This is a genomic window from Serratia sp. Z4 (assembly GCF_009900725.1).
GTDB classification, from domain to species: domain Bacteria; phylum Pseudomonadota; class Gammaproteobacteria; order Enterobacterales; family Enterobacteriaceae; genus Serratia; species Serratia nematodiphila.
In genome coordinates, this window is sequence record NZ_JAAABD010000001.1 from 1,517,399 (window position 1) to 1,573,014 (window position 55,616).

Genomic DNA, 55,616 nt, shown 5'->3' on the forward strand with positions numbered 1-55,616 from the left:
ATCGGAAGGGGCGACCAACGCCGGCGGGCTGGCGATGGCGACGCCGTTCGGCACGCTCTACAGCACCAATATTACCCCGGACGTGGCAACCGGCATCGGCAACTGGTCGTTTACCGCGTTCGATCGGGCGATGCGCCAGGGTATCGCCCGCGACGGCCGCCACCTCTATCCGGCATTTCCTTACACCGCCTTCAGCAAAATGACCGACGGCGACATGCAGGCGCTGTACGCTTATCTGATGTCGCAACCGGCGGTGCGCCAGAGCAACCCGGCCAATCAGATGCGTTTCCCGTTTAACCTGCGGCCGCTGATGGCCGGCTGGAACGCGCTGTTCCTGCGCCAGGGGGAATATCAACCCGATCCGCAACAAAGCGCGCAATGGAACCGCGGCGCTTATCTGGTCAACGGGCTTGGCCATTGCGCCGCCTGCCATTCGCCGCGCAACCTGCTGGGGGCGGAAAAGGGCGGCGCGGCTTTCCTGGCGGGGGGGATGGTGGACGGGTGGGAAGCGCCGGCGCTGAATCAATTGGCCAACGCGGAAAAACCCTGGACCGAGGAACAGCTGTTTCAGTATTTCCGCAGCGGGCATTCCGCCGAGCACGGCGTGGCGGCCGGGCCGATGGGGCCGGTGGTGAGCGAGCTGGCGACGTTGCCGCAGAGCGATCTGCGGGCGATGGCCAATTATGTGATGTCGCTGAGCGCCAAGTCGACGCTGAACGTGGAACCGCAGGCGCAGTTGGCGGCTCGCGCATTGCCGGCGGTGGGGCAACTTGCCGGTGAGCGGTTGTTTCAGGGCGCTTGCCAGGCCTGCCACAGCGCCGCCGCCGGCGGGCCGCAGCTGTTCGGCGTCAGCCCGGATCTGGCCAATAACACCAACATCTTCAGCGATCGCCCTGATAACCTGATCAAGGTGATCCTGCAAGGGATCCCCAAACCGGCCACCGCCGAATTGGGCTTTATGCCGGGCTTTAAGGACAGTTTTTCCGATCGGCAGGTGACGGCGCTGGTGAATTATTTACGCCAACGCTATGCCGGCGACAAACCGGCCTGGCGCGACGTGGAGGCGCAGGTTGCGCGGCTGCGCGCAGAGCCGGGCACGCACTGAGCCGCCTCAGGCATGGCGCAGGAACGCCACCAGCCGCTGCGCCGGCAGCGGCAACTGCGCCGGGTCACGCACCGCGATCGACAGGCGCCGGGTCGCCCAATCGTCCGTCAGCGGCAGTGCGCTGTGCCGAATTTCCGGCTGGCGTTGTGCGCTCTCTTCCGGCACCACCGCCAGCCCGGCGCCGCGCAGCACCATGCGGCAGATGGCGTCGAAATGAGCGGCACGCGCCCGCAGCCGCATCGGGCCGCCGCTGCGTATCGCCAATTGCTCAAGATGTTGTTGCAGCGCGCTCTCTTCCGGCAGGCCGATGAAATCAAAAGGCAGGGCGTCCGCAAAGCTGACCTGCCGGCGGCCGCTGAGCGCATGCCCCGGCGGCAGCGCCAGCACCAGACGATCCTGGCGAAAAGGGTAACTTGTCAGCCCGCGCAGATCGGCGTGGTCCGCGACGATGCCGATATCCGCCGCCCGTTCGGCGATCGCCTGCGCGATGGCCGGGCTGGGCAGCTCTTCCAGCGCGATATCGGTGTGCGGGTGCAGCATCAGAAAATCCGCCAACAGCTCCGGCAAAAAGGCGTCGGCGGCGACGGTATTGGCGACGATGCGCAGCTGGCTGCGCTGGCCCGGCGCGAACTCGGCCATATCACCGCGCAGCCGGTCGCGCTGCTGCAATAGCACTCGCGCGTGATGCAACAGGCGCTCACCGGCGGGCGTCGCCTGAACGCCGCGCGGATTGCGCGTCAGCAGCGCTACGCCGGCCTGTTGCTCCAGCCCGCGCATGCGGGCGCTGGCGGCGGCCAGCGACAGCCCGACGCGCTCGGCGCCGGCGGTGATGCTGCCGGTCTCGAGCACCGCCGCCAACAGCCGCAGATCGATAAAGTCAAAATGCATGCGTTTTCCCTCTGTCTTTGCCGCAGGCAGGCTCTGTCATTGCCGCATTGTGCCGCGGCGCGGCGCTGGCCACAATCGAGCCGTTGATTCGCCATAAGGATAGACGCATGTCGCTGACGTTACTCGAAATTGTCGCCCTGACGGGCATTTTTACGCTGGCCGGCACGGTCAAAGGGGCGATCGGTCTGGGGTTGCCGACGGTGTCGATGGGGTTGCTCAGCCTGATGATGCCGCCGGGACAGGCCGCCGCGCTGCTGCTGTTGCCCTCGCTGATCACCAACCTGTGGCAACTGCTGTGCGGACCGCGGTTGGGGGCGCTGTGGCGGCGGCTCTGGCCGATGATGCTGTGCGTCACGCTGGGCACATTGTTGAGCGCGGGGGCGCTCACTGCCGGCGACGGCCGCCTGGCGCCGCTGGCGCTGGGCATGTGTCTGATCGGCTATGCCCTGTTGGGATTCACCCGTTTCGACTGGCGCATTTCCGCCGAGGCAGAGCCTTGGCTGGGACCGCTGTGCGGCCTGGTGACCGGTACGTTGACCGGCGCCACCGGGGTATTCGTCATTCCGGCGGTGCCTTACCTGAATGCGTTGGGCCTGGCGCGCGATGAGCTGGTGCAGGCGCTGGGGCTGTCGTTCACCGTCTCGACGCTGGCGCTGGCCGCAGGGTTGGCCTGGCATCAGGCGCTGCCCGGCACGCTGCTCGGCGTTTCCTTGCTGTCGCTGTTGCCGGCGTTGGCCGGCATGTGGCTGGGCGGGATCGTGCGCCGTCATTGTCGCCCGCAGCTGTTTCGCCGCCTTTTCTTTATTGGGTTATTAATCTTGGGCGTTGAGATTGTTTGGCGATTCAATTAATTGAATCGATAGTACCTACGTGTAATCAGGTTCGGTATATTATTATGGGTTTTATTTTAATATGATGGCTTGCAATGTTTAGAACACACTTTTCTTATTAGTTTTTTCATGAAATACAGGATGGTTATGGATTGTTATTAGTGTGTTTTACTTTTTCAACTATAACCCTTTTAAAATGGGATAACCCCAGTGAATGTATAGGGGAACCTTGATGAAGGAAATTTTAAGCAGCCAATTCGATGCGGTGTCAGGTGGATGGCAGGTTCGAGATGGGAGTGGAAAAAGAGCGTCTGATAACGGAGATGGGGTATATGATGAATAGATATGTTGTTTTTATAAAGAGTGATGAATCAAAAGTGCTAAGAAAGGAAGTGGTTACACGAGAAATAATTAAAGACATGAAGCAGAAGGGGTTCAGAAAGCATCATATCGAAGTAGAGGCTGATAACGAAAGCGATGCCATTAAAAAATTAAATAAGAACAGCAATGATTATTTGGATTCATTGAGAAATTTTTCAGGTGATTTATTGTTCTGTTCTATTTTTGTTATTGTTATGACGATAGTCTATTTTACCACGATGAAAATGAGTTAGAAGTAGATACTGTAGGATTTAAAAAATAAAAAGGCTTGTCGAACTGGATCTCTCTGATTTTTCTCTGGATATGATACTGTCATTGGGTGAAATATACGTTCATAAAAATTTATTGGCGCTAGGATCACTCAGAAGATTTAAAGGTGTTTATTCTAATGGTTTCATATCCTCTCACCAAAATTAACTGACCTTCTGCTTATTTTATTGTCAATACAGTAGCCTGTGAATTTGAATGTTAGCTATCACTAAGGGACGCTGCTCATGTTTCGCCAGGAAGCGATCGAGAATCAGAAAATGAAATGGCGTGGCAGGGCGCTCCTGCTACCCGGTATTCCCGTTTGGGGCACGACAGGGCTCTGCCTGTTTTTCTTCATCGCCTTTCTCACCTTCGCGATCGCCGGCACCTATACCCGGCGGGTCAACGTGACCGGTGAGATCAGCACCTATCCCCGCGCCGCGAACGTTTACTCCACGGTTCAAGGGGTAGTGGTCAAACAATTTGTCACCGAAGGGCAGGTGATTGCCGCCGGTGCCCCCATTTACCAGATTGACGTCAGTAAAAGCACCCGCAGCGGAGTGGTCAGCGATAACCAGCAGCGGGATATCGATGACCAGCTGGCACGCATTGCGCAAATCATTAACCGACTGGAAAGCAGCAAGCAGGCCACGCTTACCATGCTGGAGAAACAGAAGACACAATATACCGCTGCGTTCACCCGCTCCACCGACATCCTCAAACGCGCCCAGGAAGGGATACGCATCATGAAGGAGAACATGGAGAACTACCGGCACTATCAGACCAAGGGGCTGATCAACAAGGATCAGCTCACCAACCAGGTGGCGCTGTATTACCAGCAGCAGAACAACCTGCTGGGCCTGTCCGGCCAGAATGAACAGAATGCGCTGCAGATCACCGCGCTGGAAAGCCAGATCCATATCCAGGCCGCCGAATTTGATAACCAGATCTACCAGATGGAGCTGCAGCGCTACGAGCTGCAAAAGGAGCGGCAAAACATCGATGCCACTGGCGATATTATCGTTCGCGCGCTGGCCGGCGGCCGCATCGACTCGCTGAGCGTCACGGTTGGCCAAATGGTCAACGTCGGCGACAGTCTGCTGCAGATTCTCCCGCAAAACATCGATCGCTATGCCCTGGTGCTGTGGGTGCCTAACGACGCCATCCCTTACATCGCTGCCGGTGATCAGGTCAATGTGCGCTATGACGCCTTTCCGGCGGAAAAATTTGGCCAGTTTGCCGGTACGGTGTCCGTCATCTCCAAAGCCCCGGCCTCACCGCAGGAAATGCTGACCTATCAGGGAGCGCCCAAAGCGGCGCTGACCGCCGCCGTGCCGTACTACAAAGTGATCGTCATGCCGGAGAAACAGGCCATTGCCTATGACGGTAAACGTCTGAGCCTGGAAAACGGCATGAAAGCGCAAAGCACCCTGTTTCTGGAAAAAAGGAAGATTTATCAATGGATGCTGTCGCCGTTCTACGACATGAAACACAGCGCGACGGGGCCGGTCAATGAGTAGGACCACATTCAAACAACGGGTCAGCCAGCTGGCTCTGCGGCTGCGCCACCGGGTTCCGATGGTACACCAGACCGAGTCGTCAGAATGCGGGCTGGCCTGTCTGGCGATGATTTGCGGCTACTACGGCAAAAACATCGACCTGATTGCGCTGCGCCGGCAGTTCAATCTGTCGGCCCGCGGTGCAACGCTGGTTGGGCTGACCGGTATCGCCGAACAGCTGGGGTTGAGCACTCGCCCCTTGTCACTGGAGCTGGACGAACTTGGCGCGCTAAAACTGCCCTGCATTCTGCACTGGGAATTCAACCATTTTGTGGTGCTGGTCAGCGTCAAAGGCCGCCGCGCAGTGCTGCACGATCCGGCGCGCGGGCGCCGGGCCGTCAGCCTGACGGAACTGTCGCACAGTTTCACCGGCGTAGCGCTTGAGGCCTGGCCCGGCAGCACCTTTACCGCCGACAGCGTCCGCCATCGCATTCATCTTCGCACGCTGATCGGCAGCGTGCATGGCCTCAAGGGGGCGCTCGGCAAAATCTTTTGCCTGTCTCTGGTGTTCGAAACCATCAACCTGGTGATGCCCATCGGCACGCAGCTGGTGATGGATCACGCCATTCCCGCCGGAGATCGCGGGTTACTGTCGCTCATCTGCGCCGGATTGATGCTGTTTATCTTGTTGCGGGCTGCCATCGGCATGGTGCGGGCATGGTCAGGATTGGTCATGGCGACGCTTATCAACGTGCAGTGGCAGTCCGGGTTGTTCACCCATCTGCTGCGCCTGCCGCTCGGTTACTTTGAACGGCGTAAGCTGGGTGACATTCAATCACGCTTCGGTTCACTGGATACGCTGCGCAGCACTTTCACCACCAGTATCGTCGGCGCCATCATGGACGGCATCATGGTGATCGGTGTGTTGGTGATGATGGTGCTGTATGGCGGCTGGCTGACCTGGGTAGTGCTCAGTTTCACTGCGCTTTATGTGTTGATGCGGCTGCTGACCTATGGATATTACCGTCAGCTGTCCGAGGAGGCGCTGGTGAGAGAGGCGCGGGCCGGCTCGTATTTTATGGAAACGCTGTACGGTATCGCTACCGTCAAGATGCAGGGCATGGCAGAACGCCGCATCGCTCACTGGCTAAACCTTGAAATCGACACCATCAACACGGGTATCCGCGTCACCCGAATGGACATGCTGTTTGGCGGGATCAACACCTTCATAGCGGCGTGTGACCAGATCGTCATTCTGTGGTTGGGAACCAGCCTGGTGATCGATAACCAGATGACCCTCGGCATGTTCGTGGCGTTCGGCGCCTTTCGGGGGCAGTTCTCCGACCGTATCGGGTCGCTGACGGAGTTTTTGCTGCAACTGCGCATGATGAGCCTGCATAACGAGCGCATTGCCGATATCGCTCTGCATCCGCGGGAGGCGCGTAAACCCGATCACCCTTACACGGCGGGCCAGCAACCTTTGGGATTGACGACCCATGCCCTGAGCTATCGTTACGACAGCCAGTCACCGGCTATCTTTGATGGCCTGGACATCAGCGTTGCGCCGGGCGAAAGCGTGGCCATTGTGGGTCCGTCCGGGGCAGGCAAGACCACGCTGATGAAGGTGCTGTGCGGGCTGTTTCCCCCGGATTCAGGGCGGGTTGAGGTGAACGGCGTCGATATCCGCCAGCTCGGCATCAACAACTACCACAAAATGATTGCCTGTGTGATGCAGGACGACAAACTGTTCTCCGGCTCGATCCGGGAAAATATTTGCGGGTTTGCGGACGAGGTGGACGATGCCTGGATGCAAGCCTGTGCCCGTGCCAGCTATCTGCATGACGTGATTTTACGCATGCCTATGGGATATGAAACACTGATTGGCGAGTTGGGGGAAGGCTTGTCCGGCGGGCAAAAACAACGGCTATTCATAGCCCGGGCAATCTACAAAAAACCGGCTATTTTGTTTCTGGATGAGGCCACCAGCGCGCTGGATAAGGAGAGCGAAGCTGTGGTGAATCAGGCCATCAAGAGACTCAATATCACTAAGCTGATCATTGCCCACCGTGAAACGACCATTGCGTCGGCAGATCGGGTTATACATTTGGGATAAGGGGGGTATCACCCGCGGCACCGGCCATTTTCACTGTTCCCCCCTAAAAACCCAATAAATGGCGATGGGGCAAGGCTATTTTTGCTGCTCGCTTCGGCTTTCAATTTACGGCGCGGCGCATTGCGCGATATTCTGGTTTTCTGATGGGCTGACGGCGGATGAGGGAACCATGACAGACAGCCAGGCGTTTGAACAACAAAGCCTCGACAATCTGCTGAGCTATTGGCGGCGCCATCGCCGCCTGCCGGGCGCGCGCTATCCGGCCGGCCCGACCGACACCCTGTGTGACGTGCCGGGCGTCAGCGTCGGGCATCACACGCTGGCCGACGGCGAATGCCAGACCGGCGTTACCGCCATCGTGCCGCCGGGCGATCTGTTTAACCAGCCGCTGCCGTGTGGTAGCGCGGTGCTCAACGGCTTCGCCAAGCCGCTGGGGCTGGTGCAGCTGAACGAGCTGGGGGTGCTGCAAACGCCTATTCTGCTGAGCAACACCTTCGCCGTCGGCACGCTGTTCAACGCCATGGTGCGGCGCAGCTGTCTGCGTTACCCGCAGATCGGCCGCGGCAGCGCCACCATTAACCCGCTGGTGCTGGAGTGCAACGACGGCTACCTCAACGATATTCAGGCGATGGCGGTGCGTGAGGAGCACGTCTTCAGCGCGCTGGATAACCATTCCACCCGCTTTGCGCGCGGCAGCGTTGGCGCCGGGCGCGGCATGAGCAGCTTCGGCTTGAAAGGGGGCATCGGCACCGCCTCGCGCTATTGTCCTGGGCTCGGCACCACGCTCGGCGTGCTGGTGTTGGCCAACTTCGGCACCCTCGACTCGCTGACGCTGAGCGGCGTGCGCGTTGGCCAGGCGCTGGGCAAGCTGTTGGCGGATCCGCCGCCGCAGGTGGACGCCGGTTCGGTCATTATCATCATCGCCTGCGATCGGGCGCTGGACAGCCGCCAGCTGAACCGCATCGCCCGCCGCGCGGGCGCCGGTTTGGGGCGGGTGGGCAGCCATTGGGGGCACGGCTCCGGCGATATCGCGCTGGCGTTTTCCACCCGGTTGCTGGGGGCGACGTTGCCGGACGAGCGGCTGGAGCCGCTGTTTGCGGCCGCCGCGGACGCCACCGAATACGCGGTGTTGGATGCCTTGCTGAGCGCGGAAGGCGTCAGCGGTTTCCAGCAGCACGATCGTATGGCGTTGGGCCCGCTGCTCGATCGGCTGGCGGCAAATTAAATAACGGGAGTGTGATGTGAAAGTCTTTATCTCTGCGGATATTGAGGGTATTGCCGGCGTGATGCGGCCGGAGCAGTGCAACCCGGCTCATGCTGACTATGCAGCGGCGCGCGAGCTGATGGAGCAGGAGGTCAACGCCGCCATCGACGGCGCTTTTGCCGGCGGCGCCACCGAGGTGACGGTGGCCGACAGCCACGCGATGATGCAGAACCTGCGCGCCGATCGCATCGATGCGCGGGCGCGCCTGGTGCAGGGCAAACCGCGCGGGCTATCGATGGTGGAAGGGCTGCAGCATCAACGTTACGACGGCCTGATGTGTATCGGTTATCACAGCGCCGCCGGCGAACGCGGCGTGCTGGCGCATACCATCAATGGCCGGGCCTTTTACCGCGTCAGCCTGAACGGCGAGGTGGTAGGCGAAAGCGATCTGTATGCGGCGGCGGCGGCCGAGTTGAACGTCCCGCTGTGGCTGGTGAGCGGTGACGACGAGCTGCAACGCTGGATCGCTGAACGTTATCCGCAATCTGGCTATGTTTGCGTGAAACGCGCCATCTCGCAAACCGCCGCCGAATCGCTCAGCCCTCAGCGGGCGCGGGCGGAGATCCGCGAGCGGGCGATGCAGCAGGTGCGCCAGGGCGCCAGACTGCCGGTGGAGCGCCGCTTCATGCCACCTTACCGGTTGACGCTGATGGCGGCCAAACCGGTGCTGGCGGATCTGTTCAGCCTGGTGCCCGGCGTGCAGCGCCAGGACGCGCTCACCGTGGCCTTCGACAGCGACAACATGGCGGCGCAAATCCGCCTGCTCAGCGTCTTCTCCTCTCTGGCGACGACGCAGAGCTGACTCCCGGTGCGGGTTCCCGCCCGCACCGCACGATTCTCCAACAGAAAATCCCTTATCAAGATTAGGCCTGCTGAATAATAGGCTACGCTAATTATTGCTCTGTTGCGCTATGTCACCTGACCGGCGCGGCAAGCCATTCCCATAACAAGAGTTGTTTTGCCGAAGGCAGTGACGCCTTCGGTTTTTTTGGAGTCATGAGCAATGAGCATATCCCAAGTTCCGCTTTCGCGGCGGCGGTTTATCGTCGGCGCCGGGGCGTTGGTGATCGGCGCCTATCTGCCGTCCACCGGCGCGCTGGCGCGCTCGAACGCCCCGGCCGCCTCCGGCACGGCGGCGTTAGACGCCAACGCCTTCGTTCAGATTGGCGCCGACGGCGTCGTCACCGTCATCAGTAAACACACCGAAGTGGGCCAGGGGGTCTATACCGGCATGGCGACGCTGGTCGCCGAAGAGCTCGACGCCGACTGGGCGCAGGTGCGGGTCGTGGCCGCGCCGGTGGACACCAATATCTACAAGAACCTGGCGTTCGGATTCCAGGGCACCGGCGGTTCCAGTTCGGTGGCCAATGCCTATGAGCAAATGCGGCGCATGGGCGCCATGGCGCGCGCGCTGCTGGTGCAGGCCGCCGCGCAGAGCTGGAAAACCTCGGCGCAGGAAATCACCGTGCAGGCGGGCAAGATCCGCCATGCCGCCAGCGGGCGAGAAGCGGGCTTTGGCGAGTTCGCCGCGCTGGCCGCCACGTTGCCGCCGCCCGATCCCGCCAGCCTGACGCTGAAGGACCCGGCCAATTTCATCCTGATCGGCAAAACGCGCGGTTTGCACCGCGTCGATTCGCTGGCGAAAACCAACGGCAGCGCGCAGTTCTCGCAGGATATCCACGAGCCGGACATGCTGACCGTCACCATCAAGAAACCGCCGCGTTTCGGCGGCAAAGTGGCGACCTTCGACGCCGAGCGGGCGCTGGCGGTGCCGGGCGTGGTGGCGGTGAAACAGGTTGCCACCGGCGTAGCGGTTTACGCCAAAAACACCTGGGCGGCGATCCAGGGGCGGGAACGGCTGAGGGTCACCTGGGACGATGCGCAGGCCGAACGGCGCAACACCGAGGAGATCTACGCCGAGTTCCGCCAGGTGGCGCAGAAAACCGGCGTGGTGGCGAAGAGCCACGGCAAGCCGGACGAGGTGTTCGATAAGGCCGACAAGGTGATCGAGGCTGAATACACCTTCCCGTACGTCGCCCACGCGCCGATGGAGCCGCTGGACGGCTATCTGTTCTGGGACGGCGAGAGCGTTAAGGCGCGCTACGGCTGCCAAATCCAGACGCTTGACCATAAGCAGCTGTGCGATCTGTTCGAGCTGCCGCCGGAGAAGGTGCAGATTGAAACCATTCTGGCGGGCGGCAGCTTCGGCCGGCGCATCGATTTAGGCAACCCGACGCTGGGGCCGGATCTGGCGGCCGACATGGCGGCGGCCGCCAAGGGCATCGGCCCCGGTCACGGCGTGAAGGTGGTATGGACGCGCGAGGACGACATCCGCAACGGCTGGTATCGCCCGATGATCCTGCACCGCCTGCGCGGCGCCATTCGCGGCGGCAAGGTGGTGGGCTGGACCGATACCGTGGTCGGCCACTCCTGGACGCGCCACAGCGCGATGGATGCGCTGGTGGTCAACGGGCTCGATCAAATGATGGTCGAGGGCGCCAGCGAGGTGTCATACACCTTCGAAGCCTTCCGCTGCGATGCGCACATCGTGCCCGGCAAGGTGCCGACCACCTCGCTGCGGTCGGTCGCCAGCACCCACACCGGCCACGCGGTGGAGAGCTTTATCGATCAGCTGTTGCAGGAAACCGGGCAGGATCCGGTCGAAGGGCGGCTGGCGCTGATGGGCGATGCGCCGCGCGCGGCGGGCGTGCTGCGGGCGGTGGCTAAAGCCGCCGACTGGCAGGGCGCCAAGGTGGTGGACGGGCGCGCGCGCGGCGTGGGCGTCGCCAAGGCGTTCGATACCTATGTGGCGCAGGTGGCCGAGGTGTCGATCGGCGAAGGCGGCATCCCGAAAGTGCATAAAGTGTGGTGTGCGGTGGATTGCGGCGTGGCGGTGAACCCCGACGTGATCCGCGCGCAGATCGAGGGCGGCATTGGTTACGGCCTCAGCATGGCGCTATACGGCAATATCACGCTGAAAGACGGCGTGGTCGAACAGTCCAATTTCAATAACTTCCGCCCGCTGCGTATCGATGAGATGCCGGAGATCGAGGTGATCATCGTGCCCTCGACCGAGAAACCGACCGGCGTGGGCGAGCTGGGGGTGCCGACCATCGCCCCGGCGGTCGGCAATGCGCTGGCGCTGCTCGGGCGGCCGCGCACCTCGCTGAGCCTGCCGCTGCATAATCCCACTGCGAATCCGGCGTCTGACAAGGAGAGAACCTGATGATTCATTTAACCGTAAACGATCAGCCGCTGACCTTTGAGGGCGATCCGCGCATGCCGCTGCTGTGGTTTTTGCGTGACGAAGCCGGCCTGACCGGCACCAAGTTCGGCTGCGGCATCGCCATGTGCGGCGCCTGTACCGTGCATCTGGACGGCGTGCCGGTGCGTTCGTGCATGACGCCGGTCTCCGCCGCCGTCGGCAAGAAAATCACCACCATCGAAGCCGTGGGCGCGACGCCGGAGGGCAAGGCGGTGCAGGAAGCCTGGCTTGACCTGGACGTGGTGCAGTGCGGTTACTGCCAGTCCGGCCAGATCATGAGCGCCAGCGCGCTGTTGGCGCAAAGTAAAAATCCAAGCGATGCGGACATCGATGCGGCGATGGGCGGCAACGTCTGCCGCTGCGCCACCTATGTGCGCATTCGCGCCGCCATCCACCAGGCCGCCAAGGCATTGGGTTAGGGAGAGATGCGATGAGCAACGCCTTGAAAGGGCTGTTATGGCTGATTATCGCCGTGGCGGTACTGGCGGGAGGGTACGCGCTGTACACGCAGCTGCGGCCAACCGGCGCGGAACCCGCGGCGCCGATCGCCGGGGCGCCGGCCGGTATCACCGATAAGCTGGCGCGCGGCGAGTACCTGGCGCGCGCCGCCGACTGCGTGGCGTGCCATACCGCGCCGGGCGGCGCGCCTTATGCGGGTGGCTTCGCCTTTAAACTGCCGTTCGGCACCATTTACGGCACCAACATCACCGCCGACAAGGAGACCGGCATCGGCAACTGGAGCGACGATCAGTTCGTACGCGCGGTACGTGAGGGCATCGGTCCGCAGGGCAACCTGTATCCGGCGATGCCGTACACCTCGTACACCGGGCTGAGCCGCGACGACGTGCTGGCGATCAAGGATTATCTGTTCAGTCTGCCGCCGGTGAAACAGGCCAACCCGCAAAACGATCTGTCGTTCCCGTTCAACCAGCGTTGGGGCATGAAATTCTGGAACCTGGCGTTCTTTAACGAGCAGCGTTTTACGCCGGATCTCAACAAGGACGAACAGTGGAATCGTGGCGCCTATCTGGCGACGGCGCTGGGCCACTGCGGCGAGTGCCACACGCCGCGCAATCTGGGGTTTGGTCTTAACCAGAGCAAGCACCTGAGCGGTGAAGTGGTGCAGGGCTGGTTCGCTGCCAACATCACGCCGGACAAACAGACCGGCATCGGCGGTTGGAGCGACCAGCAGCTGTCGCAATATCTGGCTACCGGCCATGCGCCGGGGCGCAGCAGCGCCGCAGGCCCGATGGCGGAAGCGGTGGAAAACAGCCTGCAGTTCCTGACGCAAGAAGACAATCTGGCGTTGGTGAAATACCTGCGCGACATCGAGCCGATCGCCGGCGACGCTGCCGCCGCGGTGAACCTGCAGCCGAAGGGCGCGGCGGCATCCACCCCGATCCTGCCGGGCGGGCAAGACAGTTCGCTCGGGCGGCGGCTGTTCGCCAACGACTGCAGCGGCTGCCACCAGTGGAACGGGCCGGGCCGCCAGAGCGAGTACGCTTCGCTGGTGGGCAGCACGGCGGTGAACGATCCGCAGGGGCGCAGCGTGGTGCAGGCTATCCTGAAGGGGACGAGCATCAGCGTTGGCGAGCGGCATGAAATGATGCCGGCGTTCGGCAGCGCCTATTCCGACGAGGAAGTGGCGGCGGTCGCCAACTTCGTGGTCGGCCACTTCGGCGATAAGCAGGGCAAAGTCACCGCCAAGCAGGTAGCGGAGCAGCGCAAGCAGTAAAGAAAAGCGGCGAGGGAGCGGCTCCCTCGCCGCGGCGTCAGCGGCTGCGCCGCGACATCACCCGCTTGTCTTTCGGCCGATCCCGCCAGTCCTCAACCTGATTATTGAAGTTATCCGCCAGCAGGTAGGCCGGGGTTTTCGCCAGCCAGTCGGACAACGAAATATCCTGATAAATGCCGTTGTCCATCACGATCAATACCTTCAAATCCTCATCGCCGATGTTCTCGATGTAATGGCCGAAGCCCTGCGGCACGTAGCCGACGTCTGAAGGGGCGTACTCTTCCGTCTGCGCGTGGCCGTGCGAGCTGAACACCGTCATTCGGCCTTTGCCGGAGATATAGTATTGCCATTCGTTGGCATTGGGGTGCCAGTGCAATTCCCGGATCGCGCCGGGTTTCACGATCTCGATGATGCCGGTCATGGTGGTGGAGATGGGGAATTCTTTCGACGACACCAAATGGACGCTGCCCGCGTCATTTTCAAAGAACGGCTTTTGCTTCATTAATTCATAACGGTGGGTCAGCGGGGCGTTATTTAATCCGCCGTCGTTTTTCGGCAATGGCAAGGCGGGCGGAACGGCGCCGCCGACAATATAAGCTTCACCCTGTTTGGCCTTGGAAAATACCGCCGCCGGCATGTTGACGCTTTTTTCCAATACCTCTTTCGGCATATGCGCCACCCAATCGGTGATGCTGAAGGTGCCGAATTCGGAGAAATGGCCGTTATCGAACGCCAAAATAAAATGCGCGCCGTCCGCCAACGCCTGAATGGAATGGCCGTAACCTTTTGGGAAATACCAGACGTCGCCGGGCCCGAAATCCGCCACTTCGCATTTGCCCTCGGGATCGAGAATGGTGATGCGCGCATGGCCCTCCAGCATAAACGCCCATTCGGCGGCGATGGCATGCCAGTGCAGTTCGCGCACGCCGCCCGGTTCCAGCGTCATGTCGACGCCGGCCACGCCCTCGGAGATCGGGAATTGCTCGACGGTGGCTTCGCGCGCCCAGCCGCTGGGCAGGCTGCGCTTTTTGCTATCGGTGAATTTGTATTTATAGAGATGCTGCGCATCGGCAGGCGGCTGATAGCTGCTGGGGGGCACGATATTGCGATGGTCGTCGGCAGCGGCATTTTTGGCGATGCCGCCAATCATGCCGGCGGCGGCCGCGCTGACGGCGGAGACTTTCAATATATCACGACGCGATAGCATAGCATTTTCTCCAATATAAAGCCGTGCGCCTGCAGAAGCAGGCGACAGGGAAGGCGCGATCGCCATTGAAATGATTTTTGTCATCGGCGGAAATAGGCTGTGACCCTTAAATCCTAGCGGCTGGAAGGTATTGCGTAGGCGCTTATTTGTTTGCGTTTGTTACTAAGTGAGAGCGGGTTTAATTAATTAACCGGAAGTTGAATAGTCATTGGGTGGAATTAATTTTAGTCGCCGGATAATTTAAATAAATAATAAACGAACGTCATTTTTTATTGGCCGTTCGGGCTATTTTTATGACTGCCCCACGGTCTCCAGCACCAGTTGCCGAAAGCGCTCGACGATCGGCGAGGCCGGACTGCGCCGTAGCGCCAGGTAAAGCGGGGCGCTGAGCTGCGCCTCTGCGGCGAGAGTGCGGTAGACGATGCCGTCGCCGCCCAGCCGCCGCATGGAACCGGGCACGATGGACACCCCCAATCCGGCGCCGACCAGGCTGAGGGTGGCCGGCAGGCGCGGCGCTTCCTGCACGATGCGCGGGCTGAAGCCGGCGCGGTGGCAGGCGGCCAGAATGGCGTCGTACAGCCCCTGGCCGGCCGGGCGGCGATAGAGAATAAACGCCTCGTGGGCCAGTTCGGCCAACGGCAGCGGCTGCTGCGTCTCATGCGCCAGCCGATGGCCCAGCGGCAGGGCGACGATCATCGGCTCGCTGAGCACCGGCTCGACGCTCAGGCCGGGAATGCCGTTGGCCGGCGAGCGCACGAAGGCGGCGTCGAGGCGCTGTTCCAGCAACGCCTCCATCAGTTCGCCGCTGCCGGCCTCTTCCAACTGAGTCGTGATGCCCGGCAGGATGTCGCGGTAGCGGCGCAACAGGTTGGGCACGAACGGGTGCAGCGCGGCGGAACTGGTGAAACCGATAGCGATGTGGCCCTGCTCGCCGCGGGCGGCGCGCTGCACCGCTTCCCGCAGGCGTTCGGCGCGCGCCAGCAGGGCGCGGGCTTCTTCGAACAGCACACCGCCCGCTTCGGTGACGCGCACGCCGCGCGGCAATCGTTGTAACAACTTCACGCCCAATTCATCTTCCAACCCCTGCAACAGGCGGGTCAGCGGCGGCTGCTGGATAAACAGCCGCTCGGCGGCGCGGGTGATGTTGCCTTCTTCCACCACGGTGACGAACGCCCGCAGGCGACGCAGTTCAATCATAACCATACCTCAAAGGTATCTTTCATTGTTCCGGAATGCATTAGACATCATGGCACGGCGGCGCGCATGATACCAGACATCAAAACAAGCGATGTGGAACGGCAATGTCATGTCAGATATCAATACGATAAAACCGCACCCGGCGGCAGCGCCGGGCAACGCGGCGCTGTTTTTGGGCTTTCTGTGGCTGGGGTTGATCGGCTTCGGCGGCGTACTGCCGATGGCGCGCAGCATGTTGGTGGAGCGCCGGCGCTGGCTGAGCGGCGAACAATTCACCGAGCTGCTCGGGCTGTGCCAGTTTCTGCCCGGCGGCAACGTGATCAACCTGTCGGTGGCGGTGGGCATGGAGTTTCGCGGGCTGCGCGGCGCGCTGTGCGCCTTGTTGGGCCTCATCAGCGCGCCGACGGCGATTGTGGTGGGGCTGGGCGTGGTGTACGCCCGCTTCCAAAACGATCCTCATGTGCAGCATGTGTTCGCCGGTCTGGCCGCCGCCGCCGCCGGGTTGCTGCTCTCGACCGGGATTAAGATGCTGCTGCCGCTGCGCGGCAAGTGGGCGGCGCTGGCGATTGTGGCGCTGGCGCTGATCGCCATTGCCTGGCTGCGCCTGCCGCTGCTGCCGACCATGCTGGTGCTGGCGCCGCTGAGCATTCTGCTGATGTGGCGGTGGCCGTCATGAGCGGGGTGTTGATGGCGTTGGCGTTGATTTTCACCGAGCTGTCTCTGCTGGCGTTCGGCGGCGGCATGACCATTCTGCCGGAGATGCAGCGGCAGGTGGTGGAGGTGCATCAGTGGATGAGCGCCCAGGAGTTCAGCGCGCTGTTCGCCATGGCGCAGGCCGCGCCGGGGCCGAACATGATGATCGTGCCGCTGGTCGGTTGGCACGTCGCCGGTTGGGCGGGGCTGCTGGTGTCTTCGGTCGCCAAGTTCGGGCCGTCTTCCATCGTTACGCTATTGGTGATGGGCGCCTGGCGGCGCTTTAAGGATCGCCCGTGGCGCCGCATCGTGCAGGCCGGGCTGGTGCCGCTGACCGTGGGGCTGGTGGTGGCCAGCGGCCTTTTGATCGCCGAGGCTTCCGCGCCCAATTGGCGGCTGGCGGCGATCGTGGCGCTGGCGACGGGCTTGAGCATGAGCAAGCGCCTCCATCCGCTGTGGGTGCTGGCCGGTGGCGCGCTGCTTGGCTTGCTGTTCGCCTGAAGGATTAGCGCGGGATCAGCACAAAGCGCGAAGGGCCGTTGCGGTCGATCAGCTCATAGCGCTTCGGCGCGGTCAGGGCCAGAAACGCCACCATGCTCCCTTCGGCGTCGGTCAGCGTCATGCCGTCCGGCGTTGGCCGCCAGGCGACCGGCAGCGCGTGCAGCGCCAGCGGCTGCAGGCATTCGGCTGAGGCGCTGAAGCGGAAGGCGTTGGTGTTGGCTACCGCTTCGTCGCTCAGCTGCACCTCGCAGACGGTTTTACCGTCGCCGATGGCGGCGAGCTGCCAGTCGCCCTTCAGCGCGGCGGGTTCCAGCAACGGCAGTGAACTGCCCAGGGCACTGCTGCACAATACGCTCATAATGACTCCTGTCAGGCTGGCGCGGCGCAAGGCGCGCATAAGTAAATGGGTTGGCATCGGGTCACTCCTTTCGGCTGTCCGTTCACACCTTAGCACGTTCCCGGCAGGATGATGAGGCAAGGATTAGGTTTTTTAATCCTCGATAATTCTGATCTAACCGGCGATAACATGCCCAAAAAGACGAGTCATTAGCCCGCCGATACGCTTATCTTTCTCATTAATACTGCGCTAATACAAATCGTTATGATTATTTCCGCCTTAACGCCCGGAGCGGTGATGCGCGGCGGCGTGGGCTCGCGCCGTCGGGGTTAATTACTATACTGGTCAATCCTAAGCCTTGGCTTAGATTAGAACGACTGATGAATAGTCTTACAAAGCGAGTGGATTCCTACTGTGTAAAAGGAGAATGCAATGAGCAGTCGCCACAACGACATTTTGCAAGATGACGATGAGTTCACCAGCCTGGCCGCCACATCCCCCAACGATCACAACTATCAGTTTTACTATCACCAGCCCGGCAGCCCCTATGACGGATTGGGCTACGGCGCGCTGTTCACGCTGGACAACGCTAACCTGTACAGCAACCAGCGCGGCGGGGCAGCCATCAACAACCTGGGTAAAATCCGCGATAACTTCAGCTTCGATCGCGCCGCCGATCAGCTGACGCGGCCGGGCCTGACGCACAACGGCGATCAGGCGTATCACCAGCCGGTGGCGCTGACCTATTCCTTCCTGACGCAGAGCGCGCTGAACCGCATCGGCCAGACCGGCGACGGCGACAAGGGGCTGCAGCCGCTGACCCTGGCGGCGCAGGCTCAGGCGCTGAAATCGATGCAGGCCTGGGCCGATGTGGCGAACGTAACCTTTACTGCGGCGGCGTCCACCGACATCAACCACCGCGCGGATATTACCTTCGCTTACTTCACCCAGCGCGCCGACGGCAGCACCGCCGCCGGCAGCGGCCCGAATGCCATCAACGCTTACGCCTATTACCCGCCGAGTTCCAAAGCGGGCAGCGATAACGCCTTCGCCGGCACGGTGTGGTTCAACAAAAACTTCGCCACCCATAAGGCGCCGGTTAGCGGCGACTTCAGCAGCCAGACCTTCACCCACGAGCTGGGGCATGCTCTGGGGCTGGCGCACCCGGGATCTTATGACGCGTCGCTGGGCAACCCGAGCTACCAGAACGATGCCGCCTATTATCAGGATTCGTTGCAATACTCGATCATGAGCTATTTCAACGCCGGTTACACCGGCGCCGACACCAAAGGGGTGTACGGCTATGGCCCGATGGTGGATGACATCGCCGCGATCCAAAAATTGTACGGCGCCAACATGAGCACCCGCACCGGCGACACGGTGTACGGCTTCAACTCCAACACCGGGCGCGATTTCCTGACCGCCACGGCGGACAACGGCAAACCGGTCAACTTCGCGGTGTGGGACGCCGGCGGCAACGACACGCTGGACTTCTCCGGCTACAGCCAGCAGCAGATGATCAACCTGAACGACGGCGCGTTCTCCAGCGTCGGCGGCGGCACGCAGAACGTCGCCATCGCGCGCGGGGCGATCATCGAGAACGCCATCGGCGGCAGCGGGCGCGATGTGATCATCGGCAACGATCAGGACAACCTGCTGGCGGGCAACGCCGGCTCCGATATCCTGTACGGCGGTCTGGGGGCGGATCATCTGTGGGGCGGCAAAGACGCTAATAACTTCACCGACTATTTCGTCTATCTCAACGCCAAAGAGTCGACGTTGGCGGCGTTCGACGTGATTGAAGACTTCGAGCACGGCATCGACAAGATCGATCTCTCCGGCCTGCGCTTCAACAACAGCCTGAGCGAGCTGCGCTTTATCGACAGCGGCAGCGCCTTCAGCGGCCAGAAAGGCGAGATCCAACTCAACTTCGACGCCTTCAACGGCACTACCGATCTGTTGATGAACACCCAGAGCAACAGCTACGCCGCCGACTTCAAGATCCACGTGGTCGGGCAGGTGGAGCAGAGCGATATTCTGTTTGCCTGAGGGCGAGGAAGGAAAAGAGAAAAGGGCCGAACGGCCCTTTTTTTACGGCTGGGCCGCTGCGCTTTCCACCGTGAAGTCGCCGGTGGCCACCTCGCCGGCGCGGCGGTAGTGGGCCACGATCACGCCGCCGGGCGAGACCACCGATTGGGTCAGCGTGAAGGCCGCCGGCGCGGCGTTGTCATCGAACAGCCGCTTGCCTGCGCCGAGCAACACCGGGTAGGTAAGCAGGCGCAGTTCGTCCACCAGATCGTTGGCCAGCAGCTGTTGCATCAGGGTGCTGCTGCCCTGCACCAGCAGCACCGGCCCCTGGGCGCGCTTCAGCTCGCGCAGCCGGGCGATGATGTCCCGCCCCAGCCACTGGCTGTTCTGCCACGCCAGCGTCTCGCCGTGATGAGTGGCGACGTATTTGACCGCCTGATTGAACGTGCGGGCGATATCGGCCGAAAACGGGTCAGCCTCATCGGTGATCTGCGGCCAGTAACCGGCGAAGATATCGTAGGTGCGCCGCCCGAGCAGCAAATCAAAAGGCGCCGAGAAAAGATCGCTCATCGTTTCCGCGACGGCGTCATCCCAGTAGGGGGCGGTCCAACCGCCGAAGCGAAAGCCGCCGCTGCGGTCTTCGTCCTGCCCGCCGGGCGCCTGCATCACGCCGTCGAGGCTGACGAACGCGCTGGCAATAATCTGTCGCATGGCTGTCTCCTGCAATTGAGTGCCAGCTGAAAGTTTAGCCGCCGTGCAGCGGCCGCGCCAACCGGCCGCTCAGGGTTGCAGCGCCTTGAGCAGCGCCTGATGGAAACGCTCCGGCTCCTCCATTTGCGGCGCGTGGCCGAGCCCGGCGAACTCGATCAGCGTGGCGTGCGGGATCAGTTTCGCCGCCTGTTTGCCTAACACATCATAATGCCCGATTTTGGCCTTGACTGCCGGCGGGGCGATATCGCTGCCGATGGCGGTGGTGTCGGCGGTGCCGATCATCAGCGTGGTGGGCGTTTGCAGATCCTTGAACTCGTAATACACCGGCTGGGTGAAGATCATGTCGTAGATCAGCGCCGAGTTCCACGCCACCAGGCGATGGCCCGGCCCGTTGTTCAGCCCGGCCAGCATGTCCACCCAGCGATCGTACTCCGGCTTCCAGCGGCCGCCGTAGTAAGTGTGCAGCTCATAATTGCGGATGCTCTCAGCGGAGGTGTTCAGCTCGCGCGCGAACCACTGATCGATGCTGCGCCACGGCACGCCTTTCGCCTTCCAGTCCTCAAGGCCGATCGGGTTGACCATCACCAGCCGTTCCACCGCCTGCGGGTACATCAGGCTGTAGCGCGTGGCCAGCATGCCGCCGGTGGAGTGGCCGATGACGATGGCCTTGCTGATTTTAAGATTCTGCAGCAGGCCGTGGGTATTTTGCGCCAGCTGCTGGAAGCTGTACTGGTAATGCGCCGGCTTGGTGGAGGAGCAAAAGCCGATTTGATCGGGCGCGATGACACGGTAACCGGCCTTGCTCAGCGCCTTGATGGTGTCCTGCCAGGTGGCGGCGCAGAAGTTTTTACCGTGCAGCAACAGCGCGGTGCGGCCGTTGGCGGTGCCTTCCGGCGGCACGTCCATATAGCCCATTTTTAACGGCTGCCCCTGCGAGGTGAAGCTGAACTGTTGCAACGGGTAGGGGTAGTGAAAGCCCTGCAGCTCCGGGCCGAACGTCGGCGTTTCGGCGGCGCCGGCGGCGAACGCGGCTAGCGCGGCGCACAGCAGCGCGCTACGGGTGAATCTCAGCATCCTGATCTCCTGAAAAACGGACGAAAGCCGAGTATAGCCATAATCGGCGCGGCGGCGCGCCGGTGGATTCAGATAATTCTGTAATATGACGGTTTGATTCCCGGCCAGATTCCGGCACCGCTCTTTTGCACAGTGAACGCGGTCACGCCGCGCAACATTCGCCGTATCTGATGGTTTTATTTCAAGGCTAAGTTATGCGATGCTTAAGCATTATTTATGCAAAAGGATCCTCGCATGTCCGCTTTATCCCGCTGCGCTTTTAGCGAAGGCAGCGTCGCTTTGCCGGAAGGCTATGCCGATCGTACGGTCAACGTCCTGTTGGCCGGCGATGATGTTTCCCCCTCAGTCAATATTTCCCGCGATGCGCTGCAGCCGGCGGAGAGCCTGGAAGGGTACGTCACCCGCCAGCTCGATGCGCTGGCGCAGGGGCTGAAAGGCTGGGCGTTCAAAAGCCGCGAACCGGCGACGTTGGGCGATGGGCTGGCCGCCGGTGAGTGGGTGCGCGCCAGCTACCTGCGCGACGGCAAACGCATCTGGCAGAACCAGGCGGTGTTCGCGCTGGCGGAGGGCCGGGTGCTGGTGTTCACCCTGGCGATGGCGCGCAAGCTGACGCCGCAAGACGACGCGCTGCTGCAGCAGGTGCTGAGCAGCTACCGGGCGGCATAACGATGAACTCTTTGCGTAAAAGGAACTTACGATGACCGAAGCGGCTCGCGTCGGCGATACCATCGGGCATTCCCATGCCCTGGCCGGCATGATTGCCGGCACCCTTGTCGGCGGCCTGATCGCCGCCGCAGGCGCGGTGGCGGCGGGCGCGCTGTTCGTTGCCGGCCTGGCGGCTTCCTGTATCGGCGTCGGCGTGCTGCTTATCGGCGCCAGCCTGGCGGTGGGGTATCTCACCGGGGAGGCGGCCACCGCGGCGCGCGACGGCATTGCCGACGCCGGTGCCGGTAGCCTGACCCCCAAAGGCAATATCGTCACCGGCTCCGCCAACGTCTTCATCAACGGCAAACCCGCTGCGCTCGCCACCAACAGCCAGGTGGCCTGCAGCGACGACGGCCCGAGCATGCAGATGGCGCAGGGCTCCGATAAGGTCAGCATCAACGGCCAGCCCGCCTCGCGCGTGGGGGACAAAACCAACTGCGACGCGCAGGTGATGGAAGGCTCGCCCAACGTGTTTATTGGCGGCGGCACCGTCACCACCTTGCCGATCAAGCCCGAAGTGCCGGATTGGCTGTACAAGGTCTCTGACCTGACGCTGTTGTTCGCCGGCCTGGTGGGCGGCGTGGGCGGCGCCGCCGGCAAGCTGGGGGCGCTCGGCAAACTGCTGGGCAAGCTGCCCGGCATCAACAAACTGGCGCGCATCGCCTGCCGCGCCGGCACCCTGATGACCGCGACCGCCGCGGTCGGCATTATCGCCCGGCCGGTGGATATCGTCAGCGGCCAGAAATTCCTCGACGGCGAAGACGATCTCGATTTCGTGCTGCCTTCGCGGCTGCCGGTCGCCTGGCAGCGCTATTGGCGCAGCGGCAACCCCGGCGACGGCGTACTGGGCCGCGGCTGGAACCTGTTCTGGGAGAGCAGCCTGCAGCCGTATCAGGACGGCCTGGTGTGGCGTGCGCCTTCCGGCGACTTCGTCGCTTTCCCTATGGTGCCGCGCGGCCATAAAACCTACTGCGAAGCCGAAAAATGCTGGCTGATGCACAACGACGACGGCAGCTGGCAGCTGTTTGACGTCGGCGAACAGATTTTCCACTACCCGCCGCTGGCGGGCGACCAGCCGAGCCGGCTCAGCATGATCACCGACGCCATCGGCAACGCCACCTCGCTGTTCTACGACGACGAGGGGCTGCTGAGCGAACTGGTGGACAGCGCCGGGCAGCGCCTGATGTGCCGCTATGCACAGGGCCGTCTGCGCGAAGTGGCGCTGCAAACCGCCGACGGTGAACGAACGCTGGCGCGTTATGGTTACGATGAGCAGGGCCAACTGACGACGGTGAGCAACCGCGCCGGTGAGGTGACGCGGCGCTTTGGCTGGCGCGACGGCCTGATGATCAGCCACCAGGACGCCGCCGGGCTGCTGAACGAATACCAATGGCAAGAGATCGACGGCGTGCCGCGCGTGACGGCCTACCGCAACAGCGCCGGGGAATCCCTTGAGTTCGGTTACGACTTCGCCGGCGGGCGCCGCAGCGCAGTGCGCGGCGACGGCAAACGGGCGGAGTGGCGGCTGGATGACGACGACAACGTGGCGCAGTACACCGATTTCGACCAGCGCCGCTACGGTTTTATCTACCAACGCGGCGAGCTGTGCAGCGTGCTGCTGCCCGGCGGCGCGCAGCGCCAGAGCGAATGGGATCCTTACGGCCGCCTGCTGTCGGAGACCGATCCGCTCGGCCGCGTGACGCGCTATCAATATTCGCGCAACAGCGGCCGGCTGTTCGCCGTCGCCTACCCGGACGGCAGCAGCGAAGCGCAGCACTGGGACACGCTGGGGCGCCCGACGCGCTATGTCGATGCGCTGGGCAACGCCACGCTGTACCGCTATCCGGATGACGAAGAGAGCCTGCCCGCTAGTGTGATCGACGCGCTGGGCGGGGAAGTGAAGCTGGAGTGGGACGCCCGCGGCCAGCTGACGCGCTACACCGACTGTTCCGGCAGCGTCACGGCTTATACCTACGATGCGCTGGGGCAACTGACGACGCAGACCGATGCCGAAGGCCATCAGACGCATTACCGATGGGATAACGGCGGGCGCCTGCACACCCTGATCCACCCGGACGGTGGCGAAGAGCGCTTTAACTGGAATGCGCACGGCCAGCTGGCCGAGCATCAGGACGCACTGGGCAGCCTGACCCGCTGGCAGTACAACGCCCTGGGGCTGCCGGTCAGCATCACCGATCGCATCAACCGCACCCGGCGCTATCACTACAGCCCGCAGGGCTGGCTGACACGGCTGGAGAACGGCAACGGCGGCGAATACCGCTTCAGCTACGATGCGGTGGGCCGCGTGCTGACCGAAGAGCGCCCGGACGACACCCGCCACGATTATCGCTACGGCGCGGCCGGGCTGCTGGAGGAGCACCGCGAGGTCGGCCTGCCGGGCAGCGCAGGTGAGCTGACGCAGCGCGAACAGCGCTTCCGCTTCGACGAGGCGGGGCAGCTGGTCTGGCGCGGCAACGCCAGCGCGGAATGGCATTACCGTTTCGACGCCATGGGGCGGCTGCGCGAGCTGAACCGCCTGCCGACGGCGAGCGGCGCGGCGCTGGGCATCGAGCCGGACAGCGTGCAGATGCGCTATGACGCCGCCGGGCGGCTGCTCGGCGAACAGGGCGTGAACGGCGAGCTGCAATACCAGTGGGATGCGCTGGCCAACCTGCAGGCGCTGACGCTGCCGCAGGGCGATCGCCTGCAGTGGCTGTATTACGGCTCCGGCCACGCCAGCGCCATCAAATTCAACCAGCAGGTGGTGAGCGAGTTCACCCGCGATCGCCTGCACCGGGAAACCGGCCGTAGCCAGGGCGCGCTGCAGCAGCAGCGGCGTTACGACGCCATGGGCCGCCGCAGCTGGCAGAGCAGCGCCTTCGGCCACGATAAACTGACCCGGCCGGAAGACGGCGTGCTGTGGCGCGCCTATCGCTACACCGGCCGCGGCGAGCTGGCCGGGGTGAGCGACGCGCTGCGCGGCGAAGTGCACTATGGTTACGACGCCGAAGGCCGCCTGCTGCAACACCGCGAACCCAATCAGGGCAAACCGGGCGCACGGCTGGTGTACGATCTGGCGGATAACCTGCTGGGCGAACGCAGCCCGCAGAGCGACATCGACGCGCACCTGCCGCTGGCGCCGATCGCCGACAACCGCCTGACGCACTGGCAAAAACTGTTTTACCGTTACGACGCCTGGGGCAACCTGATCAGCCGGCGCAACGGCCTGTACGAACAGCACTACCGCTACGACGCCGACAACCGGCTGGTGCAGGCGCACGGCCGCGGCCCGCAGGGTGAGTTCGAGGCGCAGTATCATTACGACGCGCTGGGCCGCCGCAGCCGCAAAACGGTGCGCTATAAGGGCAAAACCGAACAGACGACCCGTTTCCTGTGGCAGGGCTACCGGTTGCTGCAGGAGCAGCGCGACGACGGCAGCCGCCGCAGCTGGAGCTACGATCCGGCCAGCCCGTGGAGCCCACTGGCGGCGCTGGAGCAGGCGGGCGACAGCCGCTCGGCGGATATTTACTGGTATCACACCGATCTGAACAGCGCGCCGCTGGAAGTGACCGACGCAGCGGGCAACCTGTGCTGGTCCGGGCAGTACGACACCTTCGGCAAGCTGCAGGGCCAGACGGTAGCCGGCGCGGCGAAGCGGCAGGGCGTGCAATACCAGCAGCCGCTGCGCTACGCCGGGCAATATCAGGACGACGAAAGCGGCCTGCACTACAACCTGTTCCGCTACTACGAACCCGAGGTGGGGCGTTTCACCACGCAGGATCCGATAGGGCTACGCGGCGGGTTGAACCTTTATAGATATGCTCCAAATCCTTTGGGATGGATAGATCCTCTAGGACTTAGTGGCTTAAATAGCCTTCAGCAACAAATTGATGAGATTCTATTGGAACATCTTCCTGCTATACAGAAGATAGATCCAAACGCAACCGTTGGATATAGAGGTAGTGCTGCAAGTGGAATAAGTAAGTCCCATGATCCTGCGATTGCTAGACCTATTAACATGAATGATTTCGATGTTGATGGATTTATTAAGTCGGATTACTTAGCTAGTTCACCTGAGTTTAGGAACAGACGCCGGGACGCATCTAAGCTTGGGGGGATGAAATCAATAGAGGAGTCTATCGATTCGAAGTTAAGGCAGAAATTCCCAGGGTTAAGAAATGAACCATTTGGGTTTAGGGTGTTCTACACCCATGAGTTAGATGATCTGGCTAGAAAAGGCGACGTCCAAAGAAGGTTAGGGCGTTCCGGATGTTCATGAAATGGAGAATGGCTGTGAACGAGAATAGGCAATTAGGTATTTTATTATTGGAAGACATTCCATTTGATAAGCTGCTTATTAAGCTGGAAAGGGCGTTTGGTGTTTCACTTCCTTGTGAAGATGATAAGGGGCGCTATGTGGCAAAAGCAGAACTAGATGATTATAATATAGAGGTTATAGATAGAGTTGATAGATTAGGGGATGTTCTTTGTGATGATAATCATGTGATCGACGTGAAAATAAAATCTAATGATTTTTTTAATCCAGACTTTGAGAGAAAAATAAAAAAAATACTAAGAGATGGAGATGTGAAGTGGAAGGATGGAATTTGGACTAAGCTTCATAGGGATGAGGATTATAGAGTCGTCTATCCTGACTCTTAGTGTTCACGTTAACAATGTAACCATTTCTAAATCTGCGTTAGAGCCGACAATTCTCAGTCGGTTCTAAATATCTAGAGTAAAAAAGTATCTAAAAGCAGGTTTGATAATTTTGAAATATCCATCCATAAACATTGATAAATCATTTTATATTACGGTATCTAACATGATTGATTTTAACGCTAGGATTGTGTCTGGTGTTTCCATAGGGAATGTCGTTCTAAATGAAAATATTTCATTATATATTAATGAGATGCAATCCAGATTTAGCGTTAAGATTAAAAATCACTCCCTACCTGACGGGAGTGAGCGAAAGTCATATACAGTCGATAATACCTTATCCGTCATAACTGATAAAGACGGTGTCATTTTGTCACTTGGATGTAATGCTCATTACCAAGGGGGCTACAATGGAATCATATTCCCCGGAATGGAAATAACAGATATAATCAAGCTGACGATATCACAGAAAATATACAATGGTTCAATAGTTATTAATGATGACTTTGGTATTTCGTTTATCCTCCCATGCCCATATGATGAGATTGCCGATGCGATAAACGATATTCCTGGCGGGGTGATAATAAACGAAATTTTCGTATCTGATTTTTCATTCTGGCGTTAGCTTATGGAACATATGAGTGAATTTAGTGAGAATATAATTAAATATGGGGTGGTGATATAATTGTTACTGGCTACATAGATTCGGATACACCACCGTTTTTTCATCCGATGTATGACAGGGTTTACTTTATATCCGGTGAGGTTATATTTGAATTTTACATTGATGATGATGGGGTTGTTAATTCACATTTAGTTGAAAACATCTCTCCGTGGTTTGAAGTAGATGTGGATGATCAATTTTACATGATGTCAATCTATTCACAAGCTTTTAAAACTGAACGGGAAGTTAAAATAATTGCAGTGAATTATAGTGAAGAACCGTTCTCAGTGTTCATCGTCAGGTATAAAGATGGTGACAATGAAAATTCACTGTATTCAATGAAAATTCACTGTATTTAGAGCCAAAGAGTTTTTTGACTTTTTGATTTCATAGAAAAAACCATGGAATGATTAGGAGTTCAATGTGAGCAAGGAATTAAAGCTTGATGTTATGAATAACAAAAATGACTTGATTGAAGGGACTTTTTGCTACTCGCTTTTTGAGAGGTCGTTCTTTGATGAAAATCTGTTAAGTGACTTAATAAATAATTCAGGGGCGTTTTTAAAAGAAAACGAATGTGATAAGGATGTTTTAAATTTGCTATCATGGGTTGTCAATGGTGTTGATCAGTGTTTTACTTCCCATAGTGATGAAAATGACTATTATTTAATTGAAAACTACTCTGTGGCATTGGAAAATAGGTGGGTGCTTTTTTGGCGGTCAAAAATTGATAAAATAATTGGCGGGAAGTAAAATGGATATCAAGAAAATACAAGAGAAATGGGTGCGTGGTTAGTTAATTGGAGTGGACCTCATTGCAAGTGAAAACAATACAGCAAGAGAGATAAATATTTACTCTGAAGAAAGTGATGGTTTCAAAAATACTTTTAATAAGGAGTATGGCATTTCATATGGGAGTGTTATTTCGTTAAGCTCACTCATTAAGAAACGTGATGATTTGTGGTCTGAAATTCAAATAAACAACAAGGTATTGCTTCCTGATGGTGACGTTTTATTTTGCGGGGAGGGCGAAATGGGGAGTGATGGTTTTATTGTCAGAGCAGATAAGTATAATAAATTGAAATGGTTCATGTACTCTACGACCTCTAACCCATTTCTTGATGTTATAAGGTTAAACGGTCGGCTGCATATAAAATCCACGTTGGGTTTTTATCTTGACTTCGGTATCGCTGACAATGATATTTTTCTGAGAAATAAATGAGTGATATTTTTCTAATTGACATCATTAGTATTAAGCCTAATAATAAATGAATTTTTAATTTGATGGAGGTTACCAATGATTAACAAATCTAGTCTGGTTGATGGTATCCTTTTTCGGGATGAGAATGACTCGAATGAAACTGTAGTTTTCAATTTTTATACTTGGGTGGAAATGCTCAAAGCGATCATTGTTAAATATGCGCAAAAGTCTGAAAGTGACGCGGAGTTATTGGTTTTATCATCGAGCTTAGTGTGCAAGCCTATCAACAGTTATACGGCTGTCTGTCTCAGGAGCCATGAAATTGAATATCATTGGGCAATGCTGATAGCTTATGGTGAACAGTATTGGCTGAAAGGCGTAGAATCCAAACAGCCTGATGGCTACTTTGACTGGGATGTGCAACATAGGAAAGAACATAACTTAGCAGAGGAAAGCTTTGTTTTTAGCAATTCATGAATCGCGACCCGATAGGGTCAAACATCCCTCCAAATGTCCAACGCCTTCCTTATCCTACATCCCCCAAACTAAATACCCAATGTGCCATTAATCAGGGTGCGGCACTGCCCGCCGATCCAGGGTTCGCCGTCAATAAAGCGCACGCTCACGCGGCCATCTCGATTCAGTTGGGTGCCCTGGCGCACCTGGTAACCCTGTGCGGTCTGGCGGCCGTCGGGGAAGCGGCTGGCTTGCAGCAAGCGCGCCAGGCAGGCATTAGCGCTGCCGGTTACCGGATCTTCAATCAAAACACCGCATTCCACCATAAACGCGCGCATTTCGTAATCGGCCGGTTCGGCCGCAGAACAGGCGCCATAAATCACTACGCCATCCACATCACAGGCGGTTTGCAGCTGTTTAATCGTGGCCTGATCCGGCGTTACCGCCAGGCAGGACTGCGCGTCCGGCAGACGCACCATCAGCCAGCGAATGCCCATCTCGGCAATCACCGGCGGGGTGCCTGCTGCAATCACTGCAGGCCGTAAAGCGGCCGTTAACCGTTCGGTTTCTTCGGCCGCCATTGGGCGGAACTCTACTTCGGGCGCGGCGAACGCCAATGTGCCTTCCGGCAGGATATTGACCGCCACCAGACCGACGCCGCATTCCTGCATCACCGTTCCAGGGCGTTTAGGCGTCAATCCGGCTTTCAGCAAGGCGTGGGCGGTGCCCAGCGTCGGGTGGCCGGCGAAGGGCAGCTCTTTTTCGGTGGTGAAAATGCGCACCTTATAATCCGCCGCCGGGTGCGTCGGTTTAAGCACAAAGGTGGTTTCCGACAGGTTGGTCCAACGGGCCAATGCCAGCATCTGCGCGTCGTTCAGCCCTTCGGCTTCCAGCACCACCGCCACGGGATTGCCCTGCAGTGGCGTGGCGGTGAAAACGTCCACCTGTTGGTAGGCGCGGGGTGTCACATCATCACTTCTGAGCATTGGCCATCATCCGTTATCAACAAAACCTGATGATAACGATATTTGCAATAGCTTCAAAAGGTTGAGTTTTGTTTTGAGATGCCCGCCCGTCGCCACTTCATCCCCGGCTTGGCGAACATCACCAGGTTGCCCAACAGGATCAGGCACAGGCCCAGCACGGCGTTGAAATGCCACTGGTAGCCTTCGTAAATCGTTGAGATGGTCAGCGCCACCAGCGGGAACAGCAGGGTGCTGTAGGCCGCCGCGCCGGCGCCGATGCGGCCGAGCAGGCTGAAGTAGGCGGCGAAGGCGATCACCGATCCGAAGATCGCCAGATACAACAGGGATCCGATATAGCGGCTGCTGTATTCCATCTGGAACGATGCGCCCTGCGCCAGGGCGATCAGCGCCATCAGCATCGCGCCGTAGGTCATGGCATAGGTATTGGTGGAAAAAATATCCAGCCCGCGGCGCTGATGGCGCGCGCTGATCATATTGCCCAGCGAGAAGCCGTAGGTGCCGAGCGCGCTCAGGCCGATGCCTTTAAGCAGCTCCGGCGCCATGCGGGTGGCGGCCAGATCTTGCCAGAACAGCGCCACGATGCCGGTCAACCCCAGCAGCGCCGCCGGTAGCAGGTTGGGGCTGGGGCGCTGGCGGAAGAACAGCAGGCTGTTGAGGGCGTTGAACAGCACCGCCATCGAGAAGATCACCGATTCCAGCCCGCTGCTGATATAAGCCGCCGCATGGTAGAAGCAGAAGAAGTTGAAGCCGAACACGCAGCAGCCCTGCAGCACGCAGAACAGATGATCGCGCGGGGCGATGCGGCGCAGGCGGCGTGTTAACAACAGCACGGCGAACATCACCGCAGCGGAAATGGCGAAACGGTAAGCGATCGACACGGGAATGGCCACCGGGCCTTCCTGTTGCAGGGTAATCGCTATCCAGGTGGTGCCCCAAATCAGCACCACGGCGAGGTACAACAGCGCATTCATTCTATTCACTCCGAAAAAACCGATGGCGCAGTATCCGCTTTGGCGCGCGGCGGCGCTTGCAGCGCTTTGCGCCCAGTTGCATATTCTTGCGCTTTTTTTTGGTAAAAGCGCGAGGCGGCGGCTGGCATGCCGAGGCGCCACTCTTTACACTGTCAGAATGTCGAACAACGGGGCCGGCGATGTCCAACTATCAGGCGTTTGAAACACTGCGTGAGCACAAGGCGCGGCTGCACGGCAGCGTGCTGCTGGGCACCGGCGTGGAGCTGGCGGCCTGGTCTAACTGCAACGATCGCGTCACGCAGGAAAGCGCCGACCACCATACCCTGAGCCTGTACGTCGCCGACGGCTATGAGTGCTACCAGCAGGTACCGGGCGGCTGGCGCAACGGCGGCGGGCCGGATCGCTTCTGCATCATGCCGCGCCAGTACGCTTCCACCTGGGATGTGCGCAGCGATCTGTCGTTCGTGCATCTGTATTGTACCGACGGGCATCTGCGCCGGCTGGCGGAGCAAACCTGGGATCGCAGCCCGGCGGCGATCAACGTGGAGCCGCGCAGCTTCGGCGAAGATCCGCAGATCACGCTGCTGTATCGCCAGTTTTTGCTCAACTGCGACTGGCGGGACAGCGCCAACCTGCTGGCGCTCAGCAGCGCCTCGAACCTGCTGATGTCGCACCTGATCCAGCGCTACAGCCAGCTGCAGTGGAAGCTGCCGGCGGGGCGCGGCGGCCTGGCTCCCGCGGCAGCCAGGCGGGTGCGGGAATATATCGCAAGCCACCTGGATCGGCCTTTGTTGTTGGCCGATCTGGCGGCGCAGGCCGGGTTGAGCGAATACCATTTTGCCCGCATGTTCAAACATTCGACCGGCCTGGCGCCGCACCAGTTTGTGATGCGCGCGCGGCTGCAGCGGGCGGAACAGCTGTTGCGGCATAGCCAACAGCCGATCACCGAGATCGCGCTGGCGTGCGGCTTCAGCTCCGCCAGCCATTTCAGCAACCGCTTCAAGGCGGCCTATGGACTTGCTCCGCTGCAGGTGCGGCAGGGGCGCTAACCGGAAGGGAGTGCAAGCATGGATCAACCATTTGCCGGGCTGGGCGTGTTGTTCGTCGCCGGATTCGGGCCGATCACGCGTGAGAGCGACGAGAGCAAGGCGTTTTATGTCGAGGCGCTGGGGCTGCCGCTCAAGCCGATGCCGGGCAACGAAACCTATCTGCTGGCCGAGCAGGGCGCGCTGGACGGGGTGAAGCACTTCGCCCTGTGGCCGCTGGCGCAGGCGGCGCAGTCCTGCTTTGGCGACGATCGCTGGCCGGCGGATCTCGCGGTGCCGCAGGCGTGGATCGAATTTGACGTGGCCGACATGGCGATAGCCACCCAAGGGCTAATCGATCGCGGTTATCGGCTGCTGGTCGCCAATCGTGAAGAGCCGTGGGGGCAAAGCGTTACCCGTTTGCTCAGCCCGGAAGGGTTGCTGGTTGGCGTCACCTATACGCCCTGGCTGCGTTAAACGCCACGCCGTTCGCCGCCGTTTCCCTGCGGCGGGCGGCCTTAAGAATAAATACGCATTAGCTTAAAGCGATCTGCGCTATAGACCCATCAAATCCCCGAGTGGTTTCCCTTCCTGAAAGCAGTAATTCCGTTCATTGCGTAAAAACCAATGGCCAGAACGCGCTATTGCCATGCCATTTTACGGCGATTTTTCGCCCGCTTTTTTCGCCGCCAGGTGCCTGATAGGAATAGAGATTATTCTTATATTTCCGCCAACCGTTAAGAAATAATAATGATTCTCGTTTTCAACCACGGAAAGGAGAAGGAACGATGAAAACAGTGAAACGAACGGGCATCGCGCTGGCGATAGCCCTGACTTTCCCCCTGGCATTGCCTGCCGCTTTGGCGGCGCAAACCACCCTGACAAACAGTAAGGCGGCGACGATGACGGAAAAACACGGGCAGTTTATTGCGGTCGGTAAAGTGGTGCAGGTGACCTTCGGCGATTTCGCCTTCAAGCTGGATTTTACCGATGACAAGACCATGACCTTCACCGGTATCGGCGAAGCGTCGCAGGGCATCACCGATACCGTGCAGTACACCGCGGTGGAGATTCGGCCGAAGGTCTACATGGTTTATTGGCATGAACCACAGTCCGGCGACAACGTGACGCATGTCGAGGACTTTGAGCGCGGCGAGGTATACACCAACATCGCCGCCAGGGACGGCAGCTTCACCCATCTGAAAGGGCAGCTGAAAATCGTAGGTCACTCAGGAAACTAAGGAGCAGTTATGAAAAAGGCATTGATCACCTGTGCGATCGTCGGCGGTTTGCTGGCGAGTTACCCGGCACTGTCAACGGATCAGGCGGCGTCTTACAAATCGGCCGGCAAGGGCGGTTATCATCATGCCCAGCAGAAGCTGAAGGTGGTGGAAGATCTGTATGCGGGCTTTTTCAACCGTCATGACATCAGCGTGGCGCAAAAGCTGATTGTGGAGAACTACAAGCAGCATAACCCGTTCGTCGGCGACGGCATCAAGCCGTTCCTGGATTTCTTCAGCCAGACCTTCAAAGACAATCCGCAGTACAGCGCCAAAATATACCGCAGCGCGGTCAACGGCGATCTGGTCTACGTTCACGTCCAATACCAAAATAACCCGCAGGATCGCGGCACCGCCAGCGTGGATATTTATCGGGTGAACGATCAGGGTAAAATCACCGAGCATTGGGACGTCAATCAGGATGTGCCGGAAAAATCGGCCAACGACAATACCATGTTCTGATCCAAAAGGGCCGCTGCGGCGGCCCTCCACACGCCCGCAACACTTTATTTACTTACATAAATACCAAACGTTCATCGTGTCGAGTAGGCTACGGCCGCCTTTGGCAGTGGTGGTACGGTTGATGGGCGTCATTGTCCCGCCACTGCTTGAGGCGTTTCCCCACATTCCTCGTTATCCCGCGCGTTTATTTTCCACTTTTTTGAACTGATGCCGCAGCTGCAGCGCATTGCAAAGCACCAATACCGCCGTGACGGCGAACACCCAGCGGAACCCCATCATCGCCGAAATGCCCGATCCCAGCAGCGGGCCAACCACGTTGCCCAGGTACATAAAGGATTGGTTATAGCCGAAGATGCGCCCGGTCACCTGATCGGAGGAATACTTCAGCAGCAGCGCCTGCACCGCCGGCATCAGCGCGCCGTCGGCGAACCCCAGCAGGAAGCGCAGAATGCCCAGCTGCAGCGGCGTATTCACCCAGGCCATCACGGCGAACAGGCCGGTGGTGAACAGCAGCGCGGCGATCAGGATGCGCGCGGTGCCGATGCGATCGCCGAGCCGCCCGAGGCGTGGCGCCGAGATCAGCGCCGCAATGCCGGGCACGGCGGCAATCATGCCGCTGACAAAGGCGATATTGCTGACGTCGCCCGACAGTTCGCGGATGAACAGCGTCAGGATCGGGCTGATGGAGGAGTTAGCCAGCTGGATCATCAGGGTACAAACGAACAGCGTGACGATCAGCGTTGGATAAGGCAGCGAACGGAATACCGCCTTGCCGCTTAGCTGATCCGCTTTTTTCACCGTGATGCGCCGTTCTTTAATCAGAAACAGCGTCACCAGGAAGCTGACGAACATCAGCCCGGCGGTGACGAAAAACACCACCCGCAGCCCCAGATGGTCGGCCATCAACCCGCCCAGCAGCGGCCCGGCGATCACGCCGGAGATCTGCCCGGTAGAGAGCGTGCCCAGCGCCCAGCCGCTTTTATCGCGTGGCGCCTGCGAGGCGACCAGCGCCATGGCGTTGGGAATATAGCCGGACGTCAGCCCCATCAGGGCGCGCAGCGCGAACAGCTGCCAGACGTTGGTGGCCAGCCCCTGCAGGGCGATGACGATCGCCATACCCAGCGAAGCGCGCAGCAGCATCAGCTTGCGGCCTTTGCGGTCGGCGAGGCTGCCCCACAGCGGCGACACCACCGCCGAGACCAAAAAGGTGCCGCTGAACACCAGCCCGGACCACAGGCTGAGGGACTGATGATCGCTGACGCCGAGCTGTTCGACGTACAGCGGCAGAAAAGGGAGGATTTGGCTCATCGCCAGCCCGGTGAAGAAACACCCGAGCCAGACCGAGATCAGATTGACTTTCCACGCTTCCATCGACTTGTCGTACCACTTTGAATTTGGAGGGATTTGTTAAGCAAGATAATAATAACACCGCGAACTGGCCGGCGCGGGGGAAATGCGTGAGAAAACGTAAAGCCCGTCGGCGGCGTTGTTACATTTCGCTATAAATTAATAGCTATATTATCATAGGTATTTATTTTAAGCTACTCCACCAAGCCGCTCAACAATTCGGCGGCGCCACACTCTCTCTACCCATTTCGCCGTGTCGGCGGCAAGGAGACGCTTTCTATGAATACCGCACTGATCGCTCTGGATTACATCGTGGATATCTCCCACCCGGAAGGAAAAATTGCGCGCTCGGCGCAGCAGGTCATTGAGCGCGATGCCATCGCGCGGGCAAATAGCGCATTGTCTCTCGCGCAGCGCAAGGATTGGCTGCGCATATTGGTTAAAGTCGGTTTCGCGACCGGCTATGTCGATCAACCCAAATACTCGCGGATGTTTGGGCAGGCGCATCAATTTGGCGCTATCGCACTGGGCCAGCCGGGCACGGATTTTCATCCTGATTTAGCGTCTGATTTGGGGGAGTTAACCATCGTAAAACCGCGCGTCAGCGCGTTTTATGGCACTAATCTGGATGCGACGCTGCGCGCCCGCCGCATTGAACGGTTGGTGATCTGTGGGGTCAGCAGCACCTGGGCGGTACAGGCGACGGCGCGCGACGCGCACGATCGCGATTATCAGGTGCTGATACTGGAAGAGGCTTGCGCGGCGGCCACGGCGGAAGAGCACCGGATCTCGATGGAAACGCTTGCCACTATTGCCGATATCGTCACGCTGGAACAGCTGAGCGCATTGTGAAGCTGCTGCGTGAAGAAATCGCCTGGCGTCAGCTGCGACGGGGAGCATGGGTGTTGGCGCCGTTGCTGGCCCTGAGCCTGGCGACAGGCAATGCCAACTGGCTGAAGGCTTCGGTGGTCACCATATCGCTGTTTGTCGTTTGCGAGCGCCTTGAACTGGCGCCGCTCGGCGTGGCGCTGCATGCGGCGGCATTGCTGCTACTCTTTATGGCGCTGCTGTGCGCCATGCACACGCCGGTCATCTTCATTTTGGCGTGCGTGTTGGCAGCGGCGGCGGCAGTTGGGATCTCCGCGTTCGGCGGCAAGCTGCGATCCCTGGGGAATTTTATTTTTATTCCGGCTCTTTATCTGGCGTGTGAAACCGCTGAAGGTGGCGCCGGCGCGCCATTAGCCCAATGCGGCTGGGCGCAGCTCCCTTTTCTGGGGGCAGCCGTCTTGCCGGTGCTGATGCTTGCACTGGCAGAGCATCGGCGGCTAGCGCGGCTGTCGACGAGTGACAGCCTGCATCATTATCTCCAGCTGCGCCGCAGCGATGAGCTTGGCGCTCGCGTGGCCTGCGGCGAGGCTTTGCTCGCCGTAAGTTGTGCCGTTGCACTGTCGGCGGCGATCGTTGAGTGGCAACACCTCGATTACGGGCAATGGGTGATCTGGTCGGCCGTCAGCGTGATCAGCGGCGATATGGCCGCTACGCGCAACAAACTCCGCCAGCGTGCGTCAGGCGCATTGCTGGGCGTGCCCGTCGGTATTTTGCTGGGTAGCCTCATGCCGCATGGCAATGTGGGTTATGAACTGCTGAGCGTGGTGACGATGCTCACCCTGGTGTCTTTTCATCGTTATACCTTGGGGTTTGGCGCCCGTTGCGCCTGCATCGCCTGCGCGTTGGTGATTGCCGGAAAAGCGCCGTCGATCGCCGCAGAAAGGGTGGTCAATGTGTTGCTGGGCGGTGGCATCGGTCTGCTGTTCGCTTTGGCGGTGCATGCGGTGTTGCCGCTCAACGCCGGCACCCGCCAATAGCGAGCTGGCATATTTCGTCCGCCAATTTCGGTTGACCGTTTCCGGTCTCGGTGTGAAAGTACGGACAAATCTATCGTTATCTATTGATGCCAATGAAAAAAGATCATCCTGAAGACGTGACGCTGCTGCGCACGCAATTAATGTCGCTGGTGCGCCGTTTGCGGCGCGAGTCGCGCAGCGACGAAAAATCCTGGGCCCAGCTGATGCTGCTGGGAGCTATCGATCGTCACGGCGGCGAGGCGACGCCGTCGCTGCTGGCGGAGTCGGAGCGCATGCGTTCCTCTAACCTGGCGGCCGCCTTACGGGAGCTGGAGGCCGATGGGCTGCTGGTGCGCACGCCGGATGCTGAAGACAAACGCCGGGTGCGGGTGCGCCTGACGCCCGCCGGGCTGGGCCTGTTGCAGCAAAGCCGCACCCGGCGCGAGGCGTGGCTGCTGGCGGCGATGGAAAGCTGTTTAACGGAGCAAGAACAGGCGCAGCTGATCGAAGCGGGGGCGTTGATGGCGCGGCTGGCGGCGGCGCCGTCAACGGACGCGGAATAATCGGCGGGGCGGCAGATGCGCCGCCCGTGCAGCGAGGTTACGGCATCGGCCAATCGGCCGGCATGGTGCTGACGACGTCCACGTAGCGATCCCAGGCCGATGACCAGAATTGGGTGAAGGCTTCCAGGGTGAGGTGGATGCCCATCAGGCCCATCACGAACCAGCAGGCGGTAAACAGGCCCAGGCTGCTGAACATGAACGCCATGCCGTTGCGGCTGGTTTTACGGCAAACGACGTTTAACTGGCTGGCGAAGAACATCATCACGGCGCTCAGCAACTCCCAGCGCATCATGACTAAACCGGTGGCAATGGTACTCATCGAACTCGATCCTATGTAACAAAAAGCCGCATCCGGCAGGGCGCCGACAGGGAAATGCGGGGGAATAACGGGAATAATGTGATTCAGATCACATTGTAGCATTGGGGCGAACGACGGCTCAATGGGGCGCGCGGTGAAAAAAACGCCGACGGTAACATTCCAATATGCTGAAACAGTTATGCCATTTCATTAGCAACCTTTTCATGGGGCGGCGCGCTCGATAACGCTATGCTTGCCGGCTTTTCAGTTCCCTGATTTTACGGGGAAATGTGACGCAAAAGGTACCGGCACCGCATGGCCCTGTTAAAAGAAAAAATTCGCGACCACTCTGCGGAAGAGAGGCTGTTTATCCGCCGGGCAGGCGTAGCGCTGGCGCTGGTGGTGGTCTGCTTCGGCGCGCTGATCGTTAACCTCTACCGGCTGCAAATCCGCCAGCACGGCTTTTACCAGACGCGTTCCAACCAGAACGACATCAAGATGCTGCCGCTCGCCCCCAGCCGCGGGTTAATCTTCGATCGCAATGGCACTCCGCTGGTGCGAAACGTGACACTGTATCGTGTCGAAATCACGCCCAGCAAAATCACCGACATGGCGGCGCTGCTGCAGGCGCTGACGCCGATCGTCGATCTGACGCCGGAAGACATCAGCGCGTTTCGCGACGATATGCACCACAACAGCCGCTACAAGCCGGTGACGCTAAAAACCGGGCTGAGCGACACTGAGGTGGCGCGCTTTGCCGTCAATCAATACCGTTTCGACGGGGTGACCATCGATACCTATCAGCAGCGTGAATATCCTTACGGCGCCCAGCTGGCGCACGTGCTGGGCTATGTGTCGAAGATCAACGACAGCGATCTCAAGCGCCTGGACAAGGCCGGCCTGAGCGAGAACTATGCCGCCGACCGCAACATCGGCAAACAGGGCATCGAAGCCTATTATGAGTCAGAACTGCACGGCACCACCGGCTATCAGGAGGTGGAGGTGGATAACCATGGGCGGGTGATCCGCTTGCTGAAGGAGCAGCCGCCGAAGGCCGGCAAAAACATTTACCTGACGCTGGATCTGCCGCTGCAGCAGTACATCGAATCGGTGCTGAAGGGGCAACGCGCCGCGGTGGTGGTGGAAGACCCGCGCGACGGCGGTATCCTGGCGATGGTCTCCAGCCCCAGTTACGATCCCAATCCCTTCGTCAAAGGCATCGGCTATCAGGCCTATAAGGCGCTGCTGGGCAACCCGGATCTGCCGCTCATCAACCGCGTTACCCAGGGGTTGTACCCGCCGGCTTCCACGGTGAAGCCCTACATGGCCGTTTCGGCGCTGTTCGCCGGGGTGATCACGCCCGCCACCACCTTTTTCGGCGCGCCGACCTGGACGCTGCCCGGCACCGAGCGGCGCTACCGCGACTGGCTGAAAACCGGCCACGGCATGCTCAACGTCACCAAAGCGATTGAAGAGTCCGCCGACACCTTCTTTTATCAGGTGGCGTATGAGATGGGCATCGATCGCATTCACCACTGGCTGAGCCAGTTCGGTTACGGCCAGTCGACCGGCATCGATCTGAACGAAGAGTACCGCGGCGTGCTGCCGAGCCGCGACTGGAAGCTGAAGGTGCACAAAAAGGGCTGGTATCAGGGGGATACGGTCTCGGTGGGCATCGGCCAGGGGTATTGGGTGGCGACGCCGATCCAGATGGTGAAAGCCTTGAGCACGCTGCTCAACAACGGCCGGGTGAAAACGCCGCATCTGTTATATTCGCTGCAGCAGGGCAACCGGGTGACGCGCTACCAGCCGCCGGCGCAAACGGCGCAGATCGGCGATCCCAACTCGCCTTACTGGGGCATCGTGCGCAACGGCATGTACGGCATGGCCAACTTGCCGAACGGCACCGGTTACAAGCTGTTCCACACCGCGCCGTATCAGATCGCCGCCAAATCCGGCACCTCGCAAGTGTTCAGCCTGAAGCAAAACCAGACTTACAACGCCAAAATGATCCCGGTGCGGCTGCGCGATCACATCTTTTATACGCTGTTTGCGCCCTACAAAAATCCCCGGGTGGCGATGGCGCTGATCCTGGAAAACGGCGGTGGCGACGGCGTGGTGGCGGGGCCGACCGCGCGCGCGATCCTCGACCACATTTTTGACCCGGCCAACGCGCCGCAGCCCGGCGATACGCCGCAAAGTAAACCGCAGTTAAACGACAGCGCGGATGTGCAACGGTGATGCGGTTTGTTTTTACTTTCTTACAAACTGCAATCTCCTGACCATTTCCGGCAAGGTAGACTGAAATAACACCATAAACTGAATAAAAACGTAGGGTTAACACAACAGTGGCGCCATCGACCAAAAAGAGCGGTAAAACCTATTCCACAGTTCGTTTCGGCTGGATTTGCGCCGGCATGCTGGTCTGTTTTTTTCTGTTGGCGTTCAGGGTCGGCTACCTGCAACTGCTGGAACACCAGCAGTTGGCCAACCAGGCTGACCAACGTTCGATCCGCACCCAGGTGGTGCCGACCAACCGCGCCATGATCACCGATCGCAACGATGAGGCGCTGGCGGTCAGCGTGTCGTCCAAAGACATCGTGCTGGATCCGAAGCATATTCTCGATACCCAGACCGATACCGGCAACGAACGCTGGCAGAGCATGGCCAACGTGCTGAAGATCCCGCTGGCGGACATCCAGCACCTGATCCAGAGCAACGCGCGCAAACGTTTTGTCTACCTCGCTCGCAAGGTAGAGGACGATAACGCCGCCTACATCAGCAAACTGCATCTGACCGGCGTCAGCACCGAGCAGGATTTCAGCCGCTTTTATCCGATGGGCCAGGACGCCGCCGGGCTGATCGGCATCGTCGGCCAGGACAATCAGGGGCTGGAGGGCATTGAGCTGGGTTTCAACCCGCTGTTGCAGGGCAAAAACGGCCTGCGGGTCTATCAGAAGGACGGCAGCGGCGCGGTGATCGGCGTGCTTAAAAGCGTGGATCCGGTGCCGCCGCCGAACGTGACGCTCAGCATCGATAAATTTATTCAGTACGTGCTCTATGCGCAGATCCGCGACGGCGTGGTGGCTAACCAGGCCGACTCCGGCTGTGCGGTGCTGGTCAAGATCGACACCGGCGAGGTCCTCGGCATGGCCAGCTACCCGTCGTTCAACCCGAACAACTATGGCAGCACCCCGGCGAAGGATATTCGCAACGTGTGCAGCAGCGACAGCTTCGAACCGGGCTCGACGGTGAAACCGGTGGTGGTAATGGTGGGGCTGGAGCATAAGCTGATCCGACCGGATACGGTGCTGGACACCACGCCGTATCGGGTGAACGGTCACCTGATCAAAGACGTCGGCCATTGGTCGAAACTGACCATCACCGGCGTGCTGCAAAAATCGAGCGACATCGCGGTATCGCACATTGCGCTGGCGCTGCCGGCCACGGTGCTGCCGGCGGTCTACCGCAGCTTTGGCCTGGGGCGACCGACCGAGCTCGGCATCGGCAACGAGAGCAGCGGCTACTTGCCGCAGCATCGCGAACGCTGGGCCGATATCGAACGCGCTACCTTCTCCTTCGGCTATGGGCTGCGCGTGACGCCGCTGCAGATGGCGCGCGAGTATGCCGCGATCGGTTCCTTCGGCATTTATCGGCCGCTGTCGATCACCAAGGTGACGCCGCCGGTGATGGGGCAACGTATTCTGCCGGCGGATACGGTTCGGGCCGTGGTGCATATGATGGAGAGCGACGCCTTGCCGGGCGGCAGCGGGGTGAGCGCCGCAGTGCCGGGCTACCGGCTGGCGATCAAAACCGGTACCGCCGAGAAAATGGGCCCGAGCGGCAAATACGACGGCGGCTACATCAACTACACCGCCGGCGTGGCGCCGGCCAGCGATCCGCAGGTGGCGCTGGTGGTGATGGTCAACAACCCGAAAGCCGGCAAGCACTTCGGCGGTTCGGTGGCCGGGCCGGTGTTCGGCAAGATCATGGCCCAGGTGCTGGAGCACATGAATATTCTGCCGGATGCCCAGCCGCTTAACGTGGTGTCGTCGGTCAAGGGGTAAGGGGGATTAGCGCAATTCCAGCAGGCGCTTCAGCGCCTGCAGATCGGCGTTCACCAGCCCGACGTCGCGGGCGAACAGCGCGTCGTCCATGTCCGGCTGGCGGAACAGGGTGAAGATCACCTCGGCACCTTGTCGGTTGGCGAGCGCGCGCAGCGGCACGTAGACTACGCCGCCGTCCGGCAGCGTCACCCAATGATCCAGCACGCCGAAGGCATTGGGCGCGCTAAATCGAATGCGGATCCGCCCCTGCGGGGTCTCCGCCATCCAATCTTCACCTTCCCGCCGTAAGCTATTGGTTAATCCTTTGGCCCACAACGGGAAGTTTTCCGGGCGGCTGAGAAAGGCGTACACCTCGTCACAGGGGCGGTTGATGGCGACATGCAGCGTTTGCGCGCTCAGCATCATGATTTCTCCGGTTGACGGCGATACTTCAGTGTAGATCCCGCCGCGCTCAGAAGTAGTAACCGATGTTTACGTTGGTGCGAAAATACCATTTATTGCTGCCGGAGGACTGGGTGCCGGTCCAGCCGGTGGCGTTTTCCACGCCGCCCCACGGATTGGCGTTCTGCGCCCAGGTCAGATCCACCCACAGCATCACCGGCATGGCGAACACCTGCACCCCGAGCGTATTCATTTTGGAGTCGGAGCCGCCGTGCCTGTCCTTCCAGAGCACGCTGTAGTCGTTGTAGAAGCGCAGCTTTTTCACCGGTCCCCAGGGCACCTCGACGTCGCGCGCCAGGTTGATGGCGGCAGTGGTGGCCTGCGACGGGATCAGATAGGCCGGCGTCAGGCCGTTGCCGCCCATCAGGATCACCGAATTGCTGGCGCCGGCCGGGCCTTTGGCGTCGTAACCGTAGCGGATAACCTGGCCGGACAGATGCCAGGCATCCCGATTCACCAGCGTATGCAGGCCCGCCGCCCAGAAGCTGCCGTTATCACCGGTCGCCTGGTTGTAGAGCCGCGAGGCCGCCAGCGAACCGCCGAGCTCATTGTCCCAGCCGCCCTGGTGGAAAGCCCGCGTCAGCCGCAGGTTTACCTGATCGCGTTTTTCGTTGCGCTGCAGATGCTGTGAGGCAAAGTTGGTGTTCTTCAGATCGTCGTAGCTGGCGACGTCGGGGGCGTAACGCACGCCGGTCGGCATCATGCGCGGGTAGTAGGCGGCGTCAAAGGCCCAATCGCCCCGTTGGTATTGGTATTTGGCGCCGAGCCCGGTGTTGACGCCAAAGCCGAGGTAAAACGGAATGCCGTACGACCAGCCGAACTGCGGATAGGGCATCAGGCCGAACGGTTTGAACGGCGCGCCCAGCTGCACGGTGGAGCGCTCAGACAGGTGGTAGCCGACATAGGCGCGGTCGATGGCGTATTTGCGCCGATCCTGAAACCAGAATCCGCTATCGAAAAACGCGTCGTTTATCTGGCCGGCGGCATCGATGCGAAAGGCGTCAAAGCGTAAATGCGGCGGATGCCGATAATTGCTGCTGTGCCAGTCTTCATAGCGATAATTGGCGCGCAGCGCGCCGCCGATATCAATATTCTTTTTATTATCCTCGTTTTGCCAATGAATATGCGGAAAGGCCGGGCGGTTTTTTTTTACCGGCGCCACGGTGGCAGCAGCGTCGCTGGGCAATGTGACGGTAGTCGCGTAACTCACTGGTGAAACAAGAAAAAAACAAAGAGTGATCTTGCGCATGCCTGGCCCCTGGTGAATGTTTGGTTTTTATTAAGACGAGCGGGGTTTACCTGTGAATAAGGCGCTGTTGCTCGTTTGTTTTATATTTGAGACGTTTCATTGTGCGTTTCATATATTAAATTCATTTCCGGTTAATATATGAAACTTTGTTTCTTGTTTAATGGGAAAACTATAAATCCGGTATTGAACAAGTCAAGAAATAAAAATGAGCGTTGACGAGAAATTCCGATTATTGAGTCGCCCTGGTTTGCGGGGGCGACACAAAGCAGGCTGAAATAGTCGTGTCATAAATGCGCGTTAGACTCGCGGCATTCTGGCATTACTGACTAAAAATCATGAACATAAAACTGACACTTGGCCGCCGGGTAAAACCTGCGGCAGCGCTGCCGCACGCGTTTGGCATCGGCAAGAGCATGGGCTTATTAGGCGGCGTAATTTGCGTTATTGCGCTATTTTCTCTGCTGCAATTGTTTTCCACCGTATTTATTTCCACTATTCTGCACGACGCCAAGGTTAACCTGGTGACGGGAGACGGGTTGCATCGCCAGCAGGCGACGATGGATCGCGCCAGACTGTCGCTGCTGACGGCCAGCGACACCCTGAACCGTGCGGGCATCTATTATCTGCAGGACAAAGTCACCGGCTCCGACGGCAGTTGGCATAGCCTGCTGGATGAATCGTTGGCGGCGTTGGAGGCTTCAAAGCAGGCCTTTGCCCGGTTCGAGCGCTTGAGCGCGGCTGCGCCCGAAGCGGCGGGCGCCCTGAAAGACAGTTATCGCCTGTTCTATGACGGCCTGAAGGAACAGGCGCAAGGGTTGCAAAGCAGCGCCAGCATCGATGCGTTTTTCGCCGTGCCGATCCAGGCGTTTCAGGCGGATTTCAACGAAAAGTACCTCGCTTATCAGGCGCTGAACGAACAGCATGGCAATGACGTCAACGTGCGGCAATTGGCGGCGCTGGAGCAGGCCAATACCTTTGCGCTTGGCGCATTGGCCGCGCTGGCGCTGATCGCCGTGGGGGTGTGGTTCGGCGTCGCCCGCTGGGTGATAGCACCGCTGCAGCGGGCAATTGTCCACCTCAACGTGCTGGCCGCCGGCGATCTTTCGCGGCCGCTGCCGCCTGAGCGGGCGTTGAACCGCGAGATGCGTCAGCTGCAAACCAGCATTGGCCACATGCAGGGCGGTCTGCAGCGCCTAGTAAGCGAGGTGCGCGATGCGGCGAGCGGGATCCTGAACGGCGTCGAGCGGCTGGCGGACGGCAATCGACAGTTGACGGCACAGTCGGCGAAGCAGGACGGGGAACTGCAGTTGGCGACCGAGCACGTGCAGCAGTTGGCGGCGCGGGTGGAAGAAAACGGCCAATACGCGCAGCAGGCCAGCCAACGAACCGAACAGGCCCGGCAGTGCGCCGGCGCTGGTGAGCAGATGATGCAAACCGTCAATGTTTCGATGCACGGGATCGTCAACCAATCGGCCGAGATGCGCGGCATTGTCGCGCTGATCGACAGCGTGGCGTTTCAGACCCATATTCTGGCGTTGAATGCGGCGATAGAGGCTGCGCACGCCGGCGTTCACGGCCGCGGTTTCGCCATCGTGGCTAAAGAAGTGGGCTTGCTGGCGCAAAAGAGCAGCCATTCGACGCGCGATATTCAGCAGTTGATCGGCCGCTCATTGCAGCAAATCGATCAAGGTTCGCAGGCGGTCGAACGGCTGACGGGCAACCTGCGCAAAATTATCGATCTGGTGAACAAATGCAGTGCGCTGATGGGGGAAATCTCGCTGGCGTCGTTCAATCAAGGGGAGAGCATCCAGGACGTGACGGCGCGCATCACCGCGCTGAATCAGGTGGCGCAGCAAACCGGCGCCGTGGTGAGCGCGGTGACCGAGGCTTCGCAGTTGCTGCAGGGGGAGTCGGAACGATTGGATAAAGCGATGGCGCGCTTCAGGCTGCCGGTGCAATAAATAACCCTGACGCGGGTTAATGAATAATAAAGCTGCGCTTAATGTTATTCATTATTTCCCTGTGCTGAGGGACGTTATTTCGATAAATAAAAACAGGCCGGCGCTTATGGATTAAAAAAGCGCCGGCCTGCAGAGATTATTTTAACGGGAGGATTAACGGCTGGTCTGGTGGCCGATAATGCCGCCCAGCGCTGCGCCGCCGAGGGTGCCCAGCGTGCTGCCGTCGGTCAGCACTGCGCCGCCGACCGCGCCGACGCCCGCGCCGATCGCCGTGTTGCGATCGCGATTGGACATATGCCCACATGCGGTAACGGAAAGCGTTGCCATCACCACCACCAACACACCTGCGGCACGTTTAATATTCATAATCAGTTCCTGGTAAATTGGCTGATTAATGGATTAAAAATAATCCGATTAACCCACCGGTAGAAGTTGGGATGAATGTATTCCTCCGAAAGAAAATCGAACAGGTAAAAATTCTTAATTTTGCGGCGGTGAAAAGCGATTGCTCGCCGAATGTGCGGCCACCGACAAAACCGCTGGTCTATACTGGGAAGACGCCTCGCGGGGGCGGGGCACACACTCTGGAGGCCGCCATGTCCGATCTCGTTTCCGCGTCCGGCAAACCGGTGAAAATCCCCGGCCCGGATCACCCGATCACCTTGACTCGTCATCCGACGCGGGTCGTGGTGCGTGCTGCCGGGAAAACCCTGGCCGACAGTCGCAATGCGCTCATCCTGCAGGAAGCCACCTATCCGCCGGTGTTTTACTTTCCGCGTGAGGACGTGAAGATGGCGCTGTTGCAGAAAAACGAGCACGTCAGCTACTGCCCGTATAAGGGCGACTGCAGTTATTTCACCTTCGCGCTGAACGGCGCACAGGGGGCCAATACGGCCTGGAGCTATGAAATGCCTTACAACGCCGTGGTGGCGATCAAGGATTATCTGGCATTTTATCCCGACAAAGTGACAGAAATCAGTACTGAAGCCTGACCTGCCGCCGCCGCCGCCGGGCGGGGGCAGGTTGACATTCCGCTTATCCCTACTCATTATGTGTATTACTGGAAACTGATACGCTTTCCTTATGTTTTAATCCGACATAAACGAAACTCTGAGCAGGTGCCAAGGTGTCTACCTCTACGCGATTTGCCGTTGCCATCCATATCCTGACCAACATCACGCTGTGTCGTGGCCAGACGGTGCGTTCCGAAGATATCGCGCGCAGCGTCAACACCAACCCGACGGTGGTGCGGCGGATCCTCGGTGCGCTGGCGGAGGCCGGGCTGACCTATTCGCAGATGGGGCAAGGCGGCGGGGCGCTGCTGGCGCGGCCGGCAGAAGCGATCTCGCTGCTGGACGTGTATCGCGCGGTGGAGGATCAACCCTATTTCATGCTGCACCGCGCCCGGCCTAACGATGCGTGTTATATCGGCCACGCGATTACCCCGGTGCTGGAGCAAGAGTTTGCGCGCGTTGGTCACGCGCTGGAGGCCAGCCTGGCGCAAACCAGCATCGCCGAAATGGCCGGGCAGGTCGAGCGGCAAGCCGGCTATCCTTTTGTCCCTTGTTCAGCGCAATATCAAGCGGATACGCAATAAAAACCCACGCCAATTCCGTCTTCCCGCAGAGCATTTTTTGCATTGCGTTAATGTAATTGTGTAAGTTACATTAGCTCGCATCAAGTGTGATGTGGCTCACGTTTTAGACTGCCTCCCCACGATAATCGATCGATTGGCCGGAAACCTTTTCTTCCGGCGCAGATTCGCTGTGCTTATAAACCAGGAGAGAACGATGTTAGAAATGCTTGAAAGCTTGGCCACCGTGGTGGTCCTGGTGCCGGTAATGGTGGCCGTCTTGCTCGGCGCGATTTACGGCTTGGGTGAAGTGTTCAACGTCTTTTCCGCTATCGGCCGCAAAAACGGCTGAATCAGCGCGCCAGGGGGCGATTGTTGCCCTCCGGCTCCCTCACATTTCTCTTCTCTCTGAATTGCTTCCTGGTGAAAGTCCCCATCTAATCCCGAAAAAGCCGCGCGCTCAGCGTATCGATAAACACCCGCAGTTTCGGCGTCAGGTGTTTGCTGGAAGGCCACAGGACTTTAAAGCTGCCGCTGTGGCGGCAATGTTCGCGCAATATCTGCTGCAATCGTCCCTGCTCCAGCGCGCGCTTTACGGCAAAATCCGGTAAACAGGCGATGCCCTGGCCGCTTTCCGCCAGATAAATCAGGGTATCGACGGTGTTGCACACCACGCGGGTCACCAGTTGATCGGCAAGCAGCTTGTCCCATCCTTCGAGTGGCCAGGGCTCCACTTTGCCGGTAGAGGGGTATTTGTATAACAGACCGGCATGTCCATGCAGATCCGCCGGTTGAAGCGGGATCCCGGTACGATGCAGGTAATCTGGCGCGGCCACCAGCTGCAGATGAAACGTGCCCAACCGGCGGCTCATCAGGCGTGAGTCCTCGGTTTCGCCGACCCGAATCACGGCGTCAAAACCTTCTTCTACGACATCGACCCGCCGGTCGGAAAAATCGGTTTCCAGCTCAATCTCCGGGTAACGCCGGACAAATTCCGCCAGCACCGGATTCAGCAGGCCGCCCACCAGCGGCAAACTGACACGCAGCTTGCCGCGCGGCGCGCTGTGCGTATCGCTGATTTCCCGTTCCGCCGCCGCCAATTCCCCGAGAATGCGCTGGCAGCGGTGCAGAAACAGCCGGCCTTCGGCGGTCAGCGTCATGCTGCGCGTGCTGCGGTGGAACAGACGCGCGCCCAGCCGATTTTCCAGGCGGGCGATGCTTTTCCCCACCGCGGAAGCGGAAATGCCGAGCACGCGCCCGGCCTCTACGAAACTCAGCGTCTCTGCGGCCTGCACAAAGACGTTCACCCCAGACAGATTATCCATTGCTTGCCCCATTGCGGACTTGAGTGTCCGCTATGAAAGGAAATCTAGCCTGTTTTTTCGTTAATCACCACGCTCTATGCTCGGTGGCGACAGCATGGGCTGACTACCTGGGGTAATAAAAATGAATGAATACGGATCCTCTGCCAACGCGATTGACGGCGCGATAGAGCAAGCCTTGCGTGAAAAACGATTGGTTGGCGCGGTCGTTTTGGTGGCGCAGGGCGGTGAGATCGTTTATCACCGCGCGGCGGGCATGGCAGATCGCGAAGCGGGCAAGCCGATGGCGCTCAATACGCTGTTTCGTCTGGCCTCGGTATCCAAACCGATCGTGTCCACGGCGGCGCTGGCATTGATGGCGCAAGGCGCCATGCGGTTAGACGATCCGATCACCCGTTGGCTGCCGAATTTTCGCCCGCGGCTGGCGGACGGCACCACTCCGTTGATGAGGCTACGGCATCTCATGACTCACACCGCCGGACTAAGCTACCGCTTTTTCCAGCCGGAAGGGGGATTCTATGCCCAGCTGGGCGTCTCCGACGGCATGGATGAAGCGTCTGTCAGCTTGCAGGAGAACGTGCGGCGTATTGCCTGCGCCCCTTTGCTGGCTCCGCCCGGCGCGGCGTGGCGCTATTCCATCGCCACCGATGTCCTGGGCGCGGCGATCGAACAGGCGAGCGGCCTGCCGCTGACGCAGGCAGTAAAAAAATGGGTGACCGGGCCGCTGGCGATGACGGATACCGATTTCCTGGCGGTGGATCCCGCACGTTTGGCGGCCGCTTACGCCGATCATCCCGGCGAGCCGCGCCGTTTGCGCCAACCGGATCGTTTACCGTTCATCGATGGCTGCGCCGGTTTTCATCTGTCGCCGGCGCGTGCGCTGGATCCGCAGGCGTACGCCTCCGGCGGCGCCGGCATGGTCGGCTCGGCGGAGGATTTCCTGCGCCTGCTGGAAACGTTGCGCCAGGGGGGCGGGCAGGTGCTGCCGGCCGAATGGGTGACGGCGCTGACCACCAACCAAATCGGCGATTTGCCGATGCCGTTTTGGCCGGGGCGCGGTTTCGGCCTCGGCATTACCGTACTGAAAGATCCCGTCGCCGCGCAAACGCCGGAGTCCGTTGGCAGCTGGCGAATGGGCGGCACCTATGGCCACTCGTGGTTCGTCGATCCTGTCCGGCAGCTCAGCGTCGTCGCGTTTACCAACACGGCGCTGGAGGGCATGTCCGGCGCTTTTGTCGGCGAGATTTGTCAGGCGGTCTATGCCGCGACGGGAGCGATACAATGCGCCTGATGCCACCGATTTTCTTTATCGCGCTGGGGTTGTTCGGCGTCTACTGCATCGAGTTTGGCGTGGTGGGTATTTTGCCGCAGATCATCGCGCGGTATGGCATCTCCACGGCGCAGGCCGGCTGGCTGGTCGGGATCTTCGCCCTGACCATCGCGCTGCTCGGGCCGCTGTTGGTGCTGCTGGCGTCGCGATTCAATCGCAAACGCATGTTGTTGATCGCGTTGACCGTGTTCGCGGCGGCCAGCGCGCTGTCCGCTCAGACGGACAGCTTCGCCATGCTCATGTTGCTGCGCATTGTGCCGGCGTTGTTTCATCCGATCTATTTTTCGCTGGCCATGGTGGCGGCCGCGGCGCTTTATCCGCCGCATCAGGCCACCAAAGCAACCGCCTATGCGTTCATCGGCACCAGCATGGGCATGGTGTTGGGGATACCGTTGACGCAATGGATCGCCGGGCAGTTCAGCTATGAAGCCTCGTTCCGGTTCTGTGCCTGGGTCAATCTCCTGGCAGCGGCGGGATTGCTGATGCGGTTGCCCGACGTCGCCGTTCAGCGCCTCAGCTATGGCAAACAGTTGGCAATCCTGCGCAGCGGGACGCTGTGGCTGAATATCATCACCTGCGTGCTGATCTTTGCCGCCATGTTCGCCGTCTACGCTTATGCGGCCGAGTACCTCAGCAGTGAAGCCGGCATTGGCGCCGCCGCCATCGGCTTTCTTCTGGTGGCGTTCGGCGTGGGCGGTGTCGCGGGCAACCTGTTGGCCGGCAAGGGGTTGAGCCGCCATCGAGCGCTGACGGTGCTGCTGCACCCGCTAGCCTTGATTGCGGCTTATGCGCTGCTGTATCACTACGGCAGCTCGAATATCGGTTCGATGACGGCGCTTTGTCTGTATTGGGGAGCGGCGCACACCAGCGGTTTGATCGTGACGCAGATCTGGCTGACATCCGAAGCCCCCGAGGCGCCGGCGTTCGCCACCGGGCTGTATATCGCCTTTATCAATTTGGGCGTGGCGCTGGGCTCACTGGCGGGCGGCTGGTTCATCGCCGCGTGGGGGCTACAGGGCAGCCTGCTGTGCGGAGCCTTGTTCGCCGCGCTGGCGGTGATTACGATCGCCGCCAGGCTGCGGTTGCAGCGGCAGACTACCGCTGCGTTGCGTCGATCATCGCCATCACCTGCCGGAACATCGCGCTTTCCGCATCGGCCAGCTCGTTGACCAGCGTAAAGTGATTGCAGTGGCGGTCGGCCAGCAACTGAACGTCGAGGCCGCGCGCCAGACAGGCGTCATAATAGGCCTGCGTCTGGTTTTTGAAGCCTTGCGTTTCCCGCTGGCCGACGTCGAGCAGGATCTGCGGCGCATGCTCTTTCGCTGGCAGCAAAAACAGCGGGCTGAGCGTTTGCGCCTGTTCGGGCGTCAGGTGCAGCCAGTCGTTGATGTAGATATCGCACAGCGGGCGCAGATCGTAGAGGCCACTCAGCGCCAGCGCGCCTTTGATCGCGTCGGGCGGCAGGCGATAGCGTTGCTGCCAGCCGTCGGCGATCAGCATGCCGCACAGGTGGCCGCCGGCCGAACTGCCGCTGACGAAAATGCGCGCCGGATCGATGCCGAACGGCGCCCCGTGATGATAAAGCCAGGCGACGGCGCTGCGCACCTCGTGCACGATCTCCGCCAGCGTCGCTTCTGGCGCCAGTGTGTATTCCAGCGTGGCGACGGCCACGCCGCGCTGGGCAAACGCGGCGGCCATCGAACAGGCTTCCTCTTTGCGCTGCGAATGCCAGTAGCCGCCATGAATAAAGATCAGCAGCGGGGCGGGCTGCGTGCAAGCCGGGAACAGATCGAGGCGCTCGGCGGCGCTCATGCCGTAACGCAGATCGTAAATGCCGGGCGTCTGTGCCTTGGCGCGCTGGGCCAGCGCGGCGTATTCCGCCATGCAGGCGTCAAAATCTTCCACCGAAGCGCGGGCGTTGTATTGCACCGCTCTGGCGGCGGTATCGTCGAACATCAGGTCGATTTTCATAACTTCTCCTTGTTGGTGACGCTCGATTATCCACCTAATGCTTTTTTAATGTTTGATGCGGAATGCGTCGCCGACGGGCGTTCTTTTTTGCTTCTTTTTGCGGTATATTGCTGTTTTATGCGTTCTACTGCGGAATAAACTCATGCACAAAGCGGCACGACAGCGCCATTTACTGGATTTGCTCAGCGAACGCGGGCAGGCGGCGGTGGCGGAATTGGCCAGCGCCATCGGTGTTTCGGTCGATACCGTGCGCCGCGACTTGGCCGATCTCGAGCGGCAGGGGTTGGCGCAGAAACATCACGGCGGGGCGATAGCGCTCGAACCGTCCGGCATGCCGCGCCAGGCGCGCGCTGCGCTGTTGCCGCAGGTCAAGCAGCGGCTTGGCCGCGCGGTGGCCGCGCAGATCCCGCCCGGCAGCACCCTGATGCTGGATGCGGGCAGTACGCTGTTGGCGGTGGCGCAGGCGTTGCGCGGCCCGGCGACGGTGATCACCGCTTCGCTGGATATCGCGCAGTGCCTGAGCGACAGGCCGGAGATCAATCTGATCTTGCTCGGCGGCCAGTGGGATGCGCGCCAGCGGCTGTTCGCCGGCAGCGCCACGCTGGCGTTGCTGGCGCGCTACCGTGCGGATATCGCCTTGCTGGGCGCCTGCGCGGTGCATCCTCAGCTGGGACTGAGCGCCGGCGAAGAGGCCGATGCAGAGGTCAAACGCGCCATGCTGGCTAACAGCGGCGAGCGCTGGCTGGTGGCCGACCATATGAAACTGGATCGCTGCGAGCCGCATCACGTTGCGGATCTGGCGCAGATCCAACGCCTGTTTACCGATCGCCCGTGGGACAACCTGGACGAACAATCATTGATTGAACTTTGTGTCGTCGCCGACGACCGCTAGAGGAGAACACTGATGAACGATAACGCTCAACCGTTGCAGGTGGCGCTGATTGGCTACGGCTTTGTCGGCAAGGCGTTTCACGCGCCGCTGATCAACGCGGTGCCGGGGCTGGAACTCAGCGTGGTGGCTTCGCGCGACGCCGACAAAGTTCACGCCGACCTGCCGCATGCACGCGTGATCGCCGATCCGCTCGAGGCCATCCGCCTGCCGGAGGTCGATCTGGTGGTGATTGCTTCGCCGAACGCCACCCATGCGCCGCTGGCGCTGGCCGCACTGGAGGCGGGCAAGCACGTGGTGGTGGATAAGCCGTTTACGCTGGATTTGGCGCAGGCGCGCGCGCTGATTGCCGCGGCGGAGAAGCACGGCCGCCTGCTGTCGGTGTTCCAGAACCGTCGCTGGGACAGCGATTTCCTGGGGGTGAAACAGGTGATCGAGCAGGGGCTGATCGGTAAGGTGACGCACTTTGAGTCCCATATCGACCGCTATCGCCCTGAAGTACGGGTGCGCTGGCGTGAACAAAACCTCCCAGGCAGCGGGCTGTGGTTCGATCTGGGGCCGCACATGGTCGATCAGGCGCTGCAGCTGTTCGGTTTGCCGCACAGCGTGCAGGCCAACATCGCCACGTTGCGCCCCAACGCGCAGATTAACGACTGGGCCCACGTGGTGCTGAACTATCCGACGCACCGCGTGATCCTGCACGGCAGCATGCTGGTGGCGGGCGGCGTCTCACGCTTTACCGTGCACGGCGAGAAAGGCAGCGTGGTCAAAGCGCGCGCCGACGGGCAGGAGAGCCAGCTGCTGGCCGGCGTGACGCCGGGTTCGGCGGAGTGGGGCAAAGACGACGACGCGATGAGCCTGTTTATCGGTACGGAGCCGGTGCGCACGCTGCCGACGCCGGATGGCGATCAGCGCCAGTATTACTTCCAGGTGCGCGATGCGTTGCGCGGCGCAGGCGCCAACCCGGTTACCGCGGCGCAGGCGTTGGCGGTGATGGCGGTGCTGGAAGCGGCCACCCTGGCGGCGGAAACCGGTGTGACTCAGACGTTGCCGCTCACCGAGGCGGAAATCGCCGCCTGGTAACGGCTCGCGTCAGATAAGGCGTCAGGCGCATGGATACAGTGCATGCCATGCGTCTTCCGCCATGCTAACCCCTGACATAGGCTTACCCGCAGTCTATGTCAGGAGTGTTCATCATGTTATCCCACCCTTCGCCGCAAGGCGTCCGCGGCATACTGGCCGCTCTTTCTCTGAGCATGCTGCTGTCATCGCTTGGCATCAGCATTGCCAACGTCGGGCTGCCGGCGCTCGCCACTGCGTTCCATGCCTCGTTCCAGGCGGTGCAGTGGGTGTTGCTCTGCTATTTGCTGGCCGTCACCACTTGCATTATCGGCATCGGCCGTTTGGGGGATAGCCTCAATCGTCGCCGCCTGCTGCTGGCGGGCATTGCGCTGTTTACCGCCGCTTCGCTGGCTTGCGCGCTGGCTCCGCAACTGTGGCTGTTGCTGGCGGCGCGCCTGGCGCAGGGGCTGGGGGGCGCAGTCATGATGTCGATCGCCATGGCGCTGGCGGGCGAGGTTCTGGGGAAGGAAAAAATCGGCCGCGCGATGGGGCTGCTCGGCACTATGTCAGCCGTGGGCACCGCGCTGGGGCCGTCGTTGGGCGGCGCGCTGATCGCCGGTTTCGGCTGGCGGGCGATGTTCCTGATCAACCTGCCGCTGGGGCTGCTGGCGCTGTGGCTTGCCTGGCGATACTTACCGAATGGGCCGCGCGCGGCAACGCGCGCGGAACCGTTCGATCGCGCCGGCACGTTGCTGCTGGGCGGCGCATTGCTCTGCTATTCGCTGGCGATGACCCTCGGGCGCGGCGACTTCGGCGCGCTTAACCTGGCGTTGATGTTGGGGGCGCTGTTGGCGGGGGCACTGTTTATCCGCGTGGAACGCCGCGCCGCATCGCCGCTGCTTGCGCCGTCGATGTTCCGCCATCCGGCCCTGACGGCGGGGCTGGCGTCCAGTGCGCTGGTGATGACGGTGATGACCGCCACGCTGGTGGTCGGGCCGTTCTATCTGTCGCGGGCGCTGGGCTTAAGCGCCGCGCAGGTCGGGCTGGTGATGTCGGCGGGACCGGCGGTGGCGATCCTGACCGGCATACCGGCCGGCTATCTGGTGGATCGCTTCGGATCGCAGCGCATCGCCCAGTTTGGGCTGACGGCGGTGGCCGCAGGCGCGGCGTTGCTGTCACTGTTTAACCGTTGGGGCGTGCTCGGCTATATCGCCCCCATCGCGCTGTTGACCGCCGGCTATGCGCTGTTTCAGGTGGCCAACAACACCATGCTGATGAAGGATCTGTTTCCTGAACGGCGCGGGCTGATCGCCGGCATGGTGAACCTGTCGCGCAATCTGGGGGCGATCACCGGCGCGTCGGCGATGGGGGCGCTGTTTTATCTGGCTTCGCAGCAGGTTGCGGGCACTGCGGCCGCCGCGGCTTACGGCATGCGGGTGACCTACGGCGTGGCGGCGCTGTTGGCATTGGCGGCGTTGCTCATCGCCTTCGGCGGTCGCCGCCTGATGCTGCGTTACGGCGCGCGCTGAACCGCGTAGCGTTCTTGCACGAAACCGTTGTCCGATGAAGTGACGGCAAGCAGGCGCAGGCGCTGCTCCTGGCCATCGGCGCCGAATAAGGGGATACCGCCGCCCAACAGCAGCGGCACGCGCGTAATCGTCAGTTCGTCGATCAAGCCGGCCTGCAGGAAGCGCTGCACGGTCTGGCCGCCGTCGATATACAGGTGACGGCAGCCTTGCTCGGCCAACTGCGCCACGATGGCCGCCGGTTCGCCATTCATCCAGCGAACGTGGCCCGTTGCGTGCGGCGCGGGCGGCTGCGTCGACAGCACCACCACCGGCAGTGCGCCATAGGGCCACTCGGGAAAGGCGCGGACTTTATCATAGGTATGGCGGCCCATCACCAGCGCGTCGATGTCGGCGACAAACGCTTCAAAACTCAACCCATTGAGCAGCGAAACCGCATATTCGGGCCGCAGCAGCCAGTCGATGTCGCCATCCGGTCCGGCAATGAATCCGTCTACGCTGGTGGCGATGTAAACCGAGCATTTCATCAGGCGAGATCTCCCCGATAAACCACATGCACCTTGTTGCCGTCGGGATCGCGCAGGTAAGCGCCGAAATAGCCTTTGCCGTAGTGCGCGCGCTCGCCGGGCTCGCCTTCACTGCTGCCGCCCGCCAGCAGACCGGCGGCGTAGGCGCGTTTAACCGCCA

55 protein-coding genes (2 of these 55 running past the window's edge) are annotated in these 55,616 nt (G+C 60.2%); 38 read left to right on the top strand and 17 right to left on the bottom strand.

Annotated features, from left to right (window positions below; translation table 11 throughout):
- A protein-coding gene (locus GT753_RS07535; RefSeq protein WP_160125449.1) for a molybdopterin cofactor-binding domain-containing protein crosses the window boundary here: on the top strand, positions 1 to 1,105 show its 3' portion. The gene continues 2,468 nt to the left of window position 1, outside the view; the window shows 1,105 of its 3,573 coding nt (coding positions 2,469-3,573); its start codon lies beyond the left edge, outside the window; its stop codon occupies positions 1,103 to 1,105.
- A gap of 6 nt (positions 1,106 to 1,111) precedes the next feature.
- Here GT753_RS07535 and GT753_RS07540 read toward each other — a convergent pair whose 3' ends face one another.
- Positions 1,112 to 1,993, bottom strand: a complete 882-nt coding sequence (locus GT753_RS07540; RefSeq protein ID WP_004940783.1) for a LysR substrate-binding domain-containing protein — start codon at positions 1,991 to 1,993, stop codon at positions 1,112 to 1,114.
- A 107-nt stretch (positions 1,994 to 2,100) separates the two neighbouring features.
- Here GT753_RS07540 and GT753_RS07545 point away from each other — a divergent pair, with 107 nt between their 5' ends.
- From GT753_RS07545 to GT753_RS07585, 9 genes are all read left to right on the top strand, one after another.
- Positions 2,101 to 2,844 (top strand): sulfite exporter TauE/SafE family protein, encoded by a 744-nt coding sequence (locus tag GT753_RS07545; RefSeq protein ID WP_021504535.1) that lies wholly within the window; start codon positions 2,101 to 2,103, stop codon positions 2,842 to 2,844.
- A gap of 269 nt (positions 2,845 to 3,113) precedes the next feature.
- A complete protein-coding gene (locus GT753_RS07550; protein WP_015377800.1) occupies positions 3,114 to 3,437 on the top strand; it encodes a hypothetical protein in 324 nt (107 codons plus the stop codon).
- A gap of 261 nt (positions 3,438 to 3,698) precedes the next feature.
- Positions 3,699 to 4,973, top strand: coding sequence for an HlyD family secretion protein (locus GT753_RS07555; protein ID WP_015377801.1), 1,275 nt, complete (start codon positions 3,699 to 3,701; stop codon positions 4,971 to 4,973).
- Positions 4,966 to 7,065, top strand: a complete 2,100-nt coding sequence (locus GT753_RS07560; protein WP_160125450.1) for a peptidase domain-containing ABC transporter — start codon at positions 4,966 to 4,968, stop codon at positions 7,063 to 7,065. The genes GT753_RS07555 and GT753_RS07560 overlap by 8 nt, the downstream gene beginning before the upstream one ends.
- A 169-nt stretch (positions 7,066 to 7,234) precedes the next feature.
- Positions 7,235 to 8,290 (top strand): P1 family peptidase, encoded by a 1,056-nt coding sequence (locus GT753_RS07565; protein WP_021504539.1) that lies wholly within the window; start codon positions 7,235 to 7,237, stop codon positions 8,288 to 8,290.
- A 16-nt stretch (positions 8,291 to 8,306) separates the two neighbouring features.
- Positions 8,307 to 9,131 (top strand): M55 family metallopeptidase, encoded by an 825-nt coding sequence (locus tag GT753_RS07570; protein ID WP_015377804.1) that lies wholly within the window; start codon positions 8,307 to 8,309, stop codon positions 9,129 to 9,131.
- A 201-nt stretch (positions 9,132 to 9,332) separates the two neighbouring features.
- Positions 9,333 to 11,555 carry a molybdopterin cofactor-binding domain-containing protein gene (locus GT753_RS07575; RefSeq protein WP_015377805.1) on the top strand — a complete coding sequence of 741 codons (2,223 nt, stop codon included), beginning with the start codon at positions 9,333 to 9,335 and terminating at the stop codon, positions 11,553 to 11,555.
- On the top strand, positions 11,555 to 12,013 hold the full coding sequence (locus GT753_RS07580) for a (2Fe-2S)-binding protein (RefSeq protein ID WP_118892065.1): 459 nt from the start codon (positions 11,555 to 11,557) through the stop codon (positions 12,011 to 12,013). The genes GT753_RS07575 and GT753_RS07580 overlap by 1 nt, the downstream gene beginning before the upstream one ends.
- Positions 12,014 to 12,024: 11 nt before the next feature.
- On the top strand, positions 12,025 to 13,329 hold the full coding sequence (locus GT753_RS07585; protein ID WP_021504541.1) for a c-type cytochrome: 1,305 nt from the start codon (positions 12,025 to 12,027) through the stop codon (positions 13,327 to 13,329).
- A gap of 37 nt (positions 13,330 to 13,366) precedes the next feature.
- Here the strand turns inward: GT753_RS07585 and GT753_RS07590 are convergent, their stop codons facing one another.
- Together GT753_RS07590 and GT753_RS07595 are read right to left on the bottom strand one after the other, a co-directional pair.
- On the bottom strand, positions 13,367 to 14,536 hold the full coding sequence (locus GT753_RS07590) for a cupin domain-containing protein (RefSeq protein WP_160125451.1): 1,170 nt from the start codon (positions 14,534 to 14,536) through the stop codon (positions 13,367 to 13,369).
- 291 nt (positions 14,537 to 14,827) lie between these two features.
- The gene (locus tag GT753_RS07595; protein WP_099981618.1) at positions 14,828 to 15,739 is read right to left on the bottom strand and encodes a LysR family transcriptional regulator; all 912 of its coding nucleotides are present in this window, start codon (positions 15,737 to 15,739) and stop codon (positions 14,828 to 14,830) included.
- A 103-nt stretch (positions 15,740 to 15,842) separates the two neighbouring features.
- On the opposite strand from GT753_RS07595, the gene GT753_RS07600 reads away from it, so the two are divergent.
- Positions 15,843 to 16,409, top strand: coding sequence for a chromate transporter (locus GT753_RS07600; RefSeq protein ID WP_015377810.1), 567 nt, complete (start codon positions 15,843 to 15,845; stop codon positions 16,407 to 16,409).
- Entirely contained in the window at positions 16,406 to 16,927 is a 522-nt protein-coding gene (locus GT753_RS07605; protein WP_041922337.1) for a chromate transporter, read from the top strand. The genes GT753_RS07600 and GT753_RS07605 overlap by 4 nt, the downstream gene beginning before the upstream one ends.
- A 4-nt stretch (positions 16,928 to 16,931) precedes the next feature.
- Here GT753_RS07605 and GT753_RS07610 read toward each other — a convergent pair whose 3' ends face one another.
- The gene (locus GT753_RS07610) at positions 16,932 to 17,285 is read right to left on the bottom strand and encodes an AprI/Inh family metalloprotease inhibitor (protein WP_004940750.1); all 354 of its coding nucleotides are present in this window, start codon (positions 17,283 to 17,285) and stop codon (positions 16,932 to 16,934) included.
- A 411-nt stretch (positions 17,286 to 17,696) separates the two neighbouring features.
- Here GT753_RS07610 and GT753_RS07615 point away from each other — a divergent pair, with 411 nt between their 5' ends.
- The gene (locus GT753_RS07615; protein WP_160125452.1) at positions 17,697 to 19,313 is read left to right on the top strand and encodes a serralysin family metalloprotease; all 1,617 of its coding nucleotides are present in this window, start codon (positions 17,697 to 17,699) and stop codon (positions 19,311 to 19,313) included.
- Between the two features lie 42 nt (positions 19,314 to 19,355).
- On the opposite strand, the gene GT753_RS07620 is transcribed toward GT753_RS07615, so the two are convergent.
- Positions 19,356 to 20,003, bottom strand: a complete 648-nt coding sequence (locus tag GT753_RS07620) for a dihydrofolate reductase family protein (RefSeq protein ID WP_015377814.1) — start codon at positions 20,001 to 20,003, stop codon at positions 19,356 to 19,358.
- A gap of 69 nt (positions 20,004 to 20,072) precedes the next feature.
- A complete protein-coding gene (locus GT753_RS07625) occupies positions 20,073 to 21,077 on the bottom strand; it encodes an alpha/beta fold hydrolase (RefSeq protein ID WP_118892063.1) in 1,005 nt (334 codons plus the stop codon).
- A gap of 234 nt (positions 21,078 to 21,311) precedes the next feature.
- Between GT753_RS07625 and GT753_RS07630 the strand changes: the two genes are divergently transcribed.
- The 7 genes from GT753_RS07630 to GT753_RS07660 all read left to right on the top strand — a co-directional run bounded on the left by GT753_RS07630 (position 21,312) and on the right by GT753_RS07660 (position 28,783).
- Entirely contained in the window at positions 21,312 to 21,743 is a 432-nt protein-coding gene (locus GT753_RS07630; protein WP_004940742.1) for a DcrB-related protein, read from the top strand.
- A 31-nt stretch (positions 21,744 to 21,774) separates the two neighbouring features.
- Positions 21,775 to 26,061: an RHS repeat-associated core domain-containing protein gene (locus GT753_RS07635; RefSeq protein WP_160125453.1), complete on the top strand. Its 4,287-nt coding sequence runs from the start codon at positions 21,775 to 21,777 to the stop codon at positions 26,059 to 26,061.
- Positions 26,062 to 26,069: 8 nt separating this feature from the next.
- Positions 26,070 to 26,444: a hypothetical protein gene (locus tag GT753_RS07640; RefSeq protein ID WP_230199816.1), complete on the top strand. Its 375-nt coding sequence runs from the start codon at positions 26,070 to 26,072 to the stop codon at positions 26,442 to 26,444.
- A 163-nt stretch (positions 26,445 to 26,607) separates the two neighbouring features.
- Positions 26,608 to 27,066, top strand: coding sequence for a hypothetical protein (locus tag GT753_RS07645; protein ID WP_075686905.1), 459 nt, complete (start codon positions 26,608 to 26,610; stop codon positions 27,064 to 27,066).
- Positions 27,067 to 27,528: 462 nt separating this feature from the next.
- Positions 27,529 to 27,858 carry a hypothetical protein gene (locus GT753_RS07650; protein WP_031299968.1) on the top strand — a complete coding sequence of 110 codons (330 nt, stop codon included), beginning with the start codon at positions 27,529 to 27,531 and terminating at the stop codon, positions 27,856 to 27,858.
- A gap of 52 nt (positions 27,859 to 27,910) precedes the next feature.
- Positions 27,911 to 28,327 (top strand): hypothetical protein, encoded by a 417-nt coding sequence (locus tag GT753_RS07655; RefSeq protein ID WP_021504552.1) that lies wholly within the window; start codon positions 27,911 to 27,913, stop codon positions 28,325 to 28,327.
- 75 nt (positions 28,328 to 28,402) lie between these two features.
- A complete protein-coding gene (locus GT753_RS07660; protein ID WP_015377818.1) occupies positions 28,403 to 28,783 on the top strand; it encodes a hypothetical protein in 381 nt (126 codons plus the stop codon).
- 68 nt (positions 28,784 to 28,851) lie between these two features.
- Here GT753_RS07660 and GT753_RS07665 read toward each other — a convergent pair whose 3' ends face one another.
- Both GT753_RS07665 and GT753_RS07670 read right to left on the bottom strand, forming a co-directional pair.
- Positions 28,852 to 29,748 carry a PhzF family phenazine biosynthesis protein gene (locus GT753_RS07665; protein ID WP_160125454.1) on the bottom strand — a complete coding sequence of 299 codons (897 nt, stop codon included), beginning with the start codon at positions 29,746 to 29,748 and terminating at the stop codon, positions 28,852 to 28,854.
- Positions 29,749 to 29,801: 53 nt separating this feature from the next.
- A complete protein-coding gene (locus tag GT753_RS07670; protein ID WP_021504554.1) occupies positions 29,802 to 30,719 on the bottom strand; it encodes a DMT family transporter in 918 nt (305 codons plus the stop codon).
- Between the two features lie 179 nt (positions 30,720 to 30,898).
- On the opposite strand from GT753_RS07670, the gene GT753_RS07675 reads away from it, so the two are divergent.
- The 4 genes from GT753_RS07675 to GT753_RS07690 all read left to right on the top strand — a co-directional run bounded on the left by GT753_RS07675 (position 30,899) and on the right by GT753_RS07690 (position 33,486).
- Entirely contained in the window at positions 30,899 to 31,768 is an 870-nt protein-coding gene (locus GT753_RS07675) for a helix-turn-helix domain-containing protein (protein ID WP_048323389.1), read from the top strand.
- 18 nt (positions 31,769 to 31,786) lie between these two features.
- On the top strand, positions 31,787 to 32,221 hold the full coding sequence (locus GT753_RS07680; RefSeq protein ID WP_049299018.1) for a glyoxalase/bleomycin resistance/dioxygenase family protein: 435 nt from the start codon (positions 31,787 to 31,789) through the stop codon (positions 32,219 to 32,221).
- Between the two features lie 311 nt (positions 32,222 to 32,532).
- The gene (locus GT753_RS07685; protein ID WP_015377823.1) at positions 32,533 to 32,985 is read left to right on the top strand and encodes a MoaF N-terminal domain-containing protein; all 453 of its coding nucleotides are present in this window, start codon (positions 32,533 to 32,535) and stop codon (positions 32,983 to 32,985) included.
- Between the two features lie 9 nt (positions 32,986 to 32,994).
- Positions 32,995 to 33,486 carry an ester cyclase gene (locus GT753_RS07690; protein ID WP_021504558.1) on the top strand — a complete coding sequence of 164 codons (492 nt, stop codon included), beginning with the start codon at positions 32,995 to 32,997 and terminating at the stop codon, positions 33,484 to 33,486.
- A gap of 171 nt (positions 33,487 to 33,657) precedes the next feature.
- On the opposite strand, the gene GT753_RS07695 is transcribed toward GT753_RS07690, so the two are convergent.
- Positions 33,658 to 34,857 carry a multidrug efflux MFS transporter gene (locus tag GT753_RS07695; protein ID WP_015377824.1) on the bottom strand — a complete coding sequence of 400 codons (1,200 nt, stop codon included), beginning with the start codon at positions 34,855 to 34,857 and terminating at the stop codon, positions 33,658 to 33,660.
- A 255-nt stretch (positions 34,858 to 35,112) separates the two neighbouring features.
- Between GT753_RS07695 and GT753_RS07700 the strand changes: the two genes are divergently transcribed.
- The 3 genes from GT753_RS07700 to GT753_RS07710 all read left to right on the top strand — a co-directional run bounded on the left by GT753_RS07700 (position 35,113) and on the right by GT753_RS07710 (position 37,240).
- A complete protein-coding gene (locus GT753_RS07700) occupies positions 35,113 to 35,685 on the top strand; it encodes an isochorismatase family cysteine hydrolase (RefSeq protein ID WP_015377825.1) in 573 nt (190 codons plus the stop codon).
- Positions 35,682 to 36,698, top strand: coding sequence for an FUSC family protein (locus tag GT753_RS07705; protein WP_021504561.1), 1,017 nt, complete (start codon positions 35,682 to 35,684; stop codon positions 36,696 to 36,698). Before GT753_RS07700 ends, GT753_RS07705 begins: the two co-directional genes overlap by 4 nt.
- 92 nt (positions 36,699 to 36,790) lie before the next feature.
- Positions 36,791 to 37,240, top strand: a complete 450-nt coding sequence (locus GT753_RS07710) for a MarR family winged helix-turn-helix transcriptional regulator (protein WP_015377827.1) — start codon at positions 36,791 to 36,793, stop codon at positions 37,238 to 37,240.
- 37 nt (positions 37,241 to 37,277) lie between these two features.
- Here the strand turns inward: GT753_RS07710 and GT753_RS07715 are convergent, their stop codons facing one another.
- Positions 37,278 to 37,559, bottom strand: coding sequence for a YjcB family protein (locus GT753_RS07715; RefSeq protein WP_004940713.1), 282 nt, complete (start codon positions 37,557 to 37,559; stop codon positions 37,278 to 37,280).
- Between the two features lie 294 nt (positions 37,560 to 37,853).
- On the opposite strand from GT753_RS07715, the gene mrdA reads away from it, so the two are divergent.
- The gene (gene mrdA, locus GT753_RS07720; protein WP_021504562.1) at positions 37,854 to 39,779 is read left to right on the top strand and encodes a penicillin-binding protein 2; all 1,926 of its coding nucleotides are present in this window, start codon (positions 37,854 to 37,856) and stop codon (positions 39,777 to 39,779) included.
- A 107-nt stretch (positions 39,780 to 39,886) separates the two neighbouring features.
- On the top strand, positions 39,887 to 41,605 hold the full coding sequence (locus GT753_RS07725; RefSeq protein WP_021504563.1) for a penicillin-binding transpeptidase domain-containing protein: 1,719 nt from the start codon (positions 39,887 to 39,889) through the stop codon (positions 41,603 to 41,605).
- A gap of 6 nt (positions 41,606 to 41,611) precedes the next feature.
- Here GT753_RS07725 and GT753_RS07730 read toward each other — a convergent pair whose 3' ends face one another.
- The gene (locus GT753_RS07730) at positions 41,612 to 42,010 is read right to left on the bottom strand and encodes a polyketide cyclase (RefSeq protein WP_088381565.1); all 399 of its coding nucleotides are present in this window, start codon (positions 42,008 to 42,010) and stop codon (positions 41,612 to 41,614) included.
- A 46-nt stretch (positions 42,011 to 42,056) separates the two neighbouring features.
- Entirely contained in the window at positions 42,057 to 43,295 is a 1,239-nt protein-coding gene (locus GT753_RS07735) for a hypothetical protein (protein WP_160125455.1), read from the bottom strand.
- A gap of 335 nt (positions 43,296 to 43,630) precedes the next feature.
- On the opposite strand from GT753_RS07735, the gene GT753_RS07740 reads away from it, so the two are divergent.
- Positions 43,631 to 45,256, top strand: a complete 1,626-nt coding sequence (locus GT753_RS07740; RefSeq protein WP_371732142.1) for a methyl-accepting chemotaxis protein — start codon at positions 43,631 to 43,633, stop codon at positions 45,254 to 45,256.
- 153 nt (positions 45,257 to 45,409) lie between these two features.
- On the opposite strand, the gene osmB is transcribed toward GT753_RS07740, so the two are convergent.
- A complete protein-coding gene (gene osmB, locus GT753_RS07745; RefSeq protein WP_004940700.1) occupies positions 45,410 to 45,622 on the bottom strand; it encodes an osmotically-inducible lipoprotein OsmB in 213 nt (70 codons plus the stop codon).
- Between the two features lie 230 nt (positions 45,623 to 45,852).
- Here osmB and GT753_RS07750 point away from each other — a divergent pair, with 230 nt between their 5' ends.
- The 3 genes from GT753_RS07750 (at position 45,853) to GT753_RS07760 (ending at position 47,181) form a co-directional block, all read left to right on the top strand.
- Positions 45,853 to 46,248: a DUF427 domain-containing protein gene (locus GT753_RS07750; protein WP_004940699.1), complete on the top strand. Its 396-nt coding sequence runs from the start codon at positions 45,853 to 45,855 to the stop codon at positions 46,246 to 46,248.
- Between the two features lie 134 nt (positions 46,249 to 46,382).
- Positions 46,383 to 46,853 (top strand): Rrf2 family transcriptional regulator, encoded by a 471-nt coding sequence (locus GT753_RS07755; protein WP_004940698.1) that lies wholly within the window; start codon positions 46,383 to 46,385, stop codon positions 46,851 to 46,853.
- A 193-nt stretch (positions 46,854 to 47,046) separates the two neighbouring features.
- Entirely contained in the window at positions 47,047 to 47,181 is a 135-nt protein-coding gene (locus GT753_RS07760) for an AcrZ family multidrug efflux pump-associated protein (protein WP_019456308.1), read from the top strand.
- An 85-nt stretch (positions 47,182 to 47,266) separates the two neighbouring features.
- Here the strand turns inward: GT753_RS07760 and GT753_RS07765 are convergent, their stop codons facing one another.
- The gene (locus GT753_RS07765) at positions 47,267 to 48,154 is read right to left on the bottom strand and encodes a LysR family transcriptional regulator (protein ID WP_075685362.1); all 888 of its coding nucleotides are present in this window, start codon (positions 48,152 to 48,154) and stop codon (positions 47,267 to 47,269) included.
- A gap of 121 nt (positions 48,155 to 48,275) precedes the next feature.
- On the opposite strand from GT753_RS07765, the gene GT753_RS07770 reads away from it, so the two are divergent.
- Positions 48,276 to 49,442, top strand: a complete 1,167-nt coding sequence (locus tag GT753_RS07770; protein WP_075685360.1) for a serine hydrolase — start codon at positions 48,276 to 48,278, stop codon at positions 49,440 to 49,442.
- Complete coding sequence (locus GT753_RS07775; RefSeq protein WP_160125456.1) at positions 49,433 to 50,650, top strand: MFS transporter; 1,218 nt, start codon at positions 49,433 to 49,435, stop codon at positions 50,648 to 50,650. Before GT753_RS07770 ends, GT753_RS07775 begins: the two co-directional genes overlap by 10 nt.
- Here GT753_RS07775 and GT753_RS07780 read toward each other — a convergent pair.
- Entirely contained in the window at positions 50,577 to 51,452 is an 876-nt protein-coding gene (locus GT753_RS07780; RefSeq protein ID WP_015377841.1) for an alpha/beta hydrolase, read from the bottom strand. The two genes, GT753_RS07775 and GT753_RS07780, sit on opposite strands and share 74 nt — an antisense overlap.
- 142 nt (positions 51,453 to 51,594) lie before the next feature.
- Between GT753_RS07780 and GT753_RS07785 the strand changes: the two genes are divergently transcribed.
- From GT753_RS07785 to GT753_RS07795, 3 genes are all read left to right on the top strand, one after another.
- On the top strand, positions 51,595 to 52,344 hold the full coding sequence (locus GT753_RS07785; protein WP_033645883.1) for a DeoR/GlpR family DNA-binding transcription regulator: 750 nt from the start codon (positions 51,595 to 51,597) through the stop codon (positions 52,342 to 52,344).
- Positions 52,345 to 52,356: 12 nt separating this feature from the next.
- Positions 52,357 to 53,424, top strand: coding sequence for an oxidoreductase (locus GT753_RS07790; protein ID WP_118892055.1), 1,068 nt, complete (start codon positions 52,357 to 52,359; stop codon positions 53,422 to 53,424).
- 113 nt (positions 53,425 to 53,537) lie between these two features.
- Positions 53,538 to 54,932 carry an MFS transporter gene (locus GT753_RS07795; protein ID WP_118892054.1) on the top strand — a complete coding sequence of 465 codons (1,395 nt, stop codon included), beginning with the start codon at positions 53,538 to 53,540 and terminating at the stop codon, positions 54,930 to 54,932.
- Here the strand turns inward: GT753_RS07795 and GT753_RS07800 are convergent.
- Positions 54,917 to 55,456: a dihydrofolate reductase family protein gene (locus tag GT753_RS07800; RefSeq protein ID WP_021504579.1), complete on the bottom strand. Its 540-nt coding sequence runs from the start codon at positions 55,454 to 55,456 to the stop codon at positions 54,917 to 54,919. The two genes, GT753_RS07795 and GT753_RS07800, sit on opposite strands and share 16 nt — an antisense overlap.
- Positions 55,456 to 55,616 carry the 3' portion of a VOC family protein gene (locus GT753_RS07805; protein WP_015377846.1) on the bottom strand. It continues 241 nt past the right edge of the window, so the window shows 161 of its 402 coding nt (coding positions 242-402); its start codon lies beyond the right edge, outside the window; it ends in the stop codon at positions 55,456 to 55,458. Before GT753_RS07805 ends, GT753_RS07800 begins: the two co-directional genes overlap by 1 nt.

What these genes read in the sequence shown, in the direction of transcription:
- GT753_RS07775 (WP_160125456.1), top strand. Translation starts at nt 49,433, where the DNA reads ATGCGCCTGATGCCACCGATTTTCTTTATCGCGCTGGGGTTGTTCGGC.
- GT753_RS07545 (WP_021504535.1), top strand. Translation starts at nt 2,101, where the DNA reads ATGTCGCTGACGTTACTCGAAATTGTCGCCCTGACGGGCATTTTTACG.
- GT753_RS07540 (WP_004940783.1), bottom strand. Translation starts at nt 1,993, where the DNA reads ATGCATTTTGACTTTATCGATCTGCGGCTGTTGGCGGCGGTGCTCGAG.
- GT753_RS07555 (WP_015377801.1), top strand. Translation starts at nt 3,699, where the DNA reads ATGTTTCGCCAGGAAGCGATCGAGAATCAGAAAATGAAATGGCGTGGC.
- GT753_RS07700 (WP_015377825.1), top strand. Translation starts at nt 35,113, where the DNA reads ATGAATACCGCACTGATCGCTCTGGATTACATCGTGGATATCTCCCAC.
- GT753_RS07575 (WP_015377805.1), top strand. Translation starts at nt 9,333, where the DNA reads ATGAGCATATCCCAAGTTCCGCTTTCGCGGCGGCGGTTTATCGTCGGC.
- GT753_RS07680 (WP_049299018.1), top strand. Translation starts at nt 31,787, where the DNA reads ATGGATCAACCATTTGCCGGGCTGGGCGTGTTGTTCGTCGCCGGATTC.
- GT753_RS07740 (WP_371732142.1), top strand. Translation starts at nt 43,631, where the DNA reads ATGAACATAAAACTGACACTTGGCCGCCGGGTAAAACCTGCGGCAGCG.
- GT753_RS07560 (WP_160125450.1), top strand. Translation starts at nt 4,966, where the DNA reads ATGAGTAGGACCACATTCAAACAACGGGTCAGCCAGCTGGCTCTGCGG.
- GT753_RS07665 (WP_160125454.1), bottom strand. Translation starts at nt 29,748, where the DNA reads ATGCTCAGAAGTGATGATGTGACACCCCGCGCCTACCAACAGGTGGAC.
- GT753_RS07760 (WP_019456308.1), top strand. Translation starts at nt 47,047, where the DNA reads ATGTTAGAAATGCTTGAAAGCTTGGCCACCGTGGTGGTCCTGGTGCCG.
- GT753_RS07590 (WP_160125451.1), bottom strand. Translation starts at nt 14,536, where the DNA reads ATGCTATCGCGTCGTGATATATTGAAAGTCTCCGCCGTCAGCGCGGCC.
- GT753_RS07565 (WP_021504539.1), top strand. Translation starts at nt 7,235, where the DNA reads ATGACAGACAGCCAGGCGTTTGAACAACAAAGCCTCGACAATCTGCTG.
- GT753_RS07730 (WP_088381565.1), bottom strand. Translation starts at nt 42,010, where the DNA reads ATGATGCTGAGCGCGCAAACGCTGCATGTCGCCATCAACCGCCCCTGT.
- GT753_RS07675 (WP_048323389.1), top strand. Translation starts at nt 30,899, where the DNA reads ATGTCCAACTATCAGGCGTTTGAAACACTGCGTGAGCACAAGGCGCGG.
- GT753_RS07630 (WP_004940742.1), top strand. Translation starts at nt 21,312, where the DNA reads ATGTCCGCTTTATCCCGCTGCGCTTTTAGCGAAGGCAGCGTCGCTTTG.
- GT753_RS07605 (WP_041922337.1), top strand. Translation starts at nt 16,406, where the DNA reads ATGAGCGGGGTGTTGATGGCGTTGGCGTTGATTTTCACCGAGCTGTCT.
- GT753_RS07765 (WP_075685362.1), bottom strand. Translation starts at nt 48,154, where the DNA reads ATGGATAATCTGTCTGGGGTGAACGTCTTTGTGCAGGCCGCAGAGACG.
- GT753_RS07600 (WP_015377810.1), top strand. Translation starts at nt 15,843, where the DNA reads ATGTCAGATATCAATACGATAAAACCGCACCCGGCGGCAGCGCCGGGC.
- GT753_RS07620 (WP_015377814.1), bottom strand. Translation starts at nt 20,003, where the DNA reads ATGCGACAGATTATTGCCAGCGCGTTCGTCAGCCTCGACGGCGTGATG.
- GT753_RS07695 (WP_015377824.1), bottom strand. Translation starts at nt 34,857, where the DNA reads ATGGAAGCGTGGAAAGTCAATCTGATCTCGGTCTGGCTCGGGTGTTTC.
- GT753_RS07770 (WP_075685360.1), top strand. Translation starts at nt 48,276, where the DNA reads ATGAATGAATACGGATCCTCTGCCAACGCGATTGACGGCGCGATAGAG.
- GT753_RS07785 (WP_033645883.1), top strand. Translation starts at nt 51,595, where the DNA reads ATGCACAAAGCGGCACGACAGCGCCATTTACTGGATTTGCTCAGCGAA.
- GT753_RS07640 (WP_230199816.1), top strand. Translation starts at nt 26,070, where the DNA reads ATGGCTGTGAACGAGAATAGGCAATTAGGTATTTTATTATTGGAAGAC.
- GT753_RS07800 (WP_021504579.1), bottom strand. Translation starts at nt 55,456, where the DNA reads ATGAAATGCTCGGTTTACATCGCCACCAGCGTAGACGGATTCATTGCC.
- GT753_RS07780 (WP_015377841.1), bottom strand. Translation starts at nt 51,452, where the DNA reads ATGAAAATCGACCTGATGTTCGACGATACCGCCGCCAGAGCGGTGCAA.
- GT753_RS07615 (WP_160125452.1), top strand. Translation starts at nt 17,697, where the DNA reads ATGAGCAGTCGCCACAACGACATTTTGCAAGATGACGATGAGTTCACC.
- GT753_RS07735 (WP_160125455.1), bottom strand. Translation starts at nt 43,295, where the DNA reads ATGCGCAAGATCACTCTTTGTTTTTTTCTTGTTTCACCAGTGAGTTAC.
- GT753_RS07710 (WP_015377827.1), top strand. Translation starts at nt 36,791, where the DNA reads ATGAAAAAAGATCATCCTGAAGACGTGACGCTGCTGCGCACGCAATTA.
- osmB (WP_004940700.1), bottom strand. Translation starts at nt 45,622, where the DNA reads ATGAATATTAAACGTGCCGCAGGTGTGTTGGTGGTGGTGATGGCAACG.
- GT753_RS07580 (WP_118892065.1), top strand. Translation starts at nt 11,555, where the DNA reads ATGATTCATTTAACCGTAAACGATCAGCCGCTGACCTTTGAGGGCGAT.
- GT753_RS07660 (WP_015377818.1), top strand. Translation starts at nt 28,403, where the DNA reads ATGATTAACAAATCTAGTCTGGTTGATGGTATCCTTTTTCGGGATGAG.
- GT753_RS07795 (WP_118892054.1), top strand. Translation starts at nt 53,538, where the DNA reads ATGTTATCCCACCCTTCGCCGCAAGGCGTCCGCGGCATACTGGCCGCT.
- GT753_RS07610 (WP_004940750.1), bottom strand. Translation starts at nt 17,285, where the DNA reads ATGAGCGTATTGTGCAGCAGTGCCCTGGGCAGTTCACTGCCGTTGCTG.
- GT753_RS07685 (WP_015377823.1), top strand. Translation starts at nt 32,533, where the DNA reads ATGAAAACAGTGAAACGAACGGGCATCGCGCTGGCGATAGCCCTGACT.
- GT753_RS07690 (WP_021504558.1), top strand. Translation starts at nt 32,995, where the DNA reads ATGAAAAAGGCATTGATCACCTGTGCGATCGTCGGCGGTTTGCTGGCG.
- GT753_RS07550 (WP_015377800.1), top strand. Translation starts at nt 3,114, where the DNA reads ATGGGAGTGGAAAAAGAGCGTCTGATAACGGAGATGGGGTATATGATG.
- GT753_RS07750 (WP_004940699.1), top strand. Translation starts at nt 45,853, where the DNA reads ATGTCCGATCTCGTTTCCGCGTCCGGCAAACCGGTGAAAATCCCCGGC.
- GT753_RS07635 (WP_160125453.1), top strand. Translation starts at nt 21,775, where the DNA reads ATGACCGAAGCGGCTCGCGTCGGCGATACCATCGGGCATTCCCATGCC.
- GT753_RS07670 (WP_021504554.1), bottom strand. Translation starts at nt 30,719, where the DNA reads ATGAATGCGCTGTTGTACCTCGCCGTGGTGCTGATTTGGGGCACCACC.
- mrdA (WP_021504562.1), top strand. Translation starts at nt 37,854, where the DNA reads ATGGCCCTGTTAAAAGAAAAAATTCGCGACCACTCTGCGGAAGAGAGG.
- GT753_RS07715 (WP_004940713.1), bottom strand. Translation starts at nt 37,559, where the DNA reads ATGAGTACCATTGCCACCGGTTTAGTCATGATGCGCTGGGAGTTGCTG.
- GT753_RS07790 (WP_118892055.1), top strand. Translation starts at nt 52,357, where the DNA reads ATGAACGATAACGCTCAACCGTTGCAGGTGGCGCTGATTGGCTACGGC.
- GT753_RS07645 (WP_075686905.1), top strand. Translation starts at nt 26,608, where the DNA reads ATGATTGATTTTAACGCTAGGATTGTGTCTGGTGTTTCCATAGGGAAT.
- GT753_RS07585 (WP_021504541.1), top strand. Translation starts at nt 12,025, where the DNA reads ATGAGCAACGCCTTGAAAGGGCTGTTATGGCTGATTATCGCCGTGGCG.
- GT753_RS07625 (WP_118892063.1), bottom strand. Translation starts at nt 21,077, where the DNA reads ATGCTGAGATTCACCCGTAGCGCGCTGCTGTGCGCCGCGCTAGCCGCG.
- GT753_RS07595 (WP_099981618.1), bottom strand. Translation starts at nt 15,739, where the DNA reads ATGGTTATGATTGAACTGCGTCGCCTGCGGGCGTTCGTCACCGTGGTG.